The organism is Pseudomonas rustica (genome assembly GCF_049959085.1).
Lineage (GTDB): Bacteria > Pseudomonadota > Gammaproteobacteria > Pseudomonadales > Pseudomonadaceae > Aquipseudomonas > Aquipseudomonas rustica.
In genome coordinates, this window is sequence record NZ_CP188200.1 from 1,522,755 (window position 1) to 1,576,754 (window position 54,000).

Sequence of the window (54,000 nt, forward strand, 5' to 3'; positions counted from 1 at the left end):
GCTTATCGTGAATCGTTCATTGGTTATAGGTAAGCCAAATAGCGTCAATGCGGATGATTGAGTGAGCGCACGGACAAGTGCATGCAATGATCAATTGGAGTTATCTCCATGTTCCTATCACGATGCTGGATGTGCGAACTAAGTCGGGAGCTAAGTTTCAGCAGGATTTACCCGCCGATGACAATGCGTTCATTTATGTGTTGGCAGGAGCGCAGAGAATTGGGAGTGCGAGAAAGCGCGTTCCCGCTAGCCAGTTAGCTTGGCTGACTCGTGCAGAGAAAAACGGGCAATCAGAACTCCTGATCGGTGCTGATGAAGAGGATGCTCGGTTGTTGATTTTCTCGGGGCGCCCCTTGCGTGAGCCGGTGCACTAGGAGGCCCGTTCGTGATGAATACACCCGAGGAGATTCAACAGGCGTTTGTTGACTTTCAAACGGGGCAATTTCTGACGAGGAAGCTGGCTTTGGCTTTACGCATCGCCCAGCCGAGTGCAACAGGTCTTATCAGTCTGACCTGAGCTCAGGTGGTGTCAATACGAAGCGCTGCATCCGACCAGCTGGCTGCTGAACGAGCTCAATAGCATCAATCCCCGCTTGGCATTGGTTTTTCGTCGAGTGCGAGCATCGGGGCTGCGAGAAGGACAGCCCATGCGTCAATAGCAAGTTGATGACGCGTTACGGCTTCGTTCCAATGTAAACCTGATACCTCACTCGCGACCACCAGCATCATCAGTCGAGTCGTGCTCGCATCCAGGTCGAGCAAATGCTTATGAGCATTAAAACGAAAATCTTCGTGACTATTCACTGAAGTGGCCTTCGCATTAGGCACGGCCCAAAAAGCAGGGGCGCTGTTCCTTTGAGCAGTATGCCACCAAGAGACCGTGCTAAGTGCGCGTATTTAATTTCGCTGACGGAAATAATCTGAGATCGGTGGCAATCGATATCTGCAGCTTCGTTCGGCGTAAACCGCCGGTTTAAACGTCCTCCGTTTACGTAGAATGCGGTGAGCTTAAGCTGGACTGCTAGCTGGCCTTCACTATCCATAGCTGCCGGCCACATTTGGCAAGATATGTGAACTTTAGACACGCGAAAATTTCCATTGCTTAACAGTGAGGCCGCCTAGCTTCCAGCCCGGTAATCGGCTCTCGCAACCTCAAGCCAGGAAGTTGAACGTGAAGACCTTGCGCCCCAAGACCTCCCTTCGCCGCGCCGTTACCGGCCCGATGCTTTTTCTATTTATTCTCGGCGATGTCCTCGGTGCGGGTGTTTATGCGCTCGCTGGCACAATTGCGGGGGAGGTAGGTGGCGCAATATGGGTGCCTCTGCTCATCGCTCTTTTTTTCGCGATGCTTACTGCAGGTTCCTACGCAGAGTTGGTGACAAAATATCCTCACGCGGGCGCCGCTTCGGTTTTCGCAGAGAAGGCGTTCAGGTCTCCGCTCATTTCGTTTCTCGTTGGCTTTTGCATGCTATCGGCAGCTGTCACGAGTGCGGCGGGTTTATCGCTGGCGTTTGCAGGTGATTACCTAGCGGCGTTCATCCATGTACCGCCTCACATCGCAGCCTTACTTTTCCTTCTCGTTATTGCGCTATTAAATGCGAGGGGAATTAAAGAGTCTTTAGGAGCCAACCTAGTGATGACAGTCATTGAGCTGTCAGGTCTTCTGTTGGTCGTCGTTGCCGCTGCTTGGTATTTCCGTACAGGCGATGCCGATTTGGGGCGCAGCCTGGAGTTCAAACCGGGGATCAGCCCGATGTTAGCCGTTTTGGGCGCGGCATTGATCGCCTTCTATTCTTTTGTAGGATTCGAAACATCCGCCAATCTAGCGGAAGAAATCCGAGACGTTCGAAAAGTTTACCCGCGCGCATTATTTGCCGCATTGCTGACCGCCGGAGTCGTCTACATGGCTGTCGGAGTCGCGGCATCTTCCGTACTGCCCATGGAAAAACTTGTGGCGACCTCGGCTCCTCTTCTTGAAGTGGTTCGGGCGTCAGGTTTAAACATTCCGCCTCGCGTCTTCGCCTTCATTGCATTGATCGCGGTAGCCAATGGCGCACTGTTAACCATGATAATGGCGAGTCGCCTTACCTATGGCATGGCCTGCCTTGGACTTTTGCCGGACGCCTTGAGCAAGGTGCTGCCTCGGCGGCGCACCCCTTGGATCGCGGTCATTGCTACCACCCTTGTAGCAATCGCACTCACGCTGACGGGAACGCTAGCTACATTGGCCGAAACCGTCGTCCTGCTCCTGCTGTTTGTATTTCTCAGCACAAATTTGTCCGTGTTAATCCTGCGCCGTGACAAGGTTGCGGAAAATCACTTTCGGGTGCCGACGTGGGTTCCGGTACTTGCTATCGTTTCGTGTCTGGTACTGCTCAGTCAGCAAAGTATGGAAACATGGATGCGGGGAGGGGTATTGATCCTGATAGGCATGCTGCTTTTTGTCTGCTCAAGAGTGGCACTGCCAGCGCCAGTGGAGCCTGGCTGATCTCGTATGCGCTTCGCCTGTCTATCGCAGCGAAAAACTTGTCGAAGTCATAGGAGTGCGGGGTGGGCGCAGTTGAATCAGGTGCGGCCAACGCCATGGATCGTTGATTCTGAGGAGCTGGAACACCACCCGAGGCTGTATGCATGAAACTCGCCGCGAGCGGTGAGCACACCAACTCAATCCGCGTGCTTACTGATTGATCACGGACGGGAAGCCACCTCGTCCAGGTGCTGCAGCAGTGCCAGAGGATCCTCGTAGACTCGAAGTGCACCTGCACGTTCAAGCTCTCCTGTGTCATAACCACCTGAAAGCAGCCCTATACCGGTGGCCTTGCAGCGTCGTGCGGCAAGCATGTCCCAGATGGCGTCACCGATCACCAGGCAATCTTCGATGGGTACATTGAGTTTGCTTGCAGCGGCGAGGAAAAGGTCTGGATCGGGCTTGCCATACTCGACGTCATCACGGGTGATGAGATTCACCTCCGAGATATTCAAGCCCAATGCCTTCAGATTTATTGCTGCAGTGTCCATGCCACCGCTGGTAGCAATACACCACTTGAACTGATCGCGGTTTAAGGTTTCGAGAAGGTCGACAGCGCCAGGCAAAACGCTTATCTGACCCTGCAGATCCTTGTAGGCTTTATCATGTTTATCGCTGAGCCTTTTAGCCTGGTCTGGTTTGATTTCCAGGCCGGTCTCACGGGCTAGCATCTTGAGCATCAGCCCGCCGCTCATACCGATTTTTCTGTGAATTCGCCACATGGCCAGCGGTATGTCTTCTGAGTCGAGCGCGGTTTTCCACGCGAAAACATTCTGGTAGACGCTATCAGTCAACGTGCCATCCAGATCAAATAAGAATGAGGTTTGCTGGCGCATACGTGACACCTCCATCAAGCAAATTTCAGGTAGCAGCTGTCGCGTATTCGAAATATCGGTCGCACCGAATAACAAGGACGCTGACGTTAATCCTTGAGTCTTTCCAAGTCGGCTGGGCCGGGTTCCACACGTGGTTCGTCGCCAAGGAACTCATCTTCCCTGACCACTCGTTCGTCATCTGTTAAGCCTGTTTCTGACACGTCCGAGACGAGAGCAGAATCTTTCAGTGCTTTGCTTTTTTTTGATGAAACGGAGCTTTTTTCAGTCATAAGATTTCTCCTCGCCCCTTGAAATTCGAGGCGCTCAATTTTTCGAAAGCATATGCCCTGAGTCGTTCCGTCTTTCGCAGATCTCGAAGCGGAGAAAGCGCAGCGCATGAATGCCACTGCGGTTTCCATCGCCTTGATTCCGCCTTGAGCCAAAGGTTAATCAGGCTCATGAAGCAAACTGAACCATTCAGCATAAGGGGAATTAGTGACCCGGAATCTATTGAAATCAGGACTGCCATCAGCCCACCAAACAGGGCCCCGCTCACCAAGCGCTACTTTGGCCACTTGTACCTTTTCCCGAGCGCGCTTTAGCTGCGATTCGTCTTCCGAATCTTTCGCTTTCTTCACCTCGCGTCGAGCTGCCATGAGCGCATCGACAAGACGCTGGCGCACGTCCTCTTCCAGTGATGGATTTGAACAGCGCCACAGCTGCCTCCTGAGAACGAAGTAACGACCGTCAGGGGTCACAGGATGCATTTTCTCACCTCCGATCTTTCCAAGGGCGCTTCTCCAGGGAATTCACGAAGGACGACTACCTCAGCTTTCGAATAGGAAGGCGTTTAGCTTGTTTGACCCCAAACAGTATTCCTAGTAATAGCGCTGCGCCCGCCGCCAGGAGTATGGGATAGGGATGTTTACCTGACATCCAGACGCTCTCAACTCCGTGTTGATCGCTTGGCGAAGTAGGGCGATGTTCCGGTGACGATGGATTGCGACTGATCGGAATGTCCGAGGGATCGATCTCTGCTTCGTAGGGCATTCCGTTTAAAGGTAAACGCGCACCGTCTGCAAGAATGAGGGTTAGGCCTTCTACAGTGCCGGCGAGTCGATTGGGGAATACTGGCTCACCAGTGGGGTCAAGCTCATCGTAATAAAACTGCTGACCTTCCAGCCAACCTATGGCCGTCATCAATTCGGGGCCAAGGTAATATTTCCCGTCGAGGAAGAAGCCTGGGAAATGTCGTGTACGTTCGAGACTTTCTACGATGTAACGCTCGCCCGCCTTCATACCGGTTGCTGGGTCAATCATGATGAAGCCCTCAGATTCGCTGGTGTTGCGATAGAGGATAGGAGCTGGCACAACGTTCCATCGAGATGACTGAAAGGCTGAATGGAAGAATGGCGACGGTCGGTGAGCCAATTAATCGAACACTCGAAATGCTAATCCTCTCCAAGCTACATGCCCCCACCGTTGAGGGTACTGAGAGGTGTGTATGAATCACGATCCTAAGCTTCAAGGGGGTATGGGTGAGGACGACCCAATGCCCACTTCACCTGATCCATTGAGCCCTGGGCGCACTGAAGTTGATCCCATGAAAGAAGAGGGGATTGACGAACTGCCAGATAACGAAGGTGAGCGTCCGCTTGATGATGACGATATCGGGCTAGACCCTGAGCGTGTGCGGGAGGAAACGGATAATGCGGTGATGGATAAACAGCAGGATCCACGCTAAAAGCCAGATATTCCTTCTACGACTCTTTGAAACAAGCGGGTCAGGGATGGCCCGCCATATAAGAAGAACAGTTAGCTGCTCTATCGACTCGATCTTAGTTAATACTTAAAAGCGAGCAGCAAGATTCGAGAGCGCCGATAGAGCTGTTCATGAAGGTGTTCAGTATGAGCTGATACCCTATGATTGGCGTAGCCGGTAAATGGCCTCAGTGATCCCTTGAGCATTTTTGTCCAGCGTTTCCATTGCTGTCACTGCGTTGATCGCAGCATTCCCCGCACCGTTCTCCGAAAGCCATTTCGTGACCTCTTCAATTGCTGCGCATATTGCATGCTGGTTATGCAGTAGCAACGTAAGAGCGTCAGCTGCAGCTACGTTTGCTTCAAAACTAGACGATGCCACAAGTATCTTCCCTTAGTGTTCTGTTCGGAGCCTAGCGGAACTGTGAGAGCATGCGAAATTTTGCATTCTGCTCTCTCGCCAGAGTTAGGATGGTTTACCAGCCGCAGTAACCAATCCCCAAATCAACGTTGTCAAATCCTCCATGGCTACCGGTTTCCCGAGAGACGCGTCAAAGCGGCCTTCCCCTTGGTACTGAGCCCCCTCAGCTGCACCGTAGCCTGTCAGAGCAATTGCCGGCACGGCTGCGTAATCCGGTAACTTACGTAGCGCAGCAAGTAGCTCATGACCATCCATGTGCGGCAGTCCGATGTCCGAAATGATTACATCGGAGCGTTGCGTTTGCGCGATTTCCAAGGCTTTGGAAGGATGGTCAAGTGCAATAACCTCCGCGTCCTCTAATTCGAGCAGTAGCTGAAGTGCTTCCAGTACCTCAGGCGAATCATCGACGAGGAGTACACGAATCCCAGCCAACTGACCCTCGTCGCTCTCGGCGTCATTGCTGGCATGTTGATGGGGTGGTTCGGTCAGCGGCAGTTCTACGGTAAACCGTGATCCCTTGCCCGCGCCCTCAGAATACGCTTGTATCCTGCCGTGGTGGCTTTCAACCAGTTGCTCGACCAACGCCAAGCCAATTCCCAAACCGCCTCGGTGCTGGCCCGAAGGACGATGGTCGGCCTGCCCGAACATCTCGAAGATGCGTTCCAGTTGATCCTTTTCTATACCTGGCCCAGTGTCGATCACTTCGATACGTACTGTCTGCTCCAGCTTCGTCGTGACAACTTGCACTGTACCTTCAGCAGGGGTGAACTTGATGGCGTTACTAATCAGGTTCCAAATGATCTGTTCGATCCTGGTCTGATCCGCATGGATGAACACACCTTGTTCGGGCGTCTTAAAGTGAATCGTGCAGCCGGGCTCTGCTTTCAGTACGACTTGCTGAATTTCATTAAGCACCACCACCAGATCCAGTGGTTTGCATTGCAACTGCAGCTTGCCATTACGTACCCGAGCCACGTCCATTAGATCGTCGATGATGCGCGCTTGGCTGGCTACCGCGTCAGTGATGGTGGTGATCGCCTTTTGCAGAGTCGGATCCTTCCTCGCAACTGGAAGTCGACGTGCCACTTGGGCGTTGAGCTGAATAAGGTTCAACGGGTGTTTGAGCTCGTGCGACATCACCGCAAAGAACTGATCTTTTTGCTGGCTGGAGTTCAGCGATGCCTTAAGGCTTTGCTGTTGCTCCTGGTGCAATTTGATATGGTCAGTCAGATCGCGTGCGATTTTGACATAGCCTTGGAAGCCTTTGCTCGCCAATGCGGTGACCTCGCCGCTGCAATAAAACTTGCTGCCATCCTTGCGTGCGTGCCAGCGTTCATCGTCACTACGGCCTTTCGTACGGGCTGTTTCCAGCTCCAATTCTGGAACACCTGCGCGCTGATCCTCGGCGGAAAAGATGAAGCGAAAATGCTGACCTTCTGCCTCGTCACGGCTAAAACCAAAGGTGTTCCTCGCCCCGTCGTTCCAGTCAGTGATGAAGCCCTCTTCATTAAGCACGATGATCGCGTAGTCATGGGTGCTTTCTGTGACCAGGCGCATTCTTTCTTCGCTCAAACGAAGCTCTTGCTCAGCCTCCCGCCGAGAGGTGATATCAATAAAAGTCAGAACGATACCGCCTATCTGATCCACATTGGAGCGATATGGCAAGATTCGCGCTATGTACCAGCGGTCATCGGTACTTGCGACTTCGCGTTCGATGCCCTTGAGAGTCTCGAATACTGACATGGCATCCTCGGCCATTCCGTCGTATTTGAGGCGATGAGTGATATCCAGCAAGGGCCGACCGGCGTCTACCGCCAGCATGCTAAAAATATCCGTTGCTCGAGGGGTGAACCATTTGATTCGAAGCTCTCTATCAATGAAAACAGTGGCAATGTCGGTGGAACTGATCAGGTTGCTCAGGTAGTCGTTGACTTGGTCTGTTTCCTCAACCTTGATCTTCAGCTCGTGGTTAACAGTGAGCAGTTCTTCGTTGATTGATTGCAATTCCTCCTTGCTGGTTTCCAGCTCTTCGGACGCTGAGCGGAGCTCTTCATTGATCGCCTGCATCTCCTCGTTGGAGGCCTTCAGTTCTTCGCCCGAGACTTCCGACTGCTCAATAACGTCCTGAAGTTGCAGCTTGGTACGTTGCAACTCCCGATCCAGATTAGAAAGCATTTGATTTTCAGACTGAACGGATGCGTTGGAATTGACGTTTTGTTCGTCTATTTCTTGCTCGCTGAACGAGATGTAAAGACAGTTCAGCTCTGTTTCAGCATCCGTGAACGGGTGAACCTCGATCTGCACCTGGTAATGCTGTCCGTCGCGTTTATGATTGACCGGGCGGGCCCGAGTGGACTGCCCGGATTGTTGAGCTTGGTAGATGGTAGTGCGTAGTTCCAGGCGCAGATCTCCGCTCACTAGCGATAGGAGATTATTGCTGACCTCGCCGGTCATATGCTGCAGATATCGACCAGCGCCCTGACTGATGTAGAGCACATCGGCTTCGCTGTTAACGATGATGCTAGGTGGGGAAAAGCGTTCTGCAGCGCGCTGGAAGAGTTCCACCGTGGACGGCTTTTTCACTGGTCGTGTGTCACTAGGCAGAGATGATGCAATGGTGCGCGCATAACCTCCACGGGGCATGGCAGGTAGTCGATGTGTACTCGGGCCGCCGCGAGCACGAAAAATGCGATTCTTTTTGTCAACGGTGGTGAAAAGTTCAGGGCAAGCATCTGCTGATTCAGAGGTGCCGAGAAAGAGGTATCCACCAGAACGCAACGCAAAATGGAACATCTGCAAAATTTCGCGCTGAATGTCGCGGTCTAGATAAATAAGCAGATTCCGACAAACGATCAGATCTATCTGAGAAAAAGGTGGATCAGCCAACAAGCTGTGTTTGGCAAATAGAACTCGTTCACGAATATCCTTGCGGACGCGATAATTGGCATCTTCTTTGATGAAGTATTGCCGTAAGCGTGCAGGTGAGACATCAGTAATGATTGCCTCGGAGTACAGTCCTGTACGTCCGGTACTTATGGCTCGGTCGTCGATGTCGCTAGCGAACACCTGGATTTTGAAATCAGACGACGTTTCAGCTTTGTAATCATTAAGCAGGAAAGCAAGTGAATAGGCTTCTTCCCCTGTCGATGCACCTGCCGACCAGACTCGGATCTCATGGGCGCTGTCAGTGTCGTTTTGGCGCGCGAATAACTGGGGAATCACCTCTCGTTCCAATGATTCAAACGATTCACGGTCGCGAAAGAAATTGGTTACTCCGATGAGCATGTCATCTAGCAGTGCCTTGGTCTCATCGGCGTGCTCACAGATGTAGCGATAATAGGCAGGCAAATCAGGCTGCGTAGTTACTTGCATGCGCCGTTCGATACGGCGTAAGACCGTGGCACGTTTGTAATGCTTGAAGTCATGGCCGGTAGCTGCGCGTAGCTTGGTGAGGATATCAACCAACGCTTGCTCTGCCTGTTCGACAGCCCGCTCATCTAGCTCAGGAGGAGTGCCCGGCTGCATATCCGCAGCATTTGGGAGTTGAATTCGCTGGGCGTTGTGCCATAGGTTCAGAATTTTCTGCGGCATCTCTACAACTGGTAATACGAAATCGACTTTATGAGTATTGATCGCCGCCTGCGGCATCCCCTCAAATTCGGCATCCTCGGGATGCTGGGCTAACGTGACACCGCCTTGCTCCTTGATACGTGACAAGCCAACGGCTCCATCAGATCCCGTACCCGACAGCACGAGACAGAAAGCGTGTTCTTTGTGAGCGTCCGCGAGATCGCGAAAAAACAGATCAATGGTTACATGTCGCCCGCTTCTAGGCTCTGAAGGCAAGCCACGAAGATAGCCGTCGTTCATCGAAAGGCGCTGCGCGGGAGAAATCACATAAACATGATTGCGTTCGATTGGCGAAGCGGAAACCAATTGGATGACCGGCATCTTAGTTCGGGTAGCGATCAGTTTTCCTGCACTGCTTTGATGGTCGGGTGACAAATGCATAACCACCACGAACGCCATACCGCTGTCAGCTGGCATATGTTCGAAGAATTGCTGAACAGCCTGCAAACCACCTGCAGAAGCTCCAATACCTACCACCGGAAAGCCTAGATGGCTGGGTTGAATATCCTGTCGCTGAGGACGATCTGCACTTGCATCATTTTCGGTGTTCATCACGTAAGTCCTATCGTGGTCGCGCGTTATGGAAATCACCTTTAGAGCCAGCCTGTCAGCTGGTTGTCCTTGGCGAACCACAATCTGCAGAGAGCGAACACCTCGAAAGGAGATATTCAATAATAGCCCATAGAGAGCGTGCGGGAGACCCTTTTACGTACTGCGGATGCTTTGAAGTGTAAGACAGACCAAGCGAGTTTTATCGAGATAGATTGGCCCACTGGCGAGCGAACACAATCCAAAGTCCTCTGTATGACAAACACATTGGTCTACGGCGTTAATTAGTTGGGAACGTGACGGTGAAAGCAATGGCAAACCGCCATTCATCCAAAGGCCTGAACCCTACAGCTGTTTTTGTTTCTACTGCACACATCGTGGAGATTTTCATCATGTTTGAAGACAGAAAAGCACACGCATTGACGACCTGGAATCAGCTCCTGGAGCACCCTGAGATTCGAATGAGCGCCCCGGAGCAGTACGACGAATTGTTACGCCTTGCTGAGGAATATTGCGAGGAAGGATTTATAACCCGAGAAGATCGTCGACGGATGATTGAGAAGGCTACCGAAAACTATCTGCGGGCAGTGGACGGTCTCGTCCAAGGCAGTTAAGGGCATGGCGGGCAAAATCGCAGGGCGCCCATCTGTCCGAGGACTATTAGATGATGTCGCCCTGCGTGCTGAAATTACGTGTCGCGCAGGCCACCCAGGGATGAGTTGATTGAGTGGCAATCGACAAGGTAGACACAAAAGACATTTACTCAGTAGGTCTCTTTCCACTGGCGGCTTCATCGCAACTTTCGCAGGCAAAAGACGTAAATGACTTCAGCAATGCCGAGAAGACTTTCACCCTTGCAGGCCTCTTGGGTCTGATTAAGACGTTTTGGCTTGAGAAGGTGCTTGAACAGGAAGCACCTCAACCATGCCGGGTGTGTCTAGATTGACCTGATCATTTTCACCGAGAGAACTGTACTGATCCCGGAGCTTTCGGAGGTCTTTTGACCCCATCTTCTCCAGAGACAACGTTGCGTTTTGTGCGTCTTTAGTGGCTCGAATCAACTCGTCGATTTTGAGATGCAAAATGTCGTTGTCACGGTTTTGCGTGTTCTGGATCAGAAAAACCATCAGGAAGGTGATGATGGTCGTCGACGTATTGATGATCAGCTGCCATGTATCGTTGTAGTGAAAGTATGGGCCCGTGAGTGCCCAAACTCCGATTAGAACGATGGCCAGTAAGAAGGTTTTCGAGCTGCCTGCCCAGTTGGAAAGCGCTTGGCAGAAACGTGCGAATTTCATGATTGCGAACTCTCGGTATATTCATGAAATAGACAACCTATGCGCCTGAAATACTTTATTACATTTTGACCTTTCGTCGGACTCCTTTATCACGGGATCAGCTCCATCCACCTCAGACCATTATAAGTTTGCTGGCAGTTCTTCACCCACTAAGCCCGTCTTAGCTCACAGGGTCAACAAGGTGAAAAACCATACAATTCGTTTACGCGATCCATTGACGGAAACCAGTGTGCAGACCGGATCTGACAGGTCACCCGCCACTACGCCAACGAGCACAGATCTTTCTCGCGGGGCTAAGCGACTCTTTCCACTTTTTCGTTCCGGCATTTGCTTTTCGTCAGACATTTTGAACCTAACTCGAAATCGGTCGCTCAACTGGGAAATGTTCGAGGTGAGCGAGATGAACGTTTTAAAGAACCAACTGACATTTGCCCAAGAAACCAAATTACTCGCTTTGGATGCGTGGCATCGCGCCCTAGAAAATCTTGAATTGCGGAGGGAATGCCCAGACGCCTATCACGACGAACTGCTGCGCCAAACGGATGAAATGGATCGCATGGGAGTTCTCAGCTGGGACGAGTGGCGAGACCTGAGACGAGAAGCAGATGACGCGTACCTGCATGCTGTCGCTGGAGACGATTACCACTGAGGCTATTCAGACCATGTCCATTGCTAGCGACACTGTCCAGTACATGCGTGATCACGCATTGGTGATCACAACAGCGGAATCGTGTACGGCAGGCAAAATTGTCACACTGTTATCCGAGGTAGAGGGCAGCGGCGAGTTAATTGAATCTGGCTACGTCGTTTACTCACCCCAAGCGAAAGAGCGACTACTCCATGTCAGCCCGCAAACTATCAAAACCTTCAACCTGACTAGCGTTGAAGTGGCTAGAGAAATGGCTACGGGCGCCTTGCGAGATAGCACCGCAAATGTCGCAGTTGCGGCTACCGGAATACTGGGGCCGGACGATGTCGATGGAATCCCTGCAGGCACAATTTGTTTTGCCTGGGCGTTTCAGTCGGATGATGACTGCTATGTCTTCAGTCACGAACACAGATTCTTCGGAGAACGTTGTCAGGTTCAGGCAGAAGCGACGGAATATGCATTGCAATGGCTACCGCATTTTCATCGTCGAGCACGAGCTGGCGAGATGGGTAGAGCCTCATGAGCGAACATTCCGATAATGCAGATCTGAGAAGCCGCGAATATCCGATTCGCGAGGACATGGCCTATCAACTGAAGGTCTGGCGTTTCGAGCGCGTTGGCTGGTACATATTGGTTTTAGTCGTTTTGATGGGGTTGATGGGCGTCTTTTCCAGAGGCTTGCTCAGTTCAAGAGATGTTCGCAGTGAGGACGGTAAAGTCAGAGTGGAATATGAAATGTTCCATCGCAATGGCTCGACTAACTCGATGAAAATCACTTTGAGTTCAACGCCAGATTCTCAGGCAGAACTAGAGCTCGCAGGTCAGCTATTGGAGGGCTTCAGTATCGAAACTCTACAACCCGAACCTCTGCGATCAAGAAGTTCTTCACAGGGCATCATGCTCTGGCTACAGACCGACCTTGACGGTCGAGCGACGCTATACATCACCCTGCGAGGGGATGGTCTTGGCTTCTACCGCAGTCAAGTCTCTTCACCGGGCACCAATGGCATAAAACTTGTGCAGTTCATTTTTCCTTAGGTGATTTATGGATTCGGTTTTGCGTGCTGGTGCGATGTATGTGGCCCTCATGGTGCTCTTCAAGATCGCTGGACGGCGCTCCTTGGCGGAACTGACAACCTTCGATTTCATTCTGTTACTGATGATCGGTGAGGCGACTCAGCAAGCCCTATTGGGCGATGATTTCTCGCTCACTAATTCTGTAATCGTCATAGTCACGCTTGTCGCCATCGATGTTGGCTTGTCCCTTCTCAAGCAGCGCTCGCGGTGGATCTCACGGCTGATTGATGGCGAGCCGACCATAATCGTAGAGAACGGAAAACTTCTCCACGAACGCCTTCGTCGTGCGCGTTTGCTAGAAGCGGATGTAATGGAGGCTGCACGTTCCAGCCAAGGTATTGAGAAGCTGGAAGAGATCAAGTTCGCAATCCTAGAGCGCAACGGCAAAATCTCCGTCATTGCCCAAGAAGACTGACTCGGCTGGGTCAATATGTACTGGCGGAATTACTCGAACGCCTCTGGATTCGTGGAGCCTAAGCATTATCAGTCTGAGGAGGGCTTAACCATGTCGGAAGCTACCAGCTATTTTGCAATTGCCGTCGCGGTGATCATTTTGCTCGTTGATCTGTGGGCTATCGTAAGCGTGTTTCGTAGCGACAAGACGGTGGGAGTCAAAGCCGTTTGGGCTATCGGGCTTATCATCTTCCCAGTCATTGGGTTAATCGTCTGGGGTGTTGCGGGGCCTCGTGGGATTAAAGAGGGCCCTTCATCGCCAGAACACAGTAAGGGGTAGTCAGCAGCCGTCTGTCGTTAGCGCAGAAGGTTTTTGAAATTAACCCAGATGCATTTGCTTCAGATGATTGTGGGTTGGCATTCGGTCTTCTACCGAGTGAATCGCAGCCCCTATTCGCCTGAGGAGAATGTCATGTTTATACATAACAAACGACTTCAATACACCGTGCGGGTTGCCCAGCCAAATCCTGGGTTAGCAAACTTATTACTGGAGCAGTTTGGGGGAGCTCAGGGCGAGCTTGCAGCGGCCTCACGCTACTTCACCCAAGCCTTGGCAGAAGATGATCCAGGCAGAAAAGATCTGCTAATGGATATCGCCACCGAGGAGCTCAGTCACCTTGAGATCGTAGGGTCGATCATCGTGATGTTGAATAAGGGTGCCAAAGGTCGAATGGCCGAAGGTGTCGAGGAGGAAGGAGAGCTTTATCGCGCCATCAACGGCGCCGGCAACGATTCCCACATCACCAGTTTGTTGTACGGCGCCGGTGCACCTTTGACTAACTCGGCAGGCGTACCTTGGTCAGCGGCTTACGTCGATACCATAGGCGAACCTACGGCAGACATGCGTTCAAATATCGCCGCTGAGGCGAGGGCAAAAATTGTCTACGAGCGTCTGATGAATGTTACCGACGATCCGGGTGTGAAAGAGGCCCTCGGATTTCTGATGACGCGTGAAATCGCCCACCAGTTATCTTTCGAAAAAGCATTGCACTCCATCCAGCCAAATTTCCCTCAGGGCAAACTGCCGGGCATGCCGGAGTTCACCAATGTCTACTTCAACATGTCACAGGGCGAAAGCAGCACTCGCGGCCCTTGGAACGAAGGGGACGACTGGGACTTCGTGGAAGATCCGGTACCTGCAGTGGACGGTGGGGACGGCACTGCATCTGTGCAATTGAGCGCTGAGGAAGAGGCGCTGCTGATGGATATGAAAGCTAGGACGATGTCCGTCCCAGACAGCAACCCAATCACGGGGGCGGATCTAGGGGCGGGGGTACAAGGTGAACCACAACCTTGAAGGAATACCCGCACGCCATCTGGCGTGCGGTTTTCCATCTAATTCAGAGGGGAATCACATCATGGCTAATAGAAAATCAGCGATTCGGAATCTAACTGTTCCGAAGATGCTCTTTGCCACTAGCGTCGCTTTTGACCGTGAAGCGCAGCGCGTATCCAGGCAGTTCCTACGGTCGCTTTCCGCATCAGCTGAAAATATCGATTCAAGAAAATAGGAAGTTTCCATGCTCGAGCCATTGAGCTCATCAGGCGCACCGCCCCGTTCCTGGTTCGCCCGGTTCTCAGGATCTGGGTGGGGCGGGCGCGCCTTCTGGTCAATTCTGATTGGCGTAACTTTGTTCTTACTCATCAGCGGGTATGGCGCCTTTGTCGGTTCCAACAAACAAAATCTGCACTTCGCATTTCTCGGTGGCATGTCAGGTTTCGCTGCGACGGCGATAGGTGCCGTCATAGCGATTGCGTTACGAGACATCGCCGCCCGCACACAAGACATCATGCTGGGCTTCGCCGCCGGCATGATGCTGGCCGCCAGTTCCTTCTCGCTCATTCTCCCGGGTATCGAGGCAGCTCAGACGCTTTGCGGAAACCAATCGCTCGCAGCATGCGTCGTTGTGGCGGGATTGGGATTGGGCGTTGCACTGATGGTTGGCCTTGATCGTTTCGTCCCTCATGAGCACGAGAAAAGCGGGCGCCGGGGGCCGGACGCGCGGCGTATTAATCGTGTTTGGTTGTTCGTTCTGGCAATAACTCTGCATAACCTGCCCGAAGGCATGGCTATTGGAGTGAGCTTCGCCAACGGCGATATGAAGGTCGGACTGCCGCTCACTACTGCCATCGCCATTCAAGATATTCCCGAAGGTTTGGCGGTCGCATTAGCATTGCGCGTGACGGGCATCTCGGCACTGCGTGCGGCGCTGATTGCAGTCGGTTCAGGGTTGATGGAGCCGATAGGCGCCATCGTCGGCTTGGGCGTTTCCAGCAGCTTTGCATTGGGCTATCCCATTGCGCTCGGCTTGGCAGCTGGAGCCATGATTTTCGTGGTGTCTCATGAGGTAATTCCGGAGACGCACCGCAACGGTCATGAGACTCCCGCGACCCTGGGACTGATGCTCGGTTTTGGGGTGATGATGTTCCTGGATACCGCTTTGGGTTAGCGATGAGCCTTTTATCCGTCACCCTGAAACTTTCCGGAACACCTTTTAAATCAGGCTGGTCATTCTTCATGCACGGCAAATTTTACATGCGTGTCGATCCCATGCGGACGCTTCACCAGGCGACGCCAATACTGACCAGAAGGAAGTTTAGAAATGGCTAGAAAAACTGTCGAAGACTTGTTTATCCACGAACTCTCCGATGTTTACAGTGCGGAAAAACAAATCACTAAAGCGTTGCCGCGCCTGGCGAAAGCGGCGACCAATCCCCTGTTGGCTGACGCGTTTACCTCCCACTTGGAAGAAACCCAAGGCCAGATCGAGCGTATTGATCAACTGGTCGAGCTTACCGGTATCAAACTGAAGCGCATGAAATGCGTGGCGATGGAGGGGCTCGTTGAAGAGTCGAAAGAGCTCCTGGAAGAAATCGAGAAGGGAGCCGTCTTGGATGCGGCGTTGATTGGTGCGGCGCAGAAGGTGGAGCACTACGAAATAGCAGCCTACGGCACCCTGATAGCAATGGCCAAGCATCTAAAGCTCGACGACGCGGCAGCCTTATTAGCAGCAACGCTTGCTGAAGAAAAAGGTGCGGACGAGAAACTGACCAAGATTGCGGAGCAAGGTGGTAATCAAGCAGCGACCATGGATTCTAAATAAACGGTATCAGCAAACGTGCTGGTCGACGAAGGCGGGATTTCGTCGACCAGCCTCGATAGAAAATCATGATCAATTCAAGCTCGATCCAGTTCTTACGAGCTTGATGCGCTGATCCATGGTGCCGAATTTTCCTAACTAGCTCCAGGATAGCCAAGCAGGAGAAAACGATGATTGATGAATCGGTAATTAGAGAAAGGGCGTATGCACTCTGGGTAAAGGATGCTTGCCCTGAGGACGCTGACCTTTTTTATTGGTTTCTTGCTCGAGAGCAGCTTGAAACAGCGCTCAAGCGAACTTCCATCGAGAGTGATGTGTGCGATGGAAACGATAAGTTTTTTAACAAAATCGGCAAGAAAAAAAATGAAGTAAATTTACGTTCTAGGAAGCGAGAGTCGGCGTGAGAACGATTTTTCCTTCTTTTTTTGATCGCCAATTAGTCAGGAAGAGTCAACGGGCAATATTTTCGGACAAGTGCTACGCCTGTATCCACGCATCCATTTGACTCTTCGCGCAGCTAAGCTACGAGCGTGCGTTGCGAAAATTTCCGCAAATGCAGGCCAACCATTAGAGGGCTGTATGGATGCGATTGATTCGGCGCTCATGGCAGCGCGTGCCCAGTTCGCGATTGCCATAAGCTTTCATATCGTGCTGGCAGCCTTCACCATTGGTTTGGCCAATTTTCTCATGGTGCTCGAGGCACTGTGGCTGTGGCGCAGGCGAAGGATCTACTTGGATGTCTACCTTTACTGGCTAAAGGTGTTTGCGCTCAACGTTGCGGTAGGCACAGCGTCGGGTCTGATTTTGGAGTACCAATTCGGATTGAATTGGTCACGCCTCTCGACCCAGGCGGGAGACATCCTAGGGCCGTTGATGTTCTACGAGGTACTGGCGGCATTTTTCCTGGAAGCAGGTTTTCTCGGCATCATGTTGTTCGGGTTGAAGAGGGTGGGCCCTAGGCTGCATTTCTTCGCCACCTGCGCCGTCGCAATTGGATCTTTGATCAGCGCCTTTTGGATCCTGTCAGCCAACTCCTGGATGCAAACACCCGCCGGCTATTCAATTGGAGTCGATGGACGTTTTATTGCCGAAAACTGGTGGGCGATCATCTTCAATCCTTCGTTCCCTTACCGGCTTGTGCATATGACATTGGCCGCGATTATAGGCAGCGCCTCGCTGGTAGCCGGTTTTAGCGCTTGGCAGTTGTTGCGTGTGCCACAAAACCCGCGAGCCCGGCTTGCTTACTCCCTGGCGTTGTGGGTGGTTGCGTTGCTGACGCCTGTGCAACTACTGGTGGGCGATCTGCATGGTGAGCACAGCCTTAAAGTTCAGCCGCAAAAGGTTGCCGCCATCGAAGGTTCCTGGACACGACCAGCGGAAGGAGAGGGGGAACCATTACGTTTATTCGCCATTCCAAATATGGCTGAGCGACGCAACCATTGGGAAATAGCGATTCCGCGCGTAGCGTCGTTGTACTTGCGACATGACCTAAGCCGTACTATTGCAGCGCTTGATGAATTCCCGCCTGAGGACATACCACCTGTGCCCCCCGTGTTCTTCGCTTTCCGTGTCATGGTCGGATTGGGACTATTGATGCTGGGGCAGGGGTTAATCAGTCTGGTATTACGCTGGCGGCATCGCTTGTACTCTGCGCGTTGGATGCTCCGAGGGAGTGTGCTGATGGCGCCTGCTGGATTTCTGGCAATGCTAAGTGGTTGGGTTGTGACAGAGGTTGGCCGTCAGCCCTTTACTGTCTATGGATTGATGCGAACTGCTGACAGTCTGTCTTCGGTGTCTCGTCAGCAGGTGGTAGGAGCGACGTGGACAATTTTGGCGTTTTATCTGGCGATCGTCGGCGTGGGTTTCTGGGTACTGCTGCGACTTTTGCGGGAACCACCTCACGAAGACGAGCCTGGGCCTCAACCCTCTTTGGCCGACGAGACGGGTAATCCTGAGGGCAAACATCGATGATGGACAATGACTGGATAACACTACTGTCCGCTGCGGCGCTGGGGTTTTCGGTTTTGAACTACGCGCTGTTGGATGGCACTGATCTTGGTGTGGGGGTGCTGCTGGGCCTTACTCGTTGCAGTAAGCACCGACGTGTCATGGCGGTGACTATCCTTCCGATTTGGGATGCTAACGAAACGTGGCTAGTGCTTGGTGGCGGCGGACTGCTGGCGTTGTTTCCGCTGGCTTACGCTGTCCTGCTGCCGGCGCTTTATTTGCCGTTTATCGCGATGTTCCTGGCATTAATTCTTCGCGCGGTCGCGCTGGAATTTCGCGATTACTCGAAAAGCTATCGTATGAAGCGCAGGGTTGATGGCTTGCTGCTGATAGGTTCACTGCTGGCCGGGACAACTCAGGGGATTGTGTTGGGAACGTTTGTACAAGGGGTGCCGAATCAGGATGGGCAGTACAGCGGGAACGGCTGGGAGTGGTGGGGCCTATTTCCGCTATATTGCGGCGCTGTGCTCGTAGTGGGTTACATGTGGTTGGGCGCCTGCTGGCTGTATTGGCGTACTGTCGACGATCTGCAATGTAGGTCAGGCCGACAGGCAAGGGCGTTGGCCATCGTGACCATAATGCTTTTGGCCGTGCTGGTGGCCTGGACAGCGACGCTGGATGCTCAATATGCGCAACGGCTTTCCAATCGACTTATCTGGTTGCCGGCGGCAATGCTGCTTACTGCATTGCTGTTCAGTTTCGCCTTGAGCTTTCGAAGCCGCCGGCAATATCTGCCGCTATTCGCCGCACTGGGAATTTTCATCTTGGCATTCGCATTGATGGTCGCAGCGCTCTTTCCATTGATTGTCCCGCCTAACCTGACCTTGCAAGAAGCAGCCTCAAGTCCCACCAGTCAGATTTTTATGCTGGTCGGGTTCGCCGTGCTGATCCCGGTGACGCTCCTCTACAACACCTACGGCTTCAGAGTGTTCAGCGGAAAGGTTCGCGCCATTCGTGATTGAGTGCAATATATCAACCTTGGCCAGCCCAATACCGGTGTACGGCGCCTTGCGAGCCTTGCACCGGATCTTGGTCGGGAAACGGCAGCGTGTGGATGCTCGCCAGTTGAGCATTGGTGGGGGCCTCTCGGCAGATATCTGCACGTTGCCCCGGCGGATAGGCACCGACTACCAGAAAATCTTCACTTGAATCTAAATTGCAATGGCCGGTGCCGGCAGGCAATAACAATACGTCGCCTGCGCTGACTTCAAGTACATGACCCTCCGGGCCGCCCAGCATCAGTCGAGCTCGACCGCTGGCGATGCCAAGCACTTCATGGCCTTCGGTATGGTAGTGGTGGTAGCTGTAAATCCCATATCGCCATTGTGATGGCCACCCATTGGCGATGAAGGTTTGCTCGAACAGCGCAGCCGGGTCATCGCCCTGAATTGCAATCGCGTTGGGGTAAATGAGTACCGCCAGGCGCGGGTTGTTGGGAACCCATTGGTTGCGTTCAAACATCAGGATTTGCACGGTAGCTGTCTCAGCTCGTAGTTTGTTCATTCAAGGATCTCCGAAACCCTGATGTGGCAATGGAATTTCATACATCGATCTGTAACTCCAAATCAGCATTATCCAATTTGCGGGCGTGGGCCACCGTACCGGTCAAGCGTTCTCCCGAAGAGAGAATCACGGTCAAGGAGTGAGCCTTGTGTAGATCATCAGGTACTGGGGATAGCACCTGCACCTGGAAGGCACCTGGCGTAATGGGAGTGATGAGTACGTCGCAATCAATAGTTTTGGCGATAGGGCCGAAAAGGGTGTCGTTTGAGTAATTCAAACGTGCGCGCTTAGTCATGGATATGTCCTCTGACGCCAGGTTTTTAAAGCATCATTTTTGTGCTCCATTTGTTTTCTAGACGACACCCACGACAGATGAGTTCAACGCCAGGGAGTCATGATTCCTTGCTTGATGCCTTCAACCGTGCGCTCTGGGCATCCCAGGACGCGACCTACAATCGTGGCGGATAGACCACGAGTGTTTCGACGCCAGTGCCCACGTCTAGCAGGGCGATTGCCGGTCTAATTGGCGAGCTACGCAGCGAGATGGCGGCACGCAAAACTAGGTTCGAATCGAGAGAGCGCAGAGCCCACGAGCGTTGAGCGGATCCATGCACAAGGATAGCCGTCGAAAACTGCCTTTGATGTCAAACTGGCATCAGTCATACTATGGCTTCATTTTCATGGAGCCCGTCCCGTGTCCTCCGATAGAACACAGCAACTTGAGCAAGCACTTCTAGCCGTCATCGCGGCAGCCACAAAGATGGGTGTGAGCTGTGATGCACTATGTGCAGAAGCGGTTGGCGGCCTGATGGCAGATCGTTACTGGCAGTGGTCGCTCACGGAGCATAAAAACGGCGCTGCTGATGAGATAGAGGAGGCACTCACCAAACTTCTGATGAGAGGAGTTACAAAGGCGAACTCGACCTACCTCGCATCTCCGATCCTGTAAGTCAGGCTTTGTGAATCGCGATGCCAGGTTGTAATAACGTCGCCATAGCGATCACGAAATCATCCAGCGACCACGGCTTGTGCAGATAGATGCTAGAGGCTGGAACAGCTTCTGGATCTATCAAATATCCAGAGGTCAGAATTGCTGCAATAGATGGCCATCTACTACTTACCATCTCGATGAACTCGATCCCCTGGATCTGGCCAGGTACGCCGTGGTCTGCGATCACTAGACGGCACTGTTCATGAGTCTGAAGCAGGTAGGTTAACGCATCATCTGCCGTCTCAAACGAGATTGCCCGTCCTCCGACTTCCGACACAATTTCTTCCATTAGTGCTCGCAAGGTCGGATCATCTTCGATGACGATCACCGTTCCTTCGATAGGCAAGAAACCTTCCCACTGGACGATCAATCAAAGATCCCTTAGCCGAGCGCTCTTGGCCGGCGTCTGATGAGTCAGTTTTTGAGTTTATTCGCATTTCGGTATTTTGTGACTCTTCTTCGGGTTGATTTGATGACACAGATCACATCTAGACTTGAGTACCTGAACGAACTGAATAGGCGAGGCCGACCAGGGTGGAAAACCGTTACCATTTTTGGATCGCCCCCCAAATGAAAAAAGGACGAGAGCTTTCGGTAAAAAACCGAACCATCTCGTCCTTTTCACTTACCGGTAGACTTAGGTAGTCAACGGTGTTGCGCTGCTATCGGTCTGCGGAATAGCGATGTGGCTATCGCTGGGCGTCAGAATGACTTTTCGGCAGTCCTCCTCTTTTTTATCAAAGATTTTATATCCCTCAGCGGCCTGTTCCAGTGACATGCGATGGCTAATGATGACTTCTGGTGCGAGACGACCTGTCTCGATGTGATCCAGGAGCTCGGGTAGGAAACGGTGCACATGGGTCTGCCCCATTTTGAAGGTCAGCCCCTTGTCGAATGCGTCTCCGAACAGGAAGCCATGGATGAACCCTGAATAAACGCCAGGGACACTGACGACGCCGCCGCGTCGAACGGCGGCGATGCACTGACGTAAAGCCTTGCCGCTGCTGCCCTCAAGCTTGAGTGTCGCGAGAACTGTTTCCGTCGTACTACCTTTTGCTTCAAACCCTACCGCATCTACGACGCCATCAACTCCCCGCATTCCTTTGGTTTGCCGAATGATCGTATCTGCAGGATCGTCGTCTTCATCGAAGTTGATCGGAATTACACCGTATGTTTTCTGTGCGTATGCCAAGCGGTAAGGATGGTGATCGACCATGAAAATTTGGTCGGCACCGAGCATCCTTGCACAGGCCGCGCTCAACAAACCGACGGGCCCTGCACCATAAATTGCTATGCTGGAGCCCTTACCAATCCCTGCGTTAGTTACAGCCTGATACGCCGTGGGAAGGATGTCTGAAAGAAAAAGAACCTTTTCATCCGACAGTGTCCCCGGCACCTTAAACGGCCCGGTGTTGGCTTTCGGTACGCGCACGTATTCGGCTTGCCCGCCAGGAATGCCGCCGTACATATGACTGAAGCCGAACAGCGCGGCTCCTGGTGGTATCGCCTTTTTATTTATGATCGCTCCGCGCCCTGTATTTGTTGTCTCGCAGGCCGCGAACAGATCCATTGCGCAGAAGAAACAGCTGCCGCAGGCGATTACAAAGGGAATTACCACGCGGTCACCGGGTTGCACGGCGGTCACCGCAGAGCCTGCCTCTTCAACGATCCCCATGAACTCATGGCCGAAGATATCGCCATGCTCGACAGTTGGAATCTTACCCCGATAGAGATGGAGGTCAGATCCGCATATCGCCGTAGCGGTGACCCGCAGGATGATGTCATCACTTTCCTCGATAACCGGATCGGGAACCGTGTCGACTTTGACGCTGTGCGCGCCGTGATAGGTGAGTGCTCTCATGACGTCTTACCTACTTCAGCTGGATGGTAAGTGGGAGAGAAGGATCGAAGAAAGTAAGTTCAGAGTGATATCGCCGCAAATGACTAGCGGTCGCTTATGTAGGCACGCTCGTAATTTTTTAAACCTAATGGAGCGCAAGTAGGTCGACTGCAGGAGCCAGTAACTCAGTCAGTCGGAGGTGTCGTTAATGATCGGTGTTGTCATATCGGAACGCAGGTGGGTTCCAGCATCTCACCGCACACGAAGATGTCCATTTGGTCGCTGACATTAAGAGGATCGGTGCTCATATCGTTTGGACAGCAACGAATCCGGTCATCACCAGCGCCCGCAAGGATTACAAATGTCGTGGAGGGTTTGGAGAGTATTTGGTCAATCTGGGTGACTCACTGGGATTGCCTGCGCTTGATCCACAGGTTAGCGCCGGCGTCTCTCTTTGATAGTGCTGTCGGAAGGAGGTGGCTAGTTGGAGTACATCGATTACCTGTAATGGCCAGCCATGGTAGTGACGGTAGCCTCAGCGTGGTTCATCGGTTCGCAACGAGCGTATAGGCGCATGATCGCCTTTTGGGGATTTATCACCAGTAATGCGCTTTGGGTGATCTGGGGGCTTCACGCCGACGCTTACGCGCTGATCCTGCTCGAATGCATACTTTTGGGGATGAATGCCCGAGGCTTCAGGAAGAACCTCAATGCTTCCGAGTCATCAACCTAAGACATGTTGCTCGAATGACTTTGACCCTACGTAGCCCGAAGCGATTACGGATTAGTGTACTGAGAGATCATCGTTCACGCAGGAACTCGATTATTTCTCTCGCGAGCTCGTCGGGCACTTCCTCTGCCATGTGATGCCCACAGTCGAGCCCACGACCATGTTGTCGTGTCGTCCACGGTTCCCACACGCCTAAAACATCGCCGTACAGAAGCTCAAGATCATCACGTAGCGACCATAAAATCATTGTCGGGCACTCGACCCTGCGGCGCTCGCGGCGGTCGACTTCATCGTGAATACGGTCGATTCCAAGGCCTGCTCGATAATCTTCGACCATGCCATGAACGGTTGCTGGATCATGGATAGCTGCTTGATAGTCTCTGTAGGCGTCTGCACCCATCGCCTCGGCTGTGCCGCCGTACCATCGATCAGGGTCGGCCAGGATTGCCTGCTCCGGTTTTTCGAGTTGCCCGAAGAAGAACCAATGCCACCATTTCGTCGCGAACTGGGCGTTACAGCGCTCGAGAGCTTCAAGTATCGGTACACCGTCCAATATGCCTAGATGTGTGACGGCCTCGGGATGATCCATAGCCGTGCGAAAGGCGGTGTAACTACCTCGATCATGGCCAATTACGGCGAACCGCTGATAACCCAGATGTTGCATTAGGGCGATGCAATCCCGGGCCTTAGCGCGCTTGGAGGAGCCTGCATGATCGGATGTATCCTCAGGCTTTGATGACTGGCCAAAGCCTCTTAGATCAGGACAGGCAACATAATGATTTTTTTGCCAAGAGTGGAGCAACGCGATGCCAGGTCGCATGACTCCTAGGATGCCCATGGAGTAATAAGACGGGAGAGCCGCTCCCACCATGCCTGACTCTGAGGGTTGCCTCTGGGAGTTTTACGATATCGAGCGAAAAGTTATCGAACATCCCAATGTCCTTGGCGGTGTCCACTGCTCTTCGATTAGCAATGACCCTGCTGGCTGACTATGTTTCATTGGGGCTTGAGTTTTTCTTGAGCCCTCGAAGGTTCATCAGGAAAAGACAAACCTGTAATACGATCAATGCATACGCGCCTGCGTAAAATCCCCAAATCACCCACAAAACGTTGCTCACACTGAAGCATACAAATCCGATCATCCGCCGTCCTGGCCGCTGCGATCCGATTAGCCATGCGGCGAGAACGGTAACAACCATCGCTGGCCATTGAATCCAATCCAGATAAGCCAAGTCATTCCCCCCTTTCAGTTCAGCGCAGTAAATCTCTTTACCGATGGCACCCTATTCAATCGGGCTTTTGATGGTTGGATGAGGTTTTCGATTTACCGAGAATGTAGCAAGGATGAAGCTGACCATTGGGATGGGTTGTGACGACCACAGATATCAATGACCAGCCCTCGTGAAGCTTAAGGTTTGCTTCGTTGGCTGACAGCGCTTCCATGACTTGGATTGTGTGGGAGATATGCATTTCATCTCTCTCAAATCATAAGGTTCAATCATTAGGCGTCGAGCATGAATAAGGGTTCCTTTATCACTGTCCCGCTCAGCTGAATCATTCGCGATAGCGCTTGGTCTACATTGAGACCATCGCTTGAAGGGTGAACCAGTGAGCAAAATCATCAGCGCACATGACTTACAAATCGACCTTCAAGATGCGAACGAAGCCGGGTTGTTCAAATGGCTGCTTGCCAGTTTCCTGATGGGCAAGCGAATCCAGGGGCCAATTGCCGCCAAGGCCTATCAAGTGATCGTCGAGAAACACCATCGGGATACGCCGCACAAATTGGCGAGCTGCACTCACCGCCAGTTGGTCATGATGCTTGGTGAGGCTCACTACGTGCGTTACGACGAAACCACCGCGTCGCGGTTATTGGCATTGGCTAACAAGATGAATGCTGAATATCACGGCAAGGTCAGCAACATCGTCGCGGTAAGCGCAGATCGTAAGGCGTTCGAAAAACGGCTATCTGAATTTGAAGGGGTAGGGCCGAAAACCATCGAGATTTTTATGAGAGAAGCGGCTGCGGTGCTCTTCGGAACTTCCCCCTAAGTCTCACCACTGCTCCCTCCCAATTGCGTGCAGCAAGGAGAAATCATGGCAACGCACAGGCTAATAGCGAAGGGCTTGCAGTTGAACGTTTCGATCTGCGGTGAAGGCTCGCCGCTGCTTTTGCTCAATGGTTTAGGTGGCTTGATTCGTACCTTCGATCCGTTGCGCGATGAACTGGAAGACTTCACGACCATCACGCTGGACGTGCCAGGGGTTGGCAAGTCGTAAATGCCCCGTTGGCCCATTCGCCTGCCAAGCCATGCCGACGTGATTGCAGAGATGCTCCAGCAATTGGGAATCGACCAGGTGGATGTGTTCGGGGTGAGTTGGGGAGGTGCACTGGCCCAAGAATTCGCTCTTCGTTACCCGAACATGGTATGCAGGCTGATCCTCGCGGCGACCTCTACCGGCCCAGTGCTGTTGATGAAGCCTGCTGACGTTATGGATTTTTTCCGCAAGAGTAAAAACGCCAAAATGCGCAAGCAAGATAGCTCCCGCAATTTAATTCACACATTGCTGCGGTTCGGTGTGATGAAAGGCATGCTCTCGGTTAATCCGCGAACCTACTATTTCCAGCTCGCAGCCTTGATCGGATGGACAAGCCTGCTTCGGTTGTCCCGGCTTCCTCACCCCACGCTGGTTCTTACCGGCGACCGCGATCCGTTAATACAGGCATACAACGCCTATGTCCTGCGCCGCACGATTCGACGTTCAGAACTTCGCATTCTGAAGGGAGAGGGGCACTTCTTTGTGGTGACCAGCGCTAGACGAACTGCCGTATTGATCCGCGAATTTCTTTGCCGCCATCACGACGATGAAGATATGACCCCGAGGGTCGCAAACAGAAACGCTAAGGCTAGCCTGGAGCGCACCTAGGTCGGTTAATCCGCTCGAGTTCATCGTAGTGAAGGCGGCCTCATTCGCAGTCGTCGGCAGCATTTGTCTTCGCCAATCCTTTCAAACTCTCCAGATCGAGAATGGTCAACCTTGTAGCTGTTGTTGATTAATCATGTCGAGGTGATCCATGGATAACTATCACATCACAAAAAAAGAAAATGCTTGGGAGCTTGTCAAAGAGGGCGCGCAACGTGCTTCCAAAACGGCCTCTACGAAAGCGGAAATCACTGAAATAGCCAGTGAATTTCTGCAAGGTAAAACAGCCTCTTTGAAAATCCACAAAGAGGATGGGACGATTCAAGAGGAAAGTACCTTTCCTCGTGCCGCTGACCCTAGGAAAACAAAAGGCTGAGTCGAATACTAAACAATGGGCGGCTGTGGAGAGACTTTCGATCCTCATCAAGGACGTCAGTTTTATCAGGAGTTCGCTTTCCATTCCCGCCGGCGCATGTCTCATCACAGGAACTCTTCAATGGTAATTGCATGTCTAGGATGGGGATCTCTGATTTGGAAACCTGGAGCATTACCGCTCGCAAGCAAATGGTTTTTGGATGGGCCCAATTTGCCCATCGAATTTGCGCGAGTCGGTGATGGGGGCGAGCTCGCAACGGCGATCTGCGCGAATGCACATCCATGCACTGTTCTATGGGCAGTGTTGAATGTAAAAAACCTTGAGGAGGCATGCGAGGCCTTGCGTGTCCGAGAACAAATTCCAGAGGACAGGGAGGATGGAATCGGTGTCTTTACCACCAGCGGCTCCCCAGTGGGAGTAATCGCCGAATGGGCACTGTTTCACCAATTGGACGCAGTCATTTGGACTGCACTGCCGCCCAGATTCGAAGACATTGAAGGTTTGATCCCAACCGTTGATGACGCTGTTTCATATCTAGCTGCTTTGAGTGCAGATGCCCTGGAGCACGCGCGGGACTACGTTAGGCAGGTGCCGGCTCAGATCGATACGTCCTGTCGAAGGGAAATCAATTCAAGGCTTGGGTGGCATCAATGAGTGAACAAAGCCAAGCTCAAATCGGCGTCATCTTTGATCAGCTGTTGGCTCTGCGAGAGAGCGTCAACCGTCTCCAGCAGATGGAGGATGAAAGAGTAGGTGCGCTTCGCGGCCACCAGACCGTGGATGTGGACGGCGCTTTACTATTGGTTTTTCATAAGCTTCAAGACAGCATCGCCAATATGGAGGAGGCTTTAGTCACCATTGCGGAAGCCACAGGCGATGCACCGAAGTTCTAGCGGATCGTCATTGAGGCAAAATCACATGCCATAACGCTTGTTCCCGCCGGCGTGTTTTTCACTACTTCGACCGAGGATCACTTCTCACAGCCCTCGCAGATCTTTCTCAGGTGGAGCGTGCTCGTGAATGCCACCAACCTGCGCTGAACGAGCTGCCTCCTTGGCCTCTTTGAGCCTCTGCTCAGAGCTATATCGTCGTCCAGTACCAATGGATAGCCTAAAAGTGAGAGAGCCTCGGCTCGCTCTTCGATGAGCAAGCGCTAAGGATCACGAGCTACTTGATAGGCTCTGCCCGGCACCCGCCAAGCGGCATCCATATGTGGCTCCTCGGGGGTTGACCGGCTTACTCTCCATCCGCCTTCGTCGGGATCTTTCGATAGCAGGTAACCACCACAATTGGGCACGTGGTTCGCGATCTCATACTCGCGCCAGTCCAACATAGCCGCGCCATCAATGCCGAGCGGCTTGCGCTCAATCAGCCAGGCTACCGCGTTGATAACCTGACCATGCGAAAACGCTACGATGTCTTGGGCGGGATGTTCAGCAAGACGCTCCAGGAAAGACTGAGCTCTAGCTATGAAATCTAGAAATGACTCAGCGCCTTCACCATCCGTGAAACCAGGATCTGCTTTGGCCCAATACGCCTCCACCCATTCGCGCCGATCAGCGACGGTTGTGCCAGTGCATCGCGCGGGTTCAAGGTAAGTGAATTCTTGGATGGGCCAAGTTTCAAAAGGGATATGAGGAAACACCGCTGCGGTCGCCATAGCGGTTGAGTGCGCTCGGGTGAAAGGCGAGGCAACGATCAGAGCCGGAGCATGGTTGAGGGACAATGCCACCAGCTGCGCTTGCTCAACTCCTCTCGGGGTGAGAGTAATGGTCGCGTGATCTAAAGTGGCTTCGCCCGCGTTCGCAGCGCTCTCTCCATGTCGTATTAGCCTGACATGCTTCATCGAATACTCTCACAGGCTGGTACGCAGCGCGTTCCATCCATTGCTGATATTGGCGGCTTATGACGTAGAGCCAATGGATTGTTGCCCCAAAGATATCAGAACCCTTTGGTCAGTGGTCTGCATGGGCAAATCAGGAATGGTGGGTGTGGAGAGGCTCTGAGAATCCCGACAGCACTGTAGTGATGAAACTATTCCTTGTGCCAGTAACGCTGCACAGTGGAGGCAGGTAAACCGAGCTTCATGACTGTCTCACGCTGAGTCATGCCCGCAACCTTGCATTCTCGTACAGCAGCCAATTTTTTCTGGGAAACCTGAGCTCCCGACGGCCTGCGTACCAGCTCGCCATTTTCTATTTGGCTTGCGAAATCGGCCAAAAATCGTGGCGAAGAAAACTCGCGTACTTCTGTTTTTACTTCGGCCAGTAACTCTTGGGGCGATATTTTTTCGCGAAGACTTGTCGCGAGCACCAGCAATGAGATGGTTCGGAGGTCAAGGATCTTTGCTACGGACTCGAGCGTTTCAAGCGATACGCTAACTTTACCGTTTTCAAGGTTGTTCACGTGAGTGGGGTCGATGCCAGTCGAAAAATCCTCTGCTTTCAGATCACGGGCACGTCTGAGAACGCGTAGGACAGCGGCAAGTGAGTCCCTAGCAAGCATTGGAATCTCCAAATGCGAGGATAAGGCCACATTGCTAAAACCCATTCCATCTAATATATTCAGCTTCGGGCGTGGCTGGTTGATATCACTGCGTATCGCCTACCAGCAGGGAAACGCCAGAGCTCCTCGCAGCAGGGTCTTCCGCGCGCACCTCCCTGCTACCGGAACATGGTTACATTTGGGAAGCTGTAGATTTCAACTGCTCCAGAACTCTATTACGTGAATAAAAGGTAAATTTTGTAATGAAGTTTGATTGCGTAAAAGTTTCCGGAAAGCTCGACTATGTCCGATCTGTGATGCCCATGAACGGTGGGTATAAAGCCAAGATCAGTATTGATGGATCTATCATTCCTAATTTGACATTGACCAATAAAATTTACGAAGAATTAGAGGTTGGCCAAAGTGTGACATTTTATGGGCTGTTCAAGAATAGTAGTAAAAAAGAAAAAAATATTGGTGTGATTTATGGTGTCCAAAAAGAAAGTGGCGAGAAAATGTTCGCTACTTCCTTTAGGCTCATGGTGCCAATGATTTTGGCGGGAGCCGCCGCTCTCGCATTCTGCATGGTATTTCTCATCGGCTGGTTTCCTTCTTTATTCGCATTGATCTTCTTATTCGGACAAGATCAAAGCTATATGTATAACGCTACAGTGGTCACGATAGTTGAAGCAGGGTTGGTTGCGCTGTTTTTCCTTTGGCGTGCCTGGGTGATTTTCAGTGCCACCTCGAGGCCGGAATCCTGGGAAATTATCGCCCCTTCCACGCTGTCGAGTCGCTTCAGCAAGTTTCATAAGGAGTAATGTTCGCGGCTGGCGGTAAATCGAAATGTTTGCGCCACAATTTCGATGAAAATTAAACTCAGTCAGAATTCCGGCGCACAACACATTAGGCAAGCGGAGCGCGCAGGCGTGCAGGATGAGCGCCCGAAGGGCCGAGACGCGGTTTGCCGTGGCTCGGTTCACGCCAGCCATTCGCCGAAGGTGGCACGCCATAACCACCGCCCAGCTTCGTGACAAGGAGGCTGAAATGAACTGCGATTTACTCCGCGAGCGTGAGAGAACTAGGCGAAGAGCTCTGTGGGCGCTTGCCAGCTTCCATCCTGGTGATCCGAATGCCTCCGAACTCCTCACTATCCTAGATGAGCTCCACATCCAAGAGCGATACGGCACCCCCTGCAGCGATAAGCCACTCGAACTCATTGAGGTTCGTAACTCTGTCTCGGTAAGGCGTCACAACTCCGGAATCGCCATCATCTTGGAGCGCGATATCCCGCAGCCCTGGCGAGAACGCTTTCTGCAAGCGAGCATCGGATCAACCAGAATTCCTGATGGGCCCTACGCCACAGACTGGGATAAATTTCTGACTGAATGGGAGCGTGAGATGCAGCATCTGCAAAATCACCGGGTTGCACAGGCTGCTACCAGCTAGAGCGGCTGGTTCGAGCGATAGCGGCGCAAGCACACAAGCAGTCGGTGTGACCGCTGAAAATCGCAACCTCAAACAGGAGCAGCGTGATGGAACGGCCTTCTTTTTTTATTGATTTTGAAGCCTCTGGAATAGCTCCTGATAGCTATCCTATCGAGGTCGCCGTCGTGTCGAGTGAGACCTCCTTCAGCTCGCTTATCAAGCCCGTCCGGTACTGGACGCACTGGTCGTTTGACGCGCAAGACATGCACGGTCTCACTCAAGATCAGTTACATCAGGAAGGTGATACCCCAGTCGTTGTAGCGAGAAATATGAATCAGCTGTTTTCAGGCCAGGTGCTTTGCAGCGACTCACCTCAAGACAGTTTTTGGTTCGATGTGCTTTTCGAGGCCGCAGATCTATTGCCCACGTTCGAGTTGAAGCCTTTGGAAGTTTTTGTGGGCAGGGAGGCTGCCAGTGAAATCTACCGGCGACTGCCGACAACCAAGCACCACCGAGCTTCAAATGACGCAACTGCTTTGATGAACGCCTGCCGTGCTTTTTTCGAAGCTTGAACTATCAGAGGGGGGGATAGCCGCCCTCAGCTATGCGAAAGCGATGAGTACATTGAGCTTTGTTGAAGCTCAGCTTGTGCGACCGCTCGAACCGAAGGCAGGTGATCACGTGCCTAGTAGGCATGGCAAGCGGAGCGCGCAGGCGTGTGGGATGGATGCCCGAAGGGCCGAGATGCCGGCGTTTGCGCCAAGGCTCGGTTTACGACAGCCCATCCCCGAAGGGGCACGGTCTAACGCCGGTCGCGGGAACAGAGGCCAAGACCATACTGCGAGGATTTTTCGATGGGAATGACAGACGATGACGACACTGTCTACTGCGACGTCCAGATGTCTTTAGCGCAGGGCCGCGAGCTGCTCCAACTGGTTAGCGCATTGAGGGAGTCAAAAGCCAATCCGACTCTCGACAGGGTTTTCGAGCGCATGCAAGACGAGCTCAGCGCATCGATTGATATCGTCGAAAATCCACCGACCTGGGGCCCTTGGGGCCGACGCACCACTTAGCACCGGCACCACGCTCCATCTAGGATAGCGAATACCCTATCTGAAGGTTTGCGCACGAAGCCAAGCTTCCACTTTTTGCCATCGCCCCACCTCGGAAAGCTTTGACCTTCCTGTATCTAGAATCTCAAGCAGTCGCTGTCTCTCCGGACGAGAGCGAAACCAGTCATCAATTTCGACGCTGCAGTGGTTGGACTCGCTCAGCGCCCATCTCACGATCATGTCCGCAGCGGCTCTGTAGTGATCGGCCATGAACAGGCGATGGCCATCCACAGACCATCCACGCTTTGCTAGCTCATCGGTCACGTCGATGATGCCAAGGTCACCAAAGTAGGCTGTGGTGTCAGGGTAATGAATGCCTGCTAACGACACCTTACCCACGCCGGATTCCCGATCAAAATAGGAAAGGAAATGCCAGCCACCCGTGGTGCTTCCAGGATGTGGAAAATTGATGGCGGCCTTGCCTGTTATGTAGTTTTCGCGGGAGACGCGCTTGAGGTAAAAGTCGAACATGGCTGCTTCATGGAAGTTCCGTATGGCGATCACACTGAGTAACAGCATAATTTCTCGCGAGCTAAAGTTTCGCCGTTCCGAAAACCGTTAGGTATATAAAACCATGCGGAGTGCCGGCAATGAGCGCAGTACCGCTCAAAAACTCTCGGCCATCTTATGTGCCGCAAAGTATCGAATTTACCCACCGGGCAGGCAGTCATGTTTCTGCCACAACGGAAGACGGTTGCACCGTCGATATGTCACTCGGAGACTCGCGGTATCAATTGAGTGCTCGACAGGCCGACGCTATTGCCCAAGGGCTGTTGATGTCTTTAATGCGCTCAGGCTTGGATATTCCGAGCATGCCTTGGGACGGCGGACGACTCGTGAAAATATCTCCGCTCCCTGGAGATCGAGTAGCTTTCAGGTATTCGGACGGTACGATCCATGGTAAAGGCGCGTCGTTCCGATTTTTCGGCGTTTGTTGGACGTATGAGGGTGAAGGTGCCGACCCAGACCATCCAGCAAACGCTCTGCATCAGGACAATGCATGACGGTGGGATCCTATTCGGTTAAGGCAACGTCGATTACCTGCTAACGGGTGAGCAGGCGTACCAGCTGCTTCAAAGCCTCACTAGCTGCGCGTATTCACTTGAAGCCAGATCTTGGAGAATCTGGGACGTGATTATCGAATGCGAACCGGCTCGGATTCAGATTTGAGGGATCAAACACTCGAGGAAAAGATGCTCTTCAAGCATCTCAAGCTTTACGGGCTTAGCTCGCGGCGAGAACGTGGGGCTAAAATAACTGAGCCAAACAGCGCCTACCGGTTCAAGGGAGCGCGTAAAGCCGTTTACGGTTGAAGGCGTGATCCGCAAAGTGCAGACGACGCCTTTCGTCTGGCTCTATGTGGCTGGAGTGGCTGAAGCCCTAATGGCCTCTTCATCCTTTTTAATGATTGCTTCGGCATTTTTAACGAACACACCGCACGCGATCAGCGATTTCACTTCTTCGTGCTTCCCATAAAGCGAAGCTTGAATCCCATGGAGCAGAACTTGAGCGTATCTTGCATCCTCAATCCTAGTGTCCATGTCACCCGAGATCCTTATCTCTCGTGAACTCCACTGTTTGACTGCAGATAGGGTGAACGGCTGCTGCGGTTCTTCCATTCTGTACTGGTGGCGTTGCTTGAGAAGTTCACTCAGCTCCCGAGCGTCGCTCAGCATCTGATCTGAGACACCCCGTCGGTTGCTTTGTCGAGCCGCTACCAGCACGTTGGCCTGCATCGACTGAAGTCCAGGAAGAATGAAATCGCGCAGGATGAAATAGAACTCGAGCTGCCGATTCATCGCATCATCGGCGGGCTTGCGCAGCCCTTTCAGGATTTCCGTAGACGCATCGGAGTTGTTGGGAGTGCACAATGCCTTCTGGCTATCAATGATCCCCTGCTCAAAAAAACCAACCATTTGATTGGCGATCAAACCCTGGCGATAATCCTCCCTCAAGAGATCAAGCAGCACGTCCAGTTGGTTGATGGCCGCAGGATCAATCTTCATGCTTGCGTGTTGAACCTGATGCTCCATGGCGTTCAGGTTGCGCTCTACTGGGACTATGCAGAACTGTTGGAAAGAATACGAAAAGGCGAAGGTACCCTTATCAAGCATCCCCAGACAGCCATCATAGATAGAGATCAAACGATCATTAAGACTCATGTACTCAGCGAGGCCTTGGATTGTCGCCTCATTCATTTGTGCTGAGTCTGCTTGATACGCGAGATACCTGTGAACCCCGACAAAGCAGGATATCGCCAAGCAGCTCGCCAAACCTAGCCTCAAGATCCATCCGCGAAGAGAAATTTTGGGTTTGTACTCGGAATAGAACGAATCCTGCAGAGAGGCATTTTCTCGGATGATGTTCTCAAGCGATTCCCAGCCCCAAACCTCTACCGATCCTTTTCCGACAAGGGCTCGTTGTTCCGTCAGCTCCAATGCACGGTTGGTTAATGCGGCATCATGTGGACTGGTGGTGAGGATGAAAAAGCGGTCGATCTTGATAAGAAAGCTTTCGGTCTCCTGCACAGCCTTATCGACCTCTCCGACTGTGAGCTTCTTCCCAAGGTTGCCGTTCCGACCTTTGCACTGGACGGCGATGATGGAGCCATCTTTGAGGCGGCAGTAGAGGTCGACTCCATCCTGTCGTTGGCCTTCACGGCCATACTGATCGAAGCGGCTGCCAAATACGCAGCTCATAAGCGCTATGGAAAGACGCTCGAATTGCTTCCAGTCTGCGGGGCGTGGATAGTTTGCTGCGTGTGGTGCGGTCATAGCCTAAAAATTAACTCCATTGAAGCGATGTATCCCGCTTGCACGGGCCTAAGTGGGAAAGGAGTCTTACAGACGAGCCGATCCCGTCTCGTTTATCGACCGAGAACCAGCATGCCTTAGCAAATCCCAGCAGGATCTACACCCAATCAGCGAGGGAACTGGTTGGCACGGCGGTTGTGATTGATCGAGTAGGACGGCCTTCAGAACTACCAGGTGACTACAATCAAAAAAATGATGAGGTCGGACAGGCCGAGGAAGACTTGCAGAGGTTTGTACCCCTTAGCGATTACGAGTACATCCGCGAGGGGGGGATCAGAGATCAGAGAGGAGATGCGACATGTCAGGGGTACGACAGCACTTCATTCCAAAGTTTTTGCAGAAAGGGTTCAGATCTCCAAGTAACGGCAAAATCGTTCGGTGCTGGGTGTATGAACAGAATAAGCCAGCCAGATCTGCGAACATTCAAGATGTAGGGCTTGAAAGGCATTTCTACGCTATCGACAGCGAGCCTGATCTGGACGTTCAGATCACCAACGAAGAGCAAATTTATGCACCATTAATCGAGAGCCTACGTGCCGGCGACCTGAGTGGGGCAGTGGTCGAGAGAATTCCACAATTGTTAGCTCATCTAGAAACCAGAAGCCGCCACTTTCGCCAAAATATGCAGTCAATGGTCGAGGGGTGTGCCACTGGCGTTTTTGGGTATCTATCAGACCCCGCTAACCTCAGAGTGTTGGTAAAAAATCACTTCAAACCAGGCTCTCCAACCTTTGAACGCGCTTTAGCAGAACGGGGTGTTAGTCCGCAGCAAGTTCAGGCTTTGCTCTCTACTGATGAATCACTCCTCGACCAGATGATCGAGCCGCTTGTTGCGATTTTTGCCACCCAGATGCCTGTCCTGTTGGAGCGCATCAAGTCTTCAATCCCGAGCTTGGTCAGAAACAGTCATGTTCGTGTGCTCAGTGAATCCGTATCGCCAGCTGCCCGTGCTCACCGCTTCAGTGCTCTCCACTATTCTGTTCAGAAATTCGCGCCTGGCGATCTGCCGCTTGGGGATTCCGTCGTACTGTTCCAAGTGCGAGGCGAGCGCTCCTTCAAGCCGTTCATGGATAAGGATGATGAGCTCGTGCACGTGGTTCTGCCGCTGGCTTCGGACAGATATCTTCTTGGTGCTACGAATACCTTCTTGTCATCGCCTCTACAGAACCTGCCGCTTGAGATCGCCAAGTGCTCTATGGGGTATTTCATCTGCGCCCACCAGAGTGGGCGTGCTGCCGATCTTCAGGTGCAAATAGGAAGTAATGCCAGCTGGCTTTCAACACGAGAAATGAGCGCGTTACTTGGTGAGGTTTTTTCAGGGTTGATGGGGCCGAAGCAAACCTGACACGTAACTGTTAAAGCTAGGGTGCGTGGGGATCATTTGGTGATGACCCGTCGCTATCCAACCCTTATGACAGTGTCTTCAATAGCCGATCAAGTGTCTAATGTTCCCACGTGCTGAGCAGAGCTACCGGGTCAGTCCCATATCGATCACCTGAATTGAACGACCAAAGCTATCCATCCGGGCTCACGCACTGCTCGCAGTAATCGAGCTCATCACAGTCGTTGAAGATCGTAATCCTCCATCCCTCGATGTCGACCATGAACATCCCGGCATAAAGCTCGTCCCAAGTCTGTGCGCACACTCTCACCATCGTGCGCCGCCCGAAGATGGCATCGCGCAGCACCTGGCAAACCTCCCTTGCCGTGAGTGCAGGCATAGACTCGTCAGGACTATCAGTTAAAGTCATAGAAGAAACCAGCCGGCTTTGATCGTGTTGCCAAAGGTACACCGGCAGGCATGACCAGGTATTCACAGGGAGGAGGGGATGAAGCTATTTTTGGACTGCGAGTTCACTCGGCTCAATCGAGACACGAAATTGATTTCGCTGGCACTCGTGTCCGAAGCCGGGCACGAATACTACGTCGAGCTCACAGACACGTACGTGACTCAGGACTGCAGCGACTTTGTGATTCAAAATGTCCTGCCACAGCTCAACCTGGCTGCACACGGGCAAACCTTGGTCGAATCTCAATCCTCACTACTTGCTTTCCTGAGCAACCTGAAAGGCCCCCTCGAGGTTTGCTCGGACGCGCCGGATTGGGATTGGGATCTCTTCTGCCAACTGGCCTACGTGAATCATCGTTGGCCAGGTAACGTTGCCAATCGCGCGACTAACCTGATCCTGATATTCAGGCATCTCGAAGCGGATGATATTGGCGACGTGGTGCTGCCAGAACTTCCACACCACGCGCTGTTGGATGCTCGCCTCCTGGCCGACCTTTATCGCCGGCTGGCAACTGGTTCAAATCGAGGCACTGAAAATGGATGATGATCTGGCATACGCGTGAATAGGCGCAGAAGACCACCGTGAAGGTGGCCAGCCTACCTTCGGAACGTTTTCTTTAATCCATTTCCAGCACGTAGCGACAATGGCCGCACAGCAGATCCGAATAAATGCCCTCAATGCCCACATCGTCATCAAGTGTCGCCCCGCATTGCCTACATTCGGGGGCTTTGGCGCCCTCCCCACAAATGGCGCAGCGCTGTTCCTCGACAACGTATGATTCATGTTCACAGTGATCACATAGCTCCAATGGGCTCTCTCCGCCCTGCGTGGCGGCGATGTATAAGTCCGCGTAATATCGCTCAACGAGCACAGCGTCAACCACATCACCAAACTGCGATACTGCTCCGCAACGGGTGCAGTGAAAACTCGTTTGCGGGAGTGATTTGAGGTTCCCCAAAGCCTTCATGAGCTTGGCTTTACAGTGCGGGCAGCTAATGTGCTCCAAGGCGCCGGCAAGGATGTCGGTTGGCCTGCGAACTTGGCTGAGTGACTCTAGGCAAGCTTTCCGCTCACACCCGTAGAATGCCTCGTGCTCAGTCAGGAATGACCAAATATCTGCTCCCAGCAGGCTGGCGGGGCTGATTTCGAGATACCTGGGCACGAACTGCTGTATCAGGTGGAAGCAGTTCGCTACGGTCTCCAGCAGTACGGAGGTGGGCCGGGTGCTGTGGTAATGCTCTACCTCATTTCTAATATCGGTGAGCGCCTTCAGTAATTTCCATTCGACTCCGTCGACACCTAGCCCCTCCAGCCGGGAAATTATCGTCACGACATCGACGGTCTTGATGCCGCTACCGACCCAAATGACCTGGTCGTCAACTCCTTGAGTTGGAGCCACCCTCTCTTTGAGTAGTGTCTCATTTGAACCTGGTGGGCTCATAGCCTGCAGCTTGACTTTGAAGAGCAACAGTAGACCCGAGGTCAGATTTCGAATAGAGGAGAGGGCTCGGGCTTCATCGTGTTCCGCAGCTTTGAAATCCTCCACCCCGAGTCGGATGGAAGCTACAGCATTATCTTGCATTGACATCCCTTTCTCCTGGTTGAGAGAGCCGAATCAGGCGGCTCCAATTGAGCACGTCTGTTCCGTTCGGTCTGCGCTTTTGATCCAGCGCACCGCCAAGAATGTTCCAAGGCCGGAGACATCCTGAAGCGCATGGGTGCAGTTCAACCCAAAGGCACCTAGGCGGGCACCCTTTACGTCCCATGGTTCCGGCTCATTACATGCTGTCGTCACGTTGCAGCAGAGCGTGTCCCGGTTCCTGCGATTCTGAAATGGTCGATGGTCAAGCGATGTTGCTGTGTATTCATACAGCGCTGCATGATTTTAGCGACGGAGAGCAGGCAAAATTGCAGAGTGCCATCATTCTCTTCTCCGTAGGTCGCATTCTTCATATACTCTCATACGCCAGGGAGGAGGGGCGTAGAGCATGAATCGAGTTGATTATCAGAAAAAAATAATTAAATGGCTAGGTTGGCTCAAAAATGAAGTCGAGCTTAACAATAGCCTTAGTTTGACGGATATCAACAGGGGAGCCGAAGATTTCTACTGCGGCCTCTTGAATTTGGTTTATGGGTATAACCTCAAGAATATTAACATCCTTGACCTCAATGCCGCCGCGATAGATCTTGGCGATAGTGAGAAGAGGATCGCGATACAGGTAACATCGACTTCGGCACTAGCCAAGACAAAGTATACTGTTGAAAAATTTATAGAAAAAAATCTCTATGAACAGTTTGATAAGCTGCTCATCCTGAATATAGTTAGAAAATCCAATCATGAGGCACCCACCGTTGGCGGGGTTGAGTATTTTCTCGATACCAAAACTGACATCATTGATGTTGAGGATCTAATCAAGAAAATCACCAGTGATCCTGATTTGCAAAGGCTAAAAGCAATTGTAGATTTCCTGGACGCTGAGATTGCGCCTCCGGCACAACAGAGCCTTGCCAACGAGGTTATGACGATACTTGGAATAATCGAATATATCAGTGACGAGAAGCATGAAGATGCCGGTAATGGGTATCTTGAAGAGCCCATTCCAGAGGAGAAGGTCTATCAACGCTTCGCTGATCATGCAGACTTCCTCGTCGATATGTATAGCGATGGTTATATCGAGTACGGTGCTATTTTAGAAGCCGTTAAGAAAGAAGCTGATTTTGGGCAGGTTAAAATTCGCCGAGCTGCTACCTACCTAAAGAGGCGCAGTGACTCCATACTCAAGGAGTGCTGCGGTAACCCCAAGCAGGCGTTGGATCAGCTGATCGCAGGCTTCAGCGATCTCCTTGAAAAAAACGGCTACACCTTCGATAGAGGGGCAGGTGAGTTTTTCGTAATCGACCAGTTGATGAAATGCAATGTCTTCCCCTACAAGGACACTGCACTTGTCTAATCTATTTTCTAAAGATGATGACCTGAGAAAGTCGGCTCCTATGCTCGGCTTTGAGATTCTAAAACTTCTACAAGAATCAGGAGAGGCTCGGGTTAGCATATTTGATGTGGCAAAAAAAATTACAAAGCCTGGTGGGGTCAGTGCTAGAAGCATCTATTACGCGATAATTTTCTTGTATTCTCTTGATGTCATAGATTTCCAAGAGCCATATTTGGTAGCGAAATGCTAAGAATTAGAAAGCTATACAGTGAACCTCGGGTTTTCGATTCAATTACCTTCGTTGATGGAATAAACCTTATCCTAGGCGAGACGACTAAAGACAACGTCAAGACCAACGGTGTCGGTAAGTCGATGGCCGTAGAGTTCATAAACTACGGTTTGCTTAAGCGGCACGAGGAAAGTCGTGTTTCGCTGATCCCAGATGAAGCCTTCCCACACAGCACCCTAATCTGTATAGATATAGAAATTAACAATACGCCAATCACGATCAAGCGAAGCATCGAGAATCATAAGTCTCCAACTCTCATCATCGATGGAAATATCGTTCCCGTCATTGAAATTGAGGATGCGACTAGCTTTCTGACGAGTCTTCTTTATGGTGCTAGTGACAATGAAAGCATCCCATCTTTTCGTTCATTGATGGGGCCGATCATTCGGGATGAACGGTCGGAATTTAAATCCATTGTAAAATGCTTTGATACCAATCGAAATATTCCGGCGGACTACACTCCGCACCTATTTTTGCTTGGAATTGATCCTAAACCATACAGGCAGGCAAAATCTTTATCGAACGAAATAGATAAGCTCGCTAAAGCAATCTCCAAGTCCAAAGAAAACATAGTATCAATCACTGGCAAGAATATATCTGAAGCCAAGGCGGACTTGAACCAACTGACCAGTCAGGTCGGCAGAATCCATCGCGAGATGGAACAGCTAGAAAATATCGAAGGTTACAACATTGTTAGGGATGAGGTAGTTGAGATTGAAACGCAGATTGAAGAGTTTAGATCTCGCCAAGCTGTCATAAAGTCCGAGCTTTCGAAAATCAAGATGTTTCGCGGTGATAACTACATTGATGAAGTAGAGGTGGCGGAACTCTACAATCAGTTTAAGGTAGGTCTGGGAGACCTCATCAAGAAGCAGCTTGAAGAGGTTACTGCGTTCAAGAAGAAAATCGATAATTTTCAGAGAACTTTGATTGATGGTCGTCGAGAAGAGCTGGAGAGTACCCTTAAAGTAATTGAAGATAATATTATCCGTCTTGATCGACTGTATCGAGAAAAGCTGACATTGATTGATCATAAGGGTGCATTAAAAAACCTTCGTCAGACTATCGCAACCTACCAGAAAAAATTGGAAGATCATGCTTCGCTGTCTGCTTTTATAAGAAAGCATTCAGAGTACGAGCGAGAAAAGAAGGACAAGAGCAACGAGCGTGATGGCTTGATATTTCTGCTCGATAGTTTCGTGGCAAACGCATCTAACGTTATCAAGTCTCTCGAGCAAACAATCCTTGATGTGCACGAGGTAGTCGCGGGGAATCGACATGGCTCCTTTGAAGTGGAAATCACGAAGAAAAAAGAAGTCGTAAATTTCGATTTGCGAATTTATGATGATGGCAGCCATAGCAACGAGCGCGAAAAAGTATTCTTGTATGACATCGGCCTGCTGACATGCTCTGAAATTCATAAGAGACATCCAGGTATGCTGATTCATGACAACATTTTCGATGTTGATTACGACACTCTTTTGAAAAGCCTGAATTATCTCAGTGATAATGTTGAAACGCTTAAAAATCGACAATACATTCTTACGTTGAATAGTGACAAGATCTACGAGGCAGATCTCAACTCTCGCTTGAGATTGGATCTTGAAGGCTTGAAACGTGCGGCCTTCACAAAGGCCGACAGGTTTCTCAAGGTTGGCTATCAAGAGCGTTCCAAGTGATGGCCCCCGTAAATGTGCACCACGGCCAGTTCCCCGAGGCCAGGTAGGTGATAAGAATCTTCAGATATCCCCGGCGGAATCATCCCTTAGCGGGATAGGAAGCCCATTTGGCACCTTGTCTATGCCAACGCCCTGCTGATCATAGGCCGGTGCTTAGTGCTTAGTGCTTAGTGCGTAGTGCTTAGTGCGTAGTGCTTAGTGCTCAGTGATCAAGTGCTCAATGGTGTGTGGATGGTCGATTTCCTCAAGGTAGGTAGATTGAAAGCGAAACCTAAAAAGACAGAATGGTTGCTGCCGATTGATTTCCCAGTGGGCGACCTGTTTGAGGTCAGCGAGGTACTGAAAACTGCAGGTATGTTGATTCCCGGTTACCTTGCTCCCGACGCAGGTATTTACGAGCCAGCAGTTTATTTTTATGCCCAAGACCAAGGCATACGTACGATCATTTTGCCGGATCGGAACGTCGCCTCTCGTATCGCGCAATTGGTGAAGGGGAAAGAAACTGTTAATGATAAACAGCTCAAGCTCTCAGCAGCACTACTAGGGTTTGCTCAACTTCTAGATATCGATTTTGAACCAGGCATCTCATTCCATGAATTGGCTCATCGCTGTGGTAACACCTGCGCGGAGGAGGAGCTTGGCTGGTTCAGAGCGGCTGACAATGCACCTCCGCAGGATATGTTGAACGTAGCACTCGGTAGGACAAATCGCGTATCACGCACTTATGCCCCAGTTGAGGCACCGAGCCTCAACCTAGAGCTGCCATTGAAACGCTGGAATCGCAATTACATCACCGCGCTCAAAATTCTGGAGTTAGACCTTTCCCCGGGCAAGCAAGTCGACAAGATGCTCCATCTTTTAGAGTGGATGAGTACGAGCCTTGTATTCGCGGGGCCGGCTCTAATGCTTGCATGTGTGTACCTCGGTACCCATTCGCCTTCCCGCAAAGGCGTGTTCAAGAACAGCAGGTCTGCTGACCGGATGGCGGCAATCGCCGGGGTGAGGAACGCTGCTTGGGATATCACTCATCTGAGCGATTTTATCCGTCGGTCAAACGAGAGCGTTGAGCCTGGGAACGTTCAATACTTGCTTGCTAGCTTCGATACGCATTTGAAACTAACGACGAACCTCCTGATGACAGTGGGCCGCGAAGGAAGTGATGCCTCGCTTATTGCAGCAGGGCTTGTCCAGTGGTGGGGGACAAAGGACGCTCAGCGCATTGCTCATGAAGTAGTGATTCAGCTCCGACGAATCCATAGCGACTCGCACGTTCCCAAGACATCTGGCGACCCAGAGTACATTCCGAAGCTGATATTGCTTGGTGAACGTCTCGTGATGGGGGCTATTTAGCATCCACACCACTGTCTGTACTCGCACAGCCTGACGATGCAACCAGAGCGCGCCGGCAGGTAAGGCCGAAAGGTGTGATTATGGATGTCTGTAGTGCTACTTTTTAACCAAGTCTTTGTATAACTCTCGGGCCTCAAGGATCTGATCCCTAAGCTCCTCGGGATCAATTCGCACGCCGCCGCGAGGCGTTGTCTGAAGCGACTTCAGGCTGTTGGCTGCCTTGATGAACTCCCGTTCCTCTGCCTGAACCCACTCGGGGCGCTTGTCTTTCCAAAATAGCCAACCCATCTGCCCGGCCTCGTCTTTGATCGGATGCTCAGCAGTATGTGGGAGCGGTAGCCAATGTCCAAGCAAGAAGGTGAGTCGGATCGCTCTGCAAGCGGAGCGCGCAGACCATGATGGTCGAAGAGCGTAAGGATGGAAGCCCGAAGGGCCGAGACGCAGCGTAGCGGGGCTCGGTTTACGACAGCCGCTCCCGAAGGGATACGCCCGACCGCCTTGATTAAAAGGTTATCTAACAGCTCGTTGATCAAATGACCGAGGCACTACGCCCTGCGCGCAAAGATCGTATGTCCTGCGTAATGCTACCTCCTCACCAGACGAGACTCTGACATGGGTAAAGATCGTCGACAGAAAGCGTTTCCTTTCGCCGTTGCCGAGCTCAGACCAAATCCTCGGCTGTCCTTGTGCATCTGGGACTGCAAGGCGGTCGAGGAAATACTCTTCAAGGCTGTTAAGCCGTTGCTGACCATCAACCAGAATCTCGCTGTTTTCGGCCAATACCCTGCCAGCGATCTCTGGCTCGTACCAGTCATTCGTGAGGTAGCTCCCCAGATCCCCACCTGACCATACTGCTGAGATGAAGCGAGACTTCTGTCCGATGTTCCATTCCAGCCCGCGCGACCAAGTTGGCACGGGCATGCCCATAACGAATCGCGCTGCCCATGGACAATGCTCATGAGCGGAGGAGGGATCTACGAGATACTTTTCCCAGTGGCCCACTAAGACCTCGATGGGACAATGACTGACGGTCGTGGGCAGAAGACGCTGCGGCATATGGATGTGTAGGTCTGATGTTCCGCCGTCGGCGTAGCGTTTAAAAAAGGAAGTCATGGTTTTCCTGGTAGCTCAGGTTGGTCGAAGTATTCGGGTAAGTACGGGCGCATCGCCAGGCGTCAACCGTAGCAATGATCAGAAGATCTCGATCCGTGGAGATATCGATCTGGCCGCTATCGGCCAATGCATGTGCAAAGCCCTCGGCATAGGCTGCCGCTTTGTTGAATTCGGATGTGCAGGCTGAGGATTCGATGTAGCCGATCAACCGCTCCCATGTGCGCCGTTGTCGGTTGCCGAGAATCGTGAAGGGGAACGACAAGGCGCCGTTCAGGCGTTGTGCGAAGTCATGTGTAGAGAGGGTCAAAGCCGTCGCTCAAAAAGGGTACTTACCCATCACAAACGGTTGGTTTCGGAAAACCTTGAGCCTGAAGTGAGTTTTTTCTGAAGATATACAAGTTTGCCCAAGCACGGCAGCTGGGGCTGATGCGTTGGAGGACTGTCACATCAGGCAAGCGGAGCACGCAGGCACGAAGATGGAAACCCGGAGGGGCAAGATAGCCATTGAAAATGGTTGGCTTGATTCACGACAGCTGGCCCGAAGGGCGTGCCAAATGCCGTTCTGCATGAATAAGCTCTCTGACTGAATTTTGCATGCTGTCAGCATTACTCAAATACCCTGTTCCAGACCCGTTTATTCAGCTCGTTGCAGGCATCTGGTGAGCCACCGAATACACGTCCAGCTACCCTTTAAGCGCCAATATCTTCTACTGAGCCAAAGCCATAGAGTCCAAGATAGAAGGCGCAGTAAAGGAAGGCTGACTCAGCCCTCCTGCGTACTAACTGACTAACGAGATCTTATAGCGCTGGAGCCTGTTCCTCTTCTAGCTCCAGCGGCTGGCCTGGTATGTACTCTATGTAACTGCGCATCAACCTGCATTCCCTTGGCTTAAATAGCTCATCAAAAATAGCATCCAGCAGCTCAAGAACCTCCTGAATCATTTTCTGGACTTCATAGTCCCTGGCTGTAAACCTGACGTAGATCGGGCTTCTTCTCTTTCCTGAAGTTGAAACAAACTCAAAGTAATAGATTCGAGCTCTTTCTTGTTCTTCGCTATCTCTTCTCGCAATGTCATCCTGAAGTTCACGAATGGTTTCGGGGTCATAATGTATTCCTTCCTGCGTAGTTAGTTTGTGCCATGTGAGTCTTGAGCGCTTGAGCTGTCTGCCACTTATATATTTGCCGTCAAACTCAAACGATATTCCTTTTGGTTGGCCGTCCTCGTTGAGGGTCAGGTTGATATAGACCTTTTGCTTCCTGAGTAGCCGGGTGAACGTGAACATATCGCCATCGACGGCGTTGGTGGCTTCGATAGCGCCTGCGATCTTCGCGATCATCTTGTGCTTCAACGGCAGGTCGCCGTCGCGGATCGAGGCTTGGAGCTCTGCGTGAGTGATCGAGGCGCCCCATGTGTCCTTGGGCTTCGGTGCTTTGGTGAGGCCGAAGCGATCTTCTATGTCCGACACTGAGTCGAGGCTGATGCTTCGCTCGTTGCTGTCTTTGACCATGGAGAAGTCATCGTTGAGCCTGATCCTGTTGGCGACGATGTGGACGTGGTGGTGTTCTTTGTCTTGGTGCATTACAGCGACGTACTGGTTGGTCTCGTTGAAGCCCAGGTCTGTCATGTAGGTATGGACGGCTGTGCGCCACTGTGCGGTCGTCAGGGACTCTCCGGGCCGAAGGGACAGTATTGCGTGGAAGACTGGCTTGATGGCTTTATCAGAGTCGATTGAGAAGCGGCGAAGGGTCTCAATCTGGTCGAACTCCTTGATCATCTCCGCGAGGTCTGCTTCGTTACCCTGAAGGACTCCTGGCAGCGGATCTTTGCTCATAGTGTTGTGGCTGATCGTCCGGATTCCGCTGATTTCGTGATCGTGCTTGGTGCAGCCAAAAATGTACCGAATCCGGTTCTTAAACGAGCCTACTGACTTAGGAAAAATCTTGCCGATCATGCAACTCCCCCAAAGTTGACTTGGGCGATGTACTTCACTTTCTCAAGCAGTTCGGAGCCTGGACGGTCTGCGTTGATCATCGAGGCGAGGTTCATGAGCTCACGGGCGATCTGAACAATGTCCTGGGTGACTTTGGGCTTCACCTGCCCATTGGCAACGTAGTCACGGATAAACGCTCCAGCGGACTTATAGCCTGCTTCAGCCATCTTTGCATTCAGGATATCTAACTCAGACTTGTTAAGTCTGAAAGTGATCCTAGTCTCTTTATTCTGCTTCTCAGTGTTCTTCATCTTGACTCACTTTATTTCTTTATTGTCGAGGCAATCACGCAACACCCGGAGGGATGTGAGTATCTAGTCCTGCTTGTCTGACACAGACACAACTGGCTAAAAAGAAGCTCTAGATCTATTGTGCAAAAGGAGTTTTAGGTGGGGCTAGTGGTTTTGCTAATTATTTTGATTTATTTGCTTGTATACCGAAACTTTCGCAAGGCGTGAATGCGAAATCGTAGTATTGGAGTGCGAAATCACTCTGGTCGAGTGCGGTTTTACTTTAGGTAAGTGCGGAGCTCGCAAGGGATGAGTGCGAAATCGCAGTATGGTCTTGCGACTTCACTTTGACAGTAAGTAATATGGAAGGTATATCAGTTGTAGAAGGTTATACTTGGGAATATACCAGTCTCTTTACCTTCTTCAACGATACTGTCAAATGGATCAAAGAACTTCTCTGGTGTACTGAGCTTTGCTGTCCATGTCACAAGCTCTGGATATCCCATTACGTAACATGAAGAATTCATTTCTTTACCCAGCCCAAGAACTCGTTCCGAGTAGCTTTCCCATTCATTGATGAAAGTTTCCTGGACAACTATAAGGTTTCGGATCACTTTGTCGTGCGTTTCAATCTCAAAGATATCTTCGCCAAAGTGAAACTGCAGGTTCTCACCACGTCTGAGGTACTTAATCGCTCCTCTCGTTTGATCAATAGCTTTATCAAGAGCCTTTGAAACTGTCGAGATCTTTCTTTTTAGAGTTCGATCTAAGGACTTCTCCGTGTTTGGGCTGTCCTTGGCCTGAATCAGCAGCAGATATTCATCGGAGGCAACTAAAACGTCGACGAACTCTTCATTGTTATCTGTGCGAAGTGGGTTCAGGAATATTGAGTCTTCATGAAATACTTTCTGAAGTAGCTTAACAATATCCATCTCTTGAAAGCTACCTGGCTCTAGCCTCTCAAGGGTCGAGTGGCTCACAGGTGGGCCTTTTTGAAACAGATTGTTCATGGGTACTGCGTCTAGAATGAATAAATCCTCGATCATTAGTGGTTCAAGGAAATTAACCTTGATCGAGTTCTTATCATCCTGAAGCGATCTGCGCATGAACCAGTGATTAGTTAAGTCACGAATTTCATAAGCAGCCTCAAGGCTTGATGGGGCAAGCTTGTATTGGCTTTTGTCGAACTCTGCGAACTTTGTGTTCTGCGACCTGTAGCCAAGAAGTTCGCGATTGTTGTCGTCAAAGAAATGAATGTCGAAGCTTTCCGATGAAAGCAGGTCAAATATGGAGTGTCCCATTTCATCGTCTAGCAGGGGAGTAACAACCATCAGTGGGTTGAGCTCATCATCTTCATATGTAGTGACCAGACCGTGGTAAGTCTCTCCGTTCATCCGACATGGGGCTAGATAGAACCCGATGCGCTGCTTGGCTTTTGCGGCTAGTACGGCCTCCTTGGGCACTTTGATTATGAGGAGGAGCGTACCTTCCTTGTCGTTTGCAATCGTACTTATCCCGTGATGTAGGTCTCTCACGTGCTGCATCAGATGTGGATAGCGGATGGTCAGCATTGTGTCTCCATGAGGCTGGCATAGATCAATGTGCCACTACTCATAGCATGAAAGTGGCAGCTATTCACTGTGCAGGAGAGGGGAAAAGTAGGTAGTGCCAGTCGGTAGTGCTATGGCTGGAGGCACTGGCGCTCAGCGTGGAGTCCAATCGGTCTGTCCAATATTTTCGCTGTCAGGGTAGGAGGGCGGTATCGATGTCTGCACACAGAATGTACACGATCACAGCAAACCCCAATGAATTAAGGCTTTGGTGATCCAATCCATCATGGGTGCGACGGAGAAGCGGCGGGAGAGTGGGGCAGGTGCTGCGGTGATAGGGGACATTGGCGATTCTGGATTGGGTGGGGCTGGGAGGTGGGGAGTTTATCAGGATTGGGCTATTGGGGCTGAGTCGACTCTTACGAGCGGTTGTTCGATCGCTCGAGGCGAGCAGAACTCCTCCTCCCCATATTTTAGAGTTTCGGCATCGGGTTAACGTATGCATTGGGGATGTGCGATCCAAACATCATCCCATTTATTTTTTCTACAAAGGGCTTTGTTATCGGTTGTCGGGGTTTATGAGTGAAATAAAAGCGTGGAGCGTCAATCTCTAAGAAGCATGTAAGTGTCGTTAAGTTTTGAAGTTCGTTTCAGAGCGTCCGAACATTAGAGATTTGCCGCGAGTGTTGATTTAATTTTTTCTACGTCTGCACCTTCGATTCTCGTTATGATATTGCCATCCTTGAATAGAATAACTGTTGGCATAGCCCTTATTGAATACTGCGCTACAATGCTCTGGCTTATGTCAACATCTACTATGCAAAGTTCAAAGCGAGCAATGTAAAAATCTTCAAGCATATGAAGCCTCGGGGCGATCGCCTTGCAGGGGCCACACCATTCAGCAGTGAAAAAGACGAGTACGGGTGTGGTAGATTTTAGAACTTTGGCTGCAAAACTTTCATCGTCGCAATAAATGCTCATTATGATCTCTCTTTGGCTGTAAAGTATCGAGCTGTAGCAGCTGTCTTTTTTGTAATGGTGGCAATTATTTGTTTTTTGAAACGGGTGGGCAACTGTCAGAAATTACAGTTTTTTATATTTATTAGGAATAATGGTTATTCAATTTTGGCGAGGAGGGGGGCGAGATTTTACAATCGCGACCTGTGCCGACAAAGAATAGACGGAGAGGGGGCGATTTTATCGAGTGGTTCTTTTCCTGCAAATTAATGGCAAAGCCTGATTATGAGTTAAACAGCGAATTTCACAGTCGTTTACTGATGTCTTATGTCAATAGCTTTTGCCTACAACCTCTTGCGCCATCCCCTACACGTAAGACAGAATCCGCCGGCTTGTGCGTCTAGACCGCAGGTTCTATCGTCCTTAGGTCACTGAAAACCAGTGATCGGGTTTGGTAGCCCGTCTCCGTCAGAAGCACAAGACTACTGTCTTGCGAGGGCGTTTCTCGTCTTCGTTTTATGGTGGTCATGCGCGGGGCATCTTTGGATGCGCCGGGGTTCCTGACGACCGGTCTACCAACCTGCGTATGGCCTCCACCCCTCGTTAGTGTATGTACCGGAGACATGGTGGACACATGTTCGGAGACATGGTGGACGGTTTTAGATCTTCTTACCTGCCGTGACGATCTGCAAGTTCAAGTCGATTCGGGCGATGCGATGTCTACTCCAGTAGACATCGTGGATGCCGTCCTCCGTCGTTTCCCGGATAGCCACTGACCTCCCGTAAAACGCCTTCCCGACAGTGTATTCACGGTTGCCCCAGTAGATTTCGCCCTTCACCTGAACCTTCCTGACCACATCCCCATCGTCGTACTCAGGCGCCGCCGGTTGCTCCTGATATTCCCGCGGGCTACTGCTGTAGCGAGTAGCAGGAACCTGCATGCCCAATGCTTGATGCGGGCGCTTCTGGTTGTAAATCTCACGCCAGATATCAAACGCACGTTGTGCATCGTCCAGATCGATGAAGAGCTGGCCTTGCAGGACTTCCCTTTTCAGGCTGCGGTGGAAGCGCTCCAGCTTTCCCTGGGTTTGCGGGTGATAAGGTCGGGAGTGGCCGACCTTGATGCCCTGGCTCATCAGCCAGACCTCCAGCGCGGTATAAACGCCGGTCTGGTCACCCCATGGCGAACCGTTGTCCATCGTCATGCGCAGAGGCAGACCGTAGAGCCGAAAGGCCCGCATTAGTTGCTCCTGGACGGTTCGGCGCTGCTCATTGGCGCACGCGGCGATGCACAGCGAAAACCGTGAATGATCGTCCAATATCGTCAACGGATGACAACGCCCCTGAGCCAGGCTGATATGTCCCTTGAAGTCCATCTGCCAAAGATCATTGGGCGCTTCATGCTCGAACCGGATAAACGGTTTGATCTCAGCAGTCTTTGGATCAACGCGCGAATGACGCTGTAAAACCGCATGCACGGTACTGACCGAAGGCATCACTTTGCCGTCGTCTTCCAACACGCGCTTGAGCTTGCGAGCGCCCCAAGCGGCATACTCCTGACTCACGGTCAGAATCTGCTGCTCAACCTCGCCAGCGCAGCGTTTGGGTGATGTCTTTGGTCGTCGAGACTGATTGATCAATCCCTCTGCACCTAAGGTTTCAAACCTGTTGAGCCATTTGTAGGCAGTGCTTGGGCTGATATTGAATCGACGACAAAGCTGCCGAACATTGGCCCCTTCTTGCCGAGCCAACAGCACGAATTCTGAACGAAGCTGCACGGTGGACACCTCTTCCCAAGACACAGGCCATCTCCTTCGCGATGAGCAATGTGTCTATTAAAATGTGTCCACCATGTCTCCGAACATGTGTCCACCATGTCTCCGGTACATACAGTTTGGTAGCGAGAGTGATGGCTCCTTTTCGTTTATCCGTCAGGAGTTTCACCATGTTCAAACCAACACCAAATCCACCCCCAACCGATCCCGCATCCCCCTACGAATCCCTCGATTCAAAAAAACTCCACGAAGCCGCCGAACGCGCGCTCGATCACTATCTGCTCCCCGCCGACCGCATCATGGCCAGTGCCAACCAGCCTGAACGCATGTACCTCGCCAATCCGAAGTACGACACCGAATCCCTGTTGGCGAACGCCAGTGAAACGTTGGGCTCAGCCTCTGAAATGCTCATCAACTTTGCCGCTGCGCTAGGTTCCTCGCATCGCAAAACCGCGCTGGGTATTGCGCAGGTGGTGATGTTGGGGGAGTTGGCGGTGAATCAGGCGTTGGATAACGTTGAAGTGAAGGTGTAAAGCACATCCCTCTGTGGCGACGGGGCTCCGGTGCCACAGAGGGAGTCAGTTCGATTGTTTGAGGTGAGCGGAAAGATCTTCCCAGGCTTCTCTATAGCTATATCGCAACCGGGCGGTGTGCAACTTATGCAGTTGTCGCCGAATCCAGCTGTTCTTGTTTGCGAGCAGCATCTGTTCGATGTCCCGGTTTAACGAGTCGGGTTCGAAACCTGTCCAGATTGGCGGAAGTACGCATTCCAGGTTCCCGGCGCAGACGACGGCAACTTCCGAATATAAAATCTCTTTGATCTGTTCCGGATCGTAGTCTTCGACTTGTCTGGCGATGTAGGCAAATTCAACTGCGGTGTCGACAAAGATCCACGACAACGCCTCTCTGATTTTGTATAGATCGTCCGGGCTCAGTTCACGTTTCAAAATCCGGCTCCCGGCGTTAAACGGCGCTGATTCGGTCGATCACCGGCGCCAGCGCTGGACGCTTGTTTTGCCATTCCTCTTTGGTGATTCCCAGCAGGACAACGTCAATCCGAGCGCCATCGCGCAGGATGTTCTGTCGCCGAACACCTTCCACCTCAAAGCCAAACTTCTGATGCATCTTCACCACCGTCGAGTTCATCGCCAGCACTTCGCAATTCAGCTTCTCCAGTCCCGCCGCGCCAAACGCGTAATCCAGCATCCAGAATTCGACCACACTGCCCAGCCCCTTACCCTGCAACCCGACATCCAGATAAAACGCCCAATCCGCCGTTTTCTGCAGAACGTTGATCGCGTTCAACGAAACAACCCCGACCGCTTGCTCATCCTTGATCACCACAAACACTTGCTGCCGCGCGTTTCCCTTTAAGGAGGCGAGCCAGTTCGCATGTTCCTGTTCGCTGATTTCGTGCGAGGTGTACATGTATTTGCGCACGTCCGGCTGGTTGCGCAGGGTGCGGACGTGGGCCTGAATGGCGGGGCTGGCGTCGGTGAGGGGGAGGAATTGCATGGGGATGTCCTTGTCGGGCGGAGGGTTGATTCTGAACCGCTGCTGTCGATCGGCAAAGTTTCATGTAAGCGCGTGCGGGGCGGGCCTAGGATGTTGGCACAAGATCGTCGTTTTTCATCCCGAGGGGAATCGTGCCATGCGCCTGAATGTTGCCAAAGTGCTGTTGGTTGCCGCTGTTGTGTCGGTTCTGAGTGCTTGTTCGGGGGCGGGTGGGTTGACCACGACCAGTTGTTTTTCTACTGATTGTCAGTCGCCGGATGGGCGCAATAATGCGACGACGTTGAAGTTTGGCGGGAACAGTATTGGCAGTAGTTTGAATCAGTACAGTTCCGGGATGTTGCATGAGGATTGATGGGGGAACACACAACTTGTGGTGAGGGGATTTATCCCCGATGGACTGCAAAGCAGTCCCAGACTTCTTTGACATAAGAAGCAGGGGCCGCTTCGCGACCCATCGGGGATAAATCCCCTCGCCACAGGGTTTTGTGTGAGTCACAAGATCATGTGTGAGGCACAGGGTTAGTGTCAGGCATCATTAATCATTGCGGTACGGCAATCCATTCGCTCAGGGTTTGCTGGTATTTGCCGGTGGCTTTGTTCAGGTGCAGCCATTGATCGACATACTGTTTCCAGCTGATGTCATCGCGCGGCAGTAAATAAGCCTTCTCCCCGTACTGCATATATTGATGCGGGTTCACCGCGCACAATCCCGGTTTGAGTTTCTGCTGATACAGCGCTTCCGAGGCGTCGGTGATCATCACGTCGGCCTTGTTGTCGAGCAGTTGCTGGAAGATCGTCACGTTGTCGTGCAACGCCAGTTGCGCCTTGGGCAGGTAGGCGTGGACGAAAGCTTCGTTGGTGCCGCCGGCGGGTTCGACGAGGCGCACGTTGGGCTGGTTAATCTGTTCGACCGTTTGGTACTTGTTCACCTCCGCGCAGCGCACCAACGGGATCTTGCCGTCGGTGTCGAGGGTGTTGCTGAAGTAGGCTTTTTTCTGGCGTTCAAGCGTTACCGAGATGCCGCCCATGCCGATGTCGCATTTGCCGGCCTGCATGTCGGGCATCAGGGTTTTCCAGGTGGTCTGCACCCATTCGACTTTGACGCCGAGGCTGTCGGCCAGCGAGCGGGCCATGGCGATGTCGATGCCTTCGAAGTCGCCGTCAGGGCGTTTGAACGTGTAGGGCTTGTAGTCGCCGGTGGTGCAGACGCGTAACTGGCCTTGTTGCTGGACGGTGTCGAGGTGCGAAGGGGATTGCTCGGCTTGTGCGCCGGCGGCCAGGCTCAGCAGGCTGCAGAAGATCATCGTGCTTTTTAGTGTTGTCATTGAGATCGGGCTTCTGAGAGGGACGGTGGCCCAGTGTAGTGAAAGGCTTTCGCGGGTGTCATCCAGCGTCCGGACTCAGCGTGCCCAGCCACGCCACCAATGCCACGATCAGCAGCACGATCGCCAGTTCCAGCAGAACACTGCGTCTGAGTGCGTTCGCGGCGATGACAGGCTGGCCGTCGCGCAACGATTGCTCCAGCGAAGGCCCTAAATGGAAGCGGTTTAGCGCCGCCAAAACCAGCATCCCGGCAAACAGTAAAACCTTGATCGCCAGCAACAACCCATACGTGTTGAGCAGGATCTCTTCAAGCTTGGGGCCAACAATAAACAGGTAATTCACCACGCCAGTCACCGACAGCGTCAGCACAATCACCGCACCCACCCATTCAAAGCGCTTCACTGAAAACATCAGCAGCCGAATACGCGTTTCATCAACAAGCCCCCGCGCCAGCAACACCAGCGCCAGCATCGCCTTCACGCCAACGCAGCAACGGGCCGGGCAGGCTGCCTCGATGGTCATCTCGGTGCGTGGACTGCCAGTGAAGTTGACCGGGGTTTCGCCGATGAACAGCTCGAACTCGCTGCCGTTCAGCTCATTGATCTGCCCGGGGCCATTCAGCGCCCAGACCGGCGCGCGCCACAGGCCGAGGCCGCCGAGCAATCCGCCGGGTGCGAGGCCTTTGACGAAGGTGCGTCTTGAAGTGTTGGAAGGCATGCGCTGGAAGTCCCCGTTTGACACTTGACGGGGAGGCTAACCAGCGCCGGCTTTCAGTTAGCTGAGGGCGGGATTACAGTTTTGACAGGTTGGGAAAGGAGAAGATATTAGTCAAAATACCGTTGCTCCTTTATTAGGAAGTTTTATCATGTCGAAAAGTGATGGAATTGCTGTGCTTTTGATGTCTGCTAGATAACCTCTGACAAAACGTTCGAAGTCTTCTTCTGAAAGAAGATAAGGAGAGTGATGTCCAGGGAAAGCGGCCCAGTTGTCCCCGTTTTTCTTGGAGAACGTTCGAAA

63 protein-coding genes and 3 pseudogenes (1 of these 66 cut by a window edge) are annotated in these 54,000 nt (G+C 52.0%); 33 read left to right on the forward strand and 33 right to left on the reverse strand.

Going from position 1 to position 54,000, the window contains the following annotated elements; translation table 11 throughout:
* Positions 1 to 86: 86 nt before the first annotated feature.
* Together ACP3TY_RS07150 and ACP3TY_RS07155 are read left to right on the forward strand one after the other, a co-directional pair.
* On the forward strand, positions 87 to 374 hold the full coding sequence (locus ACP3TY_RS07150; protein WP_426619578.1) for a pirin-like C-terminal cupin domain-containing protein: 288 nt from the start codon (positions 87 to 89) through the stop codon (positions 372 to 374).
* A 14-nt stretch (positions 375 to 388) separates the two neighbouring features.
* The gene (locus tag ACP3TY_RS07155) at positions 389 to 517 is read left to right on the forward strand and encodes a hypothetical protein (protein WP_426619579.1); all 129 of its coding nucleotides are present in this window, start codon (positions 389 to 391) and stop codon (positions 515 to 517) included.
* 65 nt (positions 518 to 582) lie between these two features.
* Here the strand turns inward: ACP3TY_RS07155 and ACP3TY_RS07160 are convergent, their stop codons facing one another.
* Positions 583 to 804 (reverse strand): hypothetical protein, encoded by a 222-nt coding sequence (locus ACP3TY_RS07160; RefSeq protein WP_346637923.1) that lies wholly within the window; start codon positions 802 to 804, stop codon positions 583 to 585.
* Between the two features lie 418 nt (positions 805 to 1,222).
* Here ACP3TY_RS07160 and ACP3TY_RS07165 point away from each other — a divergent pair, with 418 nt between their 5' ends.
* Complete coding sequence (locus tag ACP3TY_RS07165; protein ID WP_426620440.1) at positions 1,223 to 2,488, forward strand: APC family permease; 1,266 nt, start codon at positions 1,223 to 1,225, stop codon at positions 2,486 to 2,488.
* Positions 2,489 to 2,688: 200 nt separating this feature from the next.
* Here ACP3TY_RS07165 and ACP3TY_RS07170 read toward each other — a convergent pair whose 3' ends face one another.
* The 4 genes from ACP3TY_RS07170 to ACP3TY_RS07185 form a co-directional block, all read right to left on the reverse strand.
* Positions 2,689 to 3,363 carry an HAD family hydrolase gene (locus ACP3TY_RS07170; protein WP_346637922.1) on the reverse strand — a complete coding sequence of 225 codons (675 nt, stop codon included), beginning with the start codon at positions 3,361 to 3,363 and terminating at the stop codon, positions 2,689 to 2,691.
* 86 nt (positions 3,364 to 3,449) lie between these two features.
* A complete protein-coding gene (locus ACP3TY_RS07175) occupies positions 3,450 to 3,632 on the reverse strand; it encodes a hypothetical protein (RefSeq protein WP_007917639.1) in 183 nt (60 codons plus the stop codon).
* A gap of 156 nt (positions 3,633 to 3,788) precedes the next feature.
* Positions 3,789 to 4,109 carry a hypothetical protein gene (locus ACP3TY_RS07180; protein WP_346637921.1) on the reverse strand — a complete coding sequence of 107 codons (321 nt, stop codon included), beginning with the start codon at positions 4,107 to 4,109 and terminating at the stop codon, positions 3,789 to 3,791.
* A gap of 55 nt (positions 4,110 to 4,164) precedes the next feature.
* Positions 4,165 to 4,713, reverse strand: coding sequence for a short chain dehydrogenase (locus tag ACP3TY_RS07185; protein WP_426619580.1), 549 nt, complete (start codon positions 4,711 to 4,713; stop codon positions 4,165 to 4,167).
* A gap of 133 nt (positions 4,714 to 4,846) precedes the next feature.
* Between ACP3TY_RS07185 and ACP3TY_RS07190 the strand changes: the two genes are divergently transcribed.
* Positions 4,847 to 5,086 (forward strand): hypothetical protein, encoded by a 240-nt coding sequence (locus tag ACP3TY_RS07190; protein ID WP_346637920.1) that lies wholly within the window; start codon positions 4,847 to 4,849, stop codon positions 5,084 to 5,086.
* 177 nt (positions 5,087 to 5,263) lie between these two features.
* On the opposite strand, the gene ACP3TY_RS07195 is transcribed toward ACP3TY_RS07190, so the two are convergent.
* Entirely contained in the window at positions 5,264 to 5,485 is a 222-nt protein-coding gene (locus ACP3TY_RS07195; protein ID WP_346637919.1) for a hypothetical protein, read from the reverse strand.
* Positions 5,486 to 5,569: 84 nt separating this feature from the next.
* Positions 5,570 to 9,706 (reverse strand): CheR family methyltransferase, encoded by a 4,137-nt coding sequence (locus ACP3TY_RS07200; RefSeq protein ID WP_426619581.1) that lies wholly within the window; start codon positions 9,704 to 9,706, stop codon positions 5,570 to 5,572.
* A gap of 308 nt (positions 9,707 to 10,014) precedes the next feature.
* On the opposite strand from ACP3TY_RS07200, the gene ACP3TY_RS07205 reads away from it, so the two are divergent.
* Positions 10,015 to 10,317, forward strand: coding sequence for a hypothetical protein (locus ACP3TY_RS07205; protein WP_426619582.1), 303 nt, complete (start codon positions 10,015 to 10,017; stop codon positions 10,315 to 10,317).
* 261 nt (positions 10,318 to 10,578) lie between these two features.
* Here ACP3TY_RS07205 and ACP3TY_RS07210 read toward each other — a convergent pair whose 3' ends face one another.
* Positions 10,579 to 11,001, reverse strand: a complete 423-nt coding sequence (locus ACP3TY_RS07210; RefSeq protein ID WP_426619583.1) for a low affinity iron permease family protein — start codon at positions 10,999 to 11,001, stop codon at positions 10,579 to 10,581.
* Between the two features lie 400 nt (positions 11,002 to 11,401).
* Between ACP3TY_RS07210 and ACP3TY_RS07215 the strand changes: the two genes are divergently transcribed.
* The 11 genes from ACP3TY_RS07215 (at position 11,402) to cydB (ending at position 19,250) form a co-directional block, all read left to right on the forward strand.
* Positions 11,402 to 11,650: a hypothetical protein gene (locus tag ACP3TY_RS07215; protein WP_346637915.1), complete on the forward strand. Its 249-nt coding sequence runs from the start codon at positions 11,402 to 11,404 to the stop codon at positions 11,648 to 11,650.
* A 13-nt stretch (positions 11,651 to 11,663) separates the two neighbouring features.
* A complete protein-coding gene (locus ACP3TY_RS07220; RefSeq protein ID WP_426620441.1) occupies positions 11,664 to 12,173 on the forward strand; it encodes a CinA family protein in 510 nt (169 codons plus the stop codon).
* Positions 12,170 to 12,688, forward strand: a complete 519-nt coding sequence (locus tag ACP3TY_RS07225; protein WP_426619584.1) for a hypothetical protein — start codon at positions 12,170 to 12,172, stop codon at positions 12,686 to 12,688. Before ACP3TY_RS07220 ends, ACP3TY_RS07225 begins: the two co-directional genes overlap by 4 nt.
* 7 nt (positions 12,689 to 12,695) lie before the next feature.
* Positions 12,696 to 13,142 carry a DUF421 domain-containing protein gene (locus ACP3TY_RS07230; RefSeq protein WP_346637913.1) on the forward strand — a complete coding sequence of 149 codons (447 nt, stop codon included), beginning with the start codon at positions 12,696 to 12,698 and terminating at the stop codon, positions 13,140 to 13,142.
* Between the two features lie 90 nt (positions 13,143 to 13,232).
* Positions 13,233 to 13,460, forward strand: a complete 228-nt coding sequence (locus ACP3TY_RS07235; protein WP_426619585.1) for a PLD nuclease N-terminal domain-containing protein — start codon at positions 13,233 to 13,235, stop codon at positions 13,458 to 13,460.
* A gap of 132 nt (positions 13,461 to 13,592) precedes the next feature.
* Entirely contained in the window at positions 13,593 to 14,477 is an 885-nt protein-coding gene (locus ACP3TY_RS07240) for a manganese catalase family protein (RefSeq protein WP_426620442.1), read from the forward strand.
* Positions 14,478 to 14,700: 223 nt separating this feature from the next.
* The gene (locus ACP3TY_RS07245; RefSeq protein WP_426619586.1) at positions 14,701 to 15,630 is read left to right on the forward strand and encodes a ZIP family metal transporter; all 930 of its coding nucleotides are present in this window, start codon (positions 14,701 to 14,703) and stop codon (positions 15,628 to 15,630) included.
* 153 nt (positions 15,631 to 15,783) lie between these two features.
* Positions 15,784 to 16,284, forward strand: a complete 501-nt coding sequence (locus tag ACP3TY_RS07250; RefSeq protein WP_426619587.1) for a ferritin-like domain-containing protein — start codon at positions 15,784 to 15,786, stop codon at positions 16,282 to 16,284.
* A 167-nt stretch (positions 16,285 to 16,451) separates the two neighbouring features.
* On the forward strand, positions 16,452 to 16,685 hold the full coding sequence (locus tag ACP3TY_RS07255) for a DUF2934 domain-containing protein (RefSeq protein ID WP_346637910.1): 234 nt from the start codon (positions 16,452 to 16,454) through the stop codon (positions 16,683 to 16,685).
* Positions 16,686 to 16,860: 175 nt separating this feature from the next.
* A complete protein-coding gene (locus ACP3TY_RS07260; RefSeq protein ID WP_426619588.1) occupies positions 16,861 to 18,252 on the forward strand; it encodes a cytochrome ubiquinol oxidase subunit I in 1,392 nt (463 codons plus the stop codon).
* Positions 18,249 to 19,250 (forward strand): cytochrome d ubiquinol oxidase subunit II, encoded by a 1,002-nt coding sequence (gene cydB / locus ACP3TY_RS07265; RefSeq protein WP_426619589.1) that lies wholly within the window; start codon positions 18,249 to 18,251, stop codon positions 19,248 to 19,250. Before ACP3TY_RS07260 ends, cydB begins: the two co-directional genes overlap by 4 nt.
* 10 nt (positions 19,251 to 19,260) lie before the next feature.
* Here the strand turns inward: cydB and ACP3TY_RS07270 are convergent, their stop codons facing one another.
* Together ACP3TY_RS07270 and ACP3TY_RS07275 are read right to left on the reverse strand one after the other, a co-directional pair.
* Entirely contained in the window at positions 19,261 to 19,791 is a 531-nt protein-coding gene (locus ACP3TY_RS07270; protein ID WP_426619590.1) for a cupin, read from the reverse strand.
* 37 nt (positions 19,792 to 19,828) lie between these two features.
* A complete protein-coding gene (locus ACP3TY_RS07275; RefSeq protein WP_346637906.1) occupies positions 19,829 to 20,086 on the reverse strand; it encodes a hypothetical protein in 258 nt (85 codons plus the stop codon).
* A 399-nt stretch (positions 20,087 to 20,485) separates the two neighbouring features.
* Here ACP3TY_RS07275 and ACP3TY_RS07280 point away from each other — a divergent pair, with 399 nt between their 5' ends.
* On the forward strand, positions 20,486 to 20,740 hold the full coding sequence (locus ACP3TY_RS07280; protein ID WP_426619591.1) for a hypothetical protein: 255 nt from the start codon (positions 20,486 to 20,488) through the stop codon (positions 20,738 to 20,740).
* Position 20,741: 1 nt separating this feature from the next.
* On the opposite strand, the gene ACP3TY_RS07285 is transcribed toward ACP3TY_RS07280, so the two are convergent.
* Together ACP3TY_RS07285 and ACP3TY_RS07290 are read right to left on the reverse strand one after the other, a co-directional pair.
* The gene (locus ACP3TY_RS07285) at positions 20,742 to 21,152 is read right to left on the reverse strand and encodes a response regulator (protein WP_426619592.1); all 411 of its coding nucleotides are present in this window, start codon (positions 21,150 to 21,152) and stop codon (positions 20,742 to 20,744) included.
* 267 nt (positions 21,153 to 21,419) lie between these two features.
* Positions 21,420 to 22,643 (reverse strand): zinc-dependent alcohol dehydrogenase, encoded by a 1,224-nt coding sequence (locus tag ACP3TY_RS07290; protein ID WP_426619593.1) that lies wholly within the window; start codon positions 22,641 to 22,643, stop codon positions 21,420 to 21,422.
* Positions 22,644 to 23,196: 553 nt separating this feature from the next.
* On the opposite strand from ACP3TY_RS07290, the gene ACP3TY_RS07295 reads away from it, so the two are divergent.
* Entirely contained in the window at positions 23,197 to 23,355 is a 159-nt protein-coding gene (locus ACP3TY_RS07295; RefSeq protein ID WP_426619594.1) for a hypothetical protein, read from the forward strand.
* A 67-nt stretch (positions 23,356 to 23,422) separates the two neighbouring features.
* On the opposite strand, the gene ACP3TY_RS07300 is transcribed toward ACP3TY_RS07295, so the two are convergent.
* Together ACP3TY_RS07300 and ACP3TY_RS07305 are read right to left on the reverse strand one after the other, a co-directional pair.
* Positions 23,423 to 24,172, reverse strand: a complete 750-nt coding sequence (locus tag ACP3TY_RS07300; protein ID WP_426619595.1) for an alpha/beta fold hydrolase — start codon at positions 24,170 to 24,172, stop codon at positions 23,423 to 23,425.
* Between the two features lie 169 nt (positions 24,173 to 24,341).
* On the reverse strand, positions 24,342 to 24,551 hold the full coding sequence (locus tag ACP3TY_RS07305) for a hypothetical protein (protein WP_080896102.1): 210 nt from the start codon (positions 24,549 to 24,551) through the stop codon (positions 24,342 to 24,344).
* 409 nt (positions 24,552 to 24,960) lie between these two features.
* Here ACP3TY_RS07305 and ACP3TY_RS07310 point away from each other — a divergent pair, with 409 nt between their 5' ends.
* The 5 genes from ACP3TY_RS07310 to ACP3TY_RS07330 all read left to right on the forward strand — a co-directional run bounded on the left by ACP3TY_RS07310 (position 24,961) and on the right by ACP3TY_RS07330 (position 27,546).
* Positions 24,961 to 25,404, forward strand: a complete 444-nt coding sequence (locus ACP3TY_RS07310; RefSeq protein ID WP_426619596.1) for a DNA methylase — start codon at positions 24,961 to 24,963, stop codon at positions 25,402 to 25,404.
* Positions 25,405 to 25,449: 45 nt separating this feature from the next.
* Entirely contained in the window at positions 25,450 to 25,632 is a 183-nt protein-coding gene (locus tag ACP3TY_RS07315) for a hypothetical protein (protein ID WP_426619597.1), read from the forward strand.
* Positions 25,633 to 26,280, forward strand: coding sequence for an alpha/beta fold hydrolase (locus tag ACP3TY_RS07320; protein WP_426619598.1), 648 nt, complete (start codon positions 25,633 to 25,635; stop codon positions 26,278 to 26,280).
* Between the two features lie 148 nt (positions 26,281 to 26,428).
* The gene (locus tag ACP3TY_RS07325) at positions 26,429 to 26,653 is read left to right on the forward strand and encodes a DUF2188 domain-containing protein (protein ID WP_426619599.1); all 225 of its coding nucleotides are present in this window, start codon (positions 26,429 to 26,431) and stop codon (positions 26,651 to 26,653) included.
* A gap of 650 nt (positions 26,654 to 27,303) precedes the next feature.
* Entirely contained in the window at positions 27,304 to 27,546 is a 243-nt protein-coding gene (locus tag ACP3TY_RS07330) for a hypothetical protein (protein ID WP_426619600.1), read from the forward strand.
* Between the two features lie 260 nt (positions 27,547 to 27,806).
* Here ACP3TY_RS07330 and ACP3TY_RS07335 read toward each other — a convergent pair whose 3' ends face one another.
* On the reverse strand, positions 27,807 to 28,499 hold the full coding sequence (locus tag ACP3TY_RS07335) for a histidine phosphatase family protein (RefSeq protein WP_426619601.1): 693 nt from the start codon (positions 28,497 to 28,499) through the stop codon (positions 27,807 to 27,809).
* A gap of 188 nt (positions 28,500 to 28,687) precedes the next feature.
* Entirely contained in the window at positions 28,688 to 29,203 is a 516-nt protein-coding gene (locus ACP3TY_RS07340) for a helix-turn-helix domain-containing protein (protein ID WP_426619602.1), read from the reverse strand.
* A 197-nt stretch (positions 29,204 to 29,400) separates the two neighbouring features.
* Between ACP3TY_RS07340 and ACP3TY_RS07345 the strand changes: the two genes are divergently transcribed.
* The 3 genes from ACP3TY_RS07345 to ACP3TY_RS07355 all read left to right on the forward strand — a co-directional run bounded on the left by ACP3TY_RS07345 (position 29,401) and on the right by ACP3TY_RS07355 (position 31,638).
* On the forward strand, positions 29,401 to 29,958 hold the full coding sequence (locus ACP3TY_RS07345; protein ID WP_426619603.1) for a hypothetical protein: 558 nt from the start codon (positions 29,401 to 29,403) through the stop codon (positions 29,956 to 29,958).
* Positions 29,959 to 30,672: 714 nt separating this feature from the next.
* Entirely contained in the window at positions 30,673 to 31,137 is a 465-nt protein-coding gene (locus ACP3TY_RS07350) for a hypothetical protein (protein ID WP_426619604.1), read from the forward strand.
* 282 nt (positions 31,138 to 31,419) lie between these two features.
* A complete protein-coding gene (locus ACP3TY_RS07355; RefSeq protein WP_426619605.1) occupies positions 31,420 to 31,638 on the forward strand; it encodes a hypothetical protein in 219 nt (72 codons plus the stop codon).
* Positions 31,639 to 31,674: 36 nt separating this feature from the next.
* On the opposite strand, the gene ACP3TY_RS07360 is transcribed toward ACP3TY_RS07355, so the two are convergent.
* Positions 31,675 to 32,196, reverse strand: a complete 522-nt coding sequence (locus ACP3TY_RS07360) for a hypothetical protein (protein ID WP_426619606.1) — start codon at positions 32,194 to 32,196, stop codon at positions 31,675 to 31,677.
* Positions 32,197 to 33,032: 836 nt separating this feature from the next.
* Complete coding sequence (locus ACP3TY_RS07365) at positions 33,033 to 34,451, reverse strand: hypothetical protein (protein WP_426619607.1); 1,419 nt, start codon at positions 34,449 to 34,451, stop codon at positions 33,033 to 33,035.
* Positions 34,452 to 34,788: 337 nt separating this feature from the next.
* Between ACP3TY_RS07365 and ACP3TY_RS07370 the strand changes: the two genes are divergently transcribed.
* Positions 34,789 to 35,835: a DUF4238 domain-containing protein gene (locus ACP3TY_RS07370; RefSeq protein WP_426619608.1), complete on the forward strand. Its 1,047-nt coding sequence runs from the start codon at positions 34,789 to 34,791 to the stop codon at positions 35,833 to 35,835.
* Between the two features lie 97 nt (positions 35,836 to 35,932).
* Here the strand turns inward: ACP3TY_RS07370 and ACP3TY_RS07375 are convergent.
* A pseudogene (locus ACP3TY_RS07375) lies at positions 35,933 to 36,241 on the reverse strand (DUF7693 family protein).
* A 78-nt stretch (positions 36,242 to 36,319) separates the two neighbouring features.
* Here ACP3TY_RS07375 and ACP3TY_RS07380 point away from each other — a divergent pair.
* Positions 36,320 to 36,823 carry a hypothetical protein gene (locus ACP3TY_RS07380; protein ID WP_346637886.1) on the forward strand — a complete coding sequence of 168 codons (504 nt, stop codon included), beginning with the start codon at positions 36,320 to 36,322 and terminating at the stop codon, positions 36,821 to 36,823.
* 73 nt (positions 36,824 to 36,896) lie between these two features.
* On the opposite strand, the gene ACP3TY_RS07385 is transcribed toward ACP3TY_RS07380, so the two are convergent.
* Positions 36,897 to 37,868 carry a hypothetical protein gene (locus tag ACP3TY_RS07385; RefSeq protein WP_426619609.1) on the reverse strand — a complete coding sequence of 324 codons (972 nt, stop codon included), beginning with the start codon at positions 37,866 to 37,868 and terminating at the stop codon, positions 36,897 to 36,899.
* A 400-nt stretch (positions 37,869 to 38,268) separates the two neighbouring features.
* Between ACP3TY_RS07385 and ACP3TY_RS07390 the strand changes: the two genes are divergently transcribed.
* The 3 genes from ACP3TY_RS07390 to ACP3TY_RS07400 all read left to right on the forward strand — a co-directional run bounded on the left by ACP3TY_RS07390 (position 38,269) and on the right by ACP3TY_RS07400 (position 42,528).
* A complete protein-coding gene (locus ACP3TY_RS07390; RefSeq protein ID WP_426619610.1) occupies positions 38,269 to 39,231 on the forward strand; it encodes an SMEK domain-containing protein in 963 nt (320 codons plus the stop codon).
* A 351-nt stretch (positions 39,232 to 39,582) separates the two neighbouring features.
* Positions 39,583 to 41,178, forward strand: coding sequence for a DUF2326 domain-containing protein (locus ACP3TY_RS07395; RefSeq protein ID WP_346637883.1), 1,596 nt, complete (start codon positions 39,583 to 39,585; stop codon positions 41,176 to 41,178).
* Between the two features lie 231 nt (positions 41,179 to 41,409).
* Positions 41,410 to 42,528: a hypothetical protein gene (locus tag ACP3TY_RS07400; protein WP_346637882.1), complete on the forward strand. Its 1,119-nt coding sequence runs from the start codon at positions 41,410 to 41,412 to the stop codon at positions 42,526 to 42,528.
* A gap of 510 nt (positions 42,529 to 43,038) precedes the next feature.
* Here the strand turns inward: ACP3TY_RS07400 and ACP3TY_RS07405 are convergent.
* The 7 genes from ACP3TY_RS07405 to ACP3TY_RS07435 all read right to left on the reverse strand — a co-directional run bounded on the left by ACP3TY_RS07405 (position 43,039) and on the right by ACP3TY_RS07435 (position 50,172).
* A complete protein-coding gene (locus ACP3TY_RS07405) occupies positions 43,039 to 43,641 on the reverse strand; it encodes a hypothetical protein (RefSeq protein ID WP_346637881.1) in 603 nt (200 codons plus the stop codon).
* A complete protein-coding gene (locus ACP3TY_RS07410; protein WP_346637880.1) occupies positions 43,625 to 43,948 on the reverse strand; it encodes a hypothetical protein in 324 nt (107 codons plus the stop codon). The genes ACP3TY_RS07405 and ACP3TY_RS07410 overlap by 17 nt, the downstream gene beginning before the upstream one ends.
* A gap of 491 nt (positions 43,949 to 44,439) precedes the next feature.
* Entirely contained in the window at positions 44,440 to 45,594 is a 1,155-nt protein-coding gene (locus tag ACP3TY_RS07415) for a relaxase/mobilization nuclease domain-containing protein (protein WP_426619611.1), read from the reverse strand.
* Positions 45,591 to 45,884: a plasmid mobilization protein gene (locus tag ACP3TY_RS07420; RefSeq protein ID WP_078732152.1), complete on the reverse strand. Its 294-nt coding sequence runs from the start codon at positions 45,882 to 45,884 to the stop codon at positions 45,591 to 45,593. The genes ACP3TY_RS07415 and ACP3TY_RS07420 overlap by 4 nt, the downstream gene beginning before the upstream one ends.
* 353 nt (positions 45,885 to 46,237) lie before the next feature.
* Entirely contained in the window at positions 46,238 to 47,434 is a 1,197-nt protein-coding gene (locus ACP3TY_RS07425) for a hypothetical protein (protein WP_078732153.1), read from the reverse strand.
* Positions 47,435 to 48,079: 645 nt separating this feature from the next.
* On the reverse strand, positions 48,080 to 48,394 hold the full coding sequence (locus tag ACP3TY_RS07430) for a thioredoxin family protein (protein ID WP_426619612.1): 315 nt from the start codon (positions 48,392 to 48,394) through the stop codon (positions 48,080 to 48,082).
* A gap of 635 nt (positions 48,395 to 49,029) precedes the next feature.
* Positions 49,030 to 50,172, reverse strand: coding sequence for an IS481 family transposase (locus ACP3TY_RS07435; RefSeq protein WP_426619613.1), 1,143 nt, complete (start codon positions 50,170 to 50,172; stop codon positions 49,030 to 49,032).
* A gap of 143 nt (positions 50,173 to 50,315) precedes the next feature.
* Here ACP3TY_RS07435 and ACP3TY_RS07440 point away from each other — a divergent pair, with 143 nt between their 5' ends.
* The gene (locus tag ACP3TY_RS07440; RefSeq protein ID WP_426619614.1) at positions 50,316 to 50,678 is read left to right on the forward strand and encodes a DUF6124 family protein; all 363 of its coding nucleotides are present in this window, start codon (positions 50,316 to 50,318) and stop codon (positions 50,676 to 50,678) included.
* Between the two features lie 45 nt (positions 50,679 to 50,723).
* Here the strand turns inward: ACP3TY_RS07440 and ACP3TY_RS07445 are convergent, their stop codons facing one another.
* Positions 50,724 to 51,092: a DUF7079 family protein gene (locus ACP3TY_RS07445; RefSeq protein WP_426619615.1), complete on the reverse strand. Its 369-nt coding sequence runs from the start codon at positions 51,090 to 51,092 to the stop codon at positions 50,724 to 50,726.
* A 16-nt stretch (positions 51,093 to 51,108) separates the two neighbouring features.
* On the reverse strand, positions 51,109 to 51,660 hold the full coding sequence (pseH, locus tag ACP3TY_RS07450) for a UDP-4-amino-4,6-dideoxy-N-acetyl-beta-L-altrosamine N-acetyltransferase (RefSeq protein WP_426619616.1): 552 nt from the start codon (positions 51,658 to 51,660) through the stop codon (positions 51,109 to 51,111).
* A 136-nt stretch (positions 51,661 to 51,796) separates the two neighbouring features.
* Between pseH and ACP3TY_RS07455 the strand changes: the two genes are divergently transcribed.
* On the forward strand, positions 51,797 to 52,012 hold the full coding sequence (locus tag ACP3TY_RS07455) for a hypothetical protein (protein ID WP_082341465.1): 216 nt from the start codon (positions 51,797 to 51,799) through the stop codon (positions 52,010 to 52,012).
* A gap of 187 nt (positions 52,013 to 52,199) precedes the next feature.
* On the opposite strand, the gene ACP3TY_RS07460 is transcribed toward ACP3TY_RS07455, so the two are convergent.
* The 4 genes and pseudogenes from ACP3TY_RS07460 to ACP3TY_RS07475 all read right to left on the reverse strand — a co-directional run.
* Positions 52,200 to 52,985, reverse strand: coding sequence for a transporter substrate-binding domain-containing protein (locus ACP3TY_RS07460; protein WP_426619617.1), 786 nt, complete (start codon positions 52,983 to 52,985; stop codon positions 52,200 to 52,202).
* 58 nt (positions 52,986 to 53,043) lie between these two features.
* A pseudogene (locus ACP3TY_RS07465) lies at positions 53,044 to 53,457 on the reverse strand (CopD family protein); the annotation flags it as partial.
* Positions 53,453 to 53,700, reverse strand: a pseudogene (locus ACP3TY_RS07470) (twin-arginine translocation signal domain-containing protein); the annotation flags it as partial. The pseudogenes ACP3TY_RS07465 and ACP3TY_RS07470, both read right to left, overlap by 5 nt.
* Positions 53,701 to 53,811: 111 nt before the next feature.
* A protein-coding gene (locus tag ACP3TY_RS07475) for a SinI family restriction endonuclease (RefSeq protein ID WP_426619618.1) crosses the window boundary here: on the reverse strand, positions 53,812 to 54,000 show its 3' end. The gene runs 552 nt beyond the window's last position; 189 of the gene's 741 nt are visible here — the last part of the coding sequence; its start codon lies off the right edge, out of view; it ends in the stop codon at positions 53,812 to 53,814.

Coding starts and splice junctions, on each gene's coding strand:
- ACP3TY_RS07330 (WP_426619600.1), top strand. CDS start 27,304: ATGAGTGAACAAAGCCAAGCTCAAATCGGCGTCATCTTTGATCAGCTG.
- ACP3TY_RS07260 (WP_426619588.1), top strand. CDS start 16,861: ATGGATGCGATTGATTCGGCGCTCATGGCAGCGCGTGCCCAGTTCGCG.
- ACP3TY_RS07180 (WP_346637921.1), bottom strand. CDS start 4,109: ATGCATCCTGTGACCCCTGACGGTCGTTACTTCGTTCTCAGGAGGCAG.
- ACP3TY_RS07240 (WP_426620442.1), top strand. CDS start 13,593: ATGTTTATACATAACAAACGACTTCAATACACCGTGCGGGTTGCCCAG.
- ACP3TY_RS07205 (WP_426619582.1), top strand. CDS start 10,015: ATGGCAAACCGCCATTCATCCAAAGGCCTGAACCCTACAGCTGTTTTT.
- ACP3TY_RS07290 (WP_426619593.1), bottom strand. CDS start 22,643: ATGAGAGCACTCACCTATCACGGCGCGCACAGCGTCAAAGTCGACACG.
- ACP3TY_RS07150 (WP_426619578.1), top strand. CDS start 87: ATGATCAATTGGAGTTATCTCCATGTTCCTATCACGATGCTGGATGTG.
- ACP3TY_RS07255 (WP_346637910.1), top strand. CDS start 16,452: ATGATTGATGAATCGGTAATTAGAGAAAGGGCGTATGCACTCTGGGTA.
- ACP3TY_RS07345 (WP_426619603.1), top strand. CDS start 29,401: ATGAAGTTTGATTGCGTAAAAGTTTCCGGAAAGCTCGACTATGTCCGA.
- ACP3TY_RS07300 (WP_426619595.1), bottom strand. CDS start 24,172: ATGCGACCTGGCATCGCGTTGCTCCACTCTTGGCAAAAAAATCATTAT.
- ACP3TY_RS07420 (WP_078732152.1), bottom strand. CDS start 45,884: ATGAAGAACACTGAGAAGCAGAATAAAGAGACTAGGATCACTTTCAGA.
- ACP3TY_RS07320 (WP_426619598.1), top strand. CDS start 25,633: ATGCCCCGTTGGCCCATTCGCCTGCCAAGCCATGCCGACGTGATTGCA.
- ACP3TY_RS07155 (WP_426619579.1), top strand. CDS start 389: ATGAATACACCCGAGGAGATTCAACAGGCGTTTGTTGACTTTCAAACG.
- ACP3TY_RS07200 (WP_426619581.1), bottom strand. CDS start 9,706: ATGAACACCGAAAATGATGCAAGTGCAGATCGTCCTCAGCGACAGGAT.
- ACP3TY_RS07235 (WP_426619585.1), top strand. CDS start 13,233: ATGTCGGAAGCTACCAGCTATTTTGCAATTGCCGTCGCGGTGATCATT.
- ACP3TY_RS07365 (WP_426619607.1), bottom strand. CDS start 34,451: ATGACCGCACCACACGCAGCAAACTATCCACGCCCCGCAGACTGGAAG.
- ACP3TY_RS07325 (WP_426619599.1), top strand. CDS start 26,429: ATGGATAACTATCACATCACAAAAAAAGAAAATGCTTGGGAGCTTGTC.
- ACP3TY_RS07190 (WP_346637920.1), top strand. CDS start 4,847: ATGAATCACGATCCTAAGCTTCAAGGGGGTATGGGTGAGGACGACCCA.
- ACP3TY_RS07175 (WP_007917639.1), bottom strand. CDS start 3,632: ATGACTGAAAAAAGCTCCGTTTCATCAAAAAAAAGCAAAGCACTGAAA.
- ACP3TY_RS07405 (WP_346637881.1), bottom strand. CDS start 43,641: ATGACTTCCTTTTTTAAACGCTACGCCGACGGCGGAACATCAGACCTA.
- ACP3TY_RS07245 (WP_426619586.1), top strand. CDS start 14,701: ATGCTCGAGCCATTGAGCTCATCAGGCGCACCGCCCCGTTCCTGGTTC.
- ACP3TY_RS07230 (WP_346637913.1), top strand. CDS start 12,696: ATGGATTCGGTTTTGCGTGCTGGTGCGATGTATGTGGCCCTCATGGTG.
- ACP3TY_RS07370 (WP_426619608.1), top strand. CDS start 34,789: ATGTCAGGGGTACGACAGCACTTCATTCCAAAGTTTTTGCAGAAAGGG.
- cydB (WP_426619589.1), top strand. CDS start 18,249: ATGATGGACAATGACTGGATAACACTACTGTCCGCTGCGGCGCTGGGG.
- ACP3TY_RS07380 (WP_346637886.1), top strand. CDS start 36,320: ATGAAGCTATTTTTGGACTGCGAGTTCACTCGGCTCAATCGAGACACG.
- ACP3TY_RS07170 (WP_346637922.1), bottom strand. CDS start 3,363: ATGCGCCAGCAAACCTCATTCTTATTTGATCTGGATGGCACGTTGACT.
- ACP3TY_RS07390 (WP_426619610.1), top strand. CDS start 38,269: ATGAATCGAGTTGATTATCAGAAAAAAATAATTAAATGGCTAGGTTGG.
- ACP3TY_RS07275 (WP_346637906.1), bottom strand. CDS start 20,086: ATGACTAAGCGCGCACGTTTGAATTACTCAAACGACACCCTTTTCGGC.
- ACP3TY_RS07340 (WP_426619602.1), bottom strand. CDS start 29,203: ATGGGTTTTAGCAATGTGGCCTTATCCTCGCATTTGGAGATTCCAATG.
- ACP3TY_RS07360 (WP_426619606.1), bottom strand. CDS start 32,196: ATGCTGTTACTCAGTGTGATCGCCATACGGAACTTCCATGAAGCAGCC.
- ACP3TY_RS07250 (WP_426619587.1), top strand. CDS start 15,784: ATGGCTAGAAAAACTGTCGAAGACTTGTTTATCCACGAACTCTCCGAT.
- ACP3TY_RS07415 (WP_426619611.1), bottom strand. CDS start 45,594: ATGATCGGCAAGATTTTTCCTAAGTCAGTAGGCTCGTTTAAGAACCGG.
- ACP3TY_RS07385 (WP_426619609.1), bottom strand. CDS start 37,868: ATGTCAATGCAAGATAATGCTGTAGCTTCCATCCGACTCGGGGTGGAG.
- ACP3TY_RS07440 (WP_426619614.1), top strand. CDS start 50,316: ATGTTCAAACCAACACCAAATCCACCCCCAACCGATCCCGCATCCCCC.
- ACP3TY_RS07295 (WP_426619594.1), top strand. CDS start 23,197: ATGATCGCCTTTTGGGGATTTATCACCAGTAATGCGCTTTGGGTGATC.
- ACP3TY_RS07225 (WP_426619584.1), top strand. CDS start 12,170: ATGAGCGAACATTCCGATAATGCAGATCTGAGAAGCCGCGAATATCCG.
- ACP3TY_RS07270 (WP_426619590.1), bottom strand. CDS start 19,791: ATGAACAAACTACGAGCTGAGACAGCTACCGTGCAAATCCTGATGTTT.
- ACP3TY_RS07425 (WP_078732153.1), bottom strand. CDS start 47,434: ATGCTGACCATCCGCTATCCACATCTGATGCAGCACGTGAGAGACCTA.
- ACP3TY_RS07455 (WP_082341465.1), top strand. CDS start 51,797: ATGCGCCTGAATGTTGCCAAAGTGCTGTTGGTTGCCGCTGTTGTGTCG.
- ACP3TY_RS07350 (WP_426619604.1), top strand. CDS start 30,673: ATGGAACGGCCTTCTTTTTTTATTGATTTTGAAGCCTCTGGAATAGCT.
- ACP3TY_RS07395 (WP_346637883.1), top strand. CDS start 39,583: ATGGCCGTAGAGTTCATAAACTACGGTTTGCTTAAGCGGCACGAGGAA.
- ACP3TY_RS07315 (WP_426619597.1), top strand. CDS start 25,450: ATGGCAACGCACAGGCTAATAGCGAAGGGCTTGCAGTTGAACGTTTCG.
- ACP3TY_RS07460 (WP_426619617.1), bottom strand. CDS start 52,985: ATGACAACACTAAAAAGCACGATGATCTTCTGCAGCCTGCTGAGCCTG.
- ACP3TY_RS07400 (WP_346637882.1), top strand. CDS start 41,410: ATGGTCGATTTCCTCAAGGTAGGTAGATTGAAAGCGAAACCTAAAAAG.
- ACP3TY_RS07335 (WP_426619601.1), bottom strand. CDS start 28,499: ATGAAGCATGTCAGGCTAATACGACATGGAGAGAGCGCTGCGAACGCG.
- ACP3TY_RS07430 (WP_426619612.1), bottom strand. CDS start 48,394: ATGAGCATTTATTGCGACGATGAAAGTTTTGCAGCCAAAGTTCTAAAA.
- pseH (WP_426619616.1), bottom strand. CDS start 51,660: ATGCAATTCCTCCCCCTCACCGACGCCAGCCCCGCCATTCAGGCCCAC.
- ACP3TY_RS07220 (WP_426620441.1), top strand. CDS start 11,664: ATGTCCATTGCTAGCGACACTGTCCAGTACATGCGTGATCACGCATTG.
- ACP3TY_RS07305 (WP_080896102.1), bottom strand. CDS start 24,551: ATGGTTGTTACCGTTCTCGCCGCATGGCTAATCGGATCGCAGCGGCCA.
- ACP3TY_RS07355 (WP_426619605.1), top strand. CDS start 31,420: ATGGGAATGACAGACGATGACGACACTGTCTACTGCGACGTCCAGATG.
- ACP3TY_RS07215 (WP_346637915.1), top strand. CDS start 11,402: ATGAACGTTTTAAAGAACCAACTGACATTTGCCCAAGAAACCAAATTA.
- ACP3TY_RS07165 (WP_426620440.1), top strand. CDS start 1,223: ATGCTTTTTCTATTTATTCTCGGCGATGTCCTCGGTGCGGGTGTTTAT.
- ACP3TY_RS07210 (WP_426619583.1), bottom strand. CDS start 11,001: ATGAAATTCGCACGTTTCTGCCAAGCGCTTTCCAACTGGGCAGGCAGC.